At 71.4% G+C, this 51,969-nt stretch carries 69 protein-coding genes and 1 tRNA gene (1 of these 70 only partly in view); 7 read left to right on the plus strand and 63 right to left on the minus strand.

Going from position 1 to position 51,969, the window contains the following annotated elements:
* Positions 1-214: 214 nt before the first annotated feature.
* Positions 215-290 (plus strand) — tRNA-Thr (locus tag GHC57_RS09770).
* Positions 291-707: 417 nt separating this feature from the next.
* Here GHC57_RS09770 and GHC57_RS09775 read toward each other — a convergent pair.
* Genes GHC57_RS09775 through GHC57_RS09820 form a run of 10 tightly spaced genes read right to left on the minus strand, consistent with a single transcriptional unit; the run spans position 708 to position 11,718 of the window.
* On the minus strand, positions 708-1,220 hold the full coding sequence (locus GHC57_RS09775) for a hypothetical protein (RefSeq protein WP_153343644.1): 513 nt from the start codon (positions 1,218-1,220) through the stop codon (positions 708-710).
* Between the two features lie 24 nt (positions 1,221-1,244).
* On the minus strand, positions 1,245-2,231 hold the full coding sequence (locus GHC57_RS09780; protein ID WP_153343647.1) for a hypothetical protein: 987 nt from the start codon (positions 2,229-2,231) through the stop codon (positions 1,245-1,247).
* A 2-nt stretch (positions 2,232-2,233) separates the two neighbouring features.
* A complete protein-coding gene (locus tag GHC57_RS09785) occupies positions 2,234-2,866 on the minus strand; it encodes a YmfQ family protein (protein ID WP_153343649.1) in 633 nt (210 codons plus the stop codon).
* On the minus strand, positions 2,866-3,924 hold the full coding sequence (locus GHC57_RS09790) for a baseplate J/gp47 family protein (protein WP_153343651.1): 1,059 nt from the start codon (positions 3,922-3,924) through the stop codon (positions 2,866-2,868). Before GHC57_RS09790 ends, GHC57_RS09785 begins: the two co-directional genes overlap by 1 nt.
* Positions 3,925-3,926: 2 nt before the next feature.
* Positions 3,927-7,307, minus strand: a complete 3,381-nt coding sequence (locus GHC57_RS09795; RefSeq protein ID WP_153343653.1) for an Ig-like domain-containing protein — start codon at positions 7,305-7,307, stop codon at positions 3,927-3,929.
* Positions 7,307-8,173, minus strand: coding sequence for a hypothetical protein (locus GHC57_RS09800; protein ID WP_153343655.1), 867 nt, complete (start codon positions 8,171-8,173; stop codon positions 7,307-7,309). The genes GHC57_RS09795 and GHC57_RS09800 overlap by 1 nt, the downstream gene beginning before the upstream one ends.
* 3 nt (positions 8,174-8,176) lie before the next feature.
* The gene (locus GHC57_RS09805; RefSeq protein ID WP_211369165.1) at positions 8,177-8,872 is read right to left on the minus strand and encodes a phage GP46 family protein; all 696 of its coding nucleotides are present in this window, start codon (positions 8,870-8,872) and stop codon (positions 8,177-8,179) included.
* 1 nt (position 8,873) lies between these two features.
* Positions 8,874-9,395: a phage baseplate assembly protein V gene (locus GHC57_RS09810; RefSeq protein ID WP_153343657.1), complete on the minus strand. Its 522-nt coding sequence runs from the start codon at positions 9,393-9,395 to the stop codon at positions 8,874-8,876.
* Entirely contained in the window at positions 9,392-10,477 is a 1,086-nt protein-coding gene (locus GHC57_RS09815; protein ID WP_153343659.1) for a phage baseplate assembly protein, read from the minus strand. The genes GHC57_RS09810 and GHC57_RS09815 overlap by 4 nt, the downstream gene beginning before the upstream one ends.
* Positions 10,474-11,718, minus strand: coding sequence for a DNA circularization protein (locus tag GHC57_RS09820; RefSeq protein ID WP_153343661.1), 1,245 nt, complete (start codon positions 11,716-11,718; stop codon positions 10,474-10,476). The genes GHC57_RS09815 and GHC57_RS09820 overlap by 4 nt, the downstream gene beginning before the upstream one ends.
* Positions 11,719-11,747: 29 nt before the next feature.
* Here GHC57_RS09820 and GHC57_RS09825 point away from each other — a divergent pair, with 29 nt between their 5' ends.
* Positions 11,748-12,395, plus strand: coding sequence for a hypothetical protein (locus tag GHC57_RS09825; protein WP_153343663.1), 648 nt, complete (start codon positions 11,748-11,750; stop codon positions 12,393-12,395).
* Between the two features lie 2 nt (positions 12,396-12,397).
* Here the strand turns inward: GHC57_RS09825 and GHC57_RS09830 are convergent, their stop codons facing one another.
* From GHC57_RS09830 to GHC57_RS10030, 44 genes are all read right to left on the minus strand, one after another.
* Positions 12,398-14,356 carry a phage tail tape measure protein gene (locus GHC57_RS09830; protein WP_153343665.1) on the minus strand — a complete coding sequence of 653 codons (1,959 nt, stop codon included), beginning with the start codon at positions 14,354-14,356 and terminating at the stop codon, positions 12,398-12,400.
* Between the two features lie 15 nt (positions 14,357-14,371).
* Positions 14,372-14,503, minus strand: a complete 132-nt coding sequence (locus GHC57_RS20245) for a hypothetical protein (protein WP_281354712.1) — start codon at positions 14,501-14,503, stop codon at positions 14,372-14,374.
* An 8-nt stretch (positions 14,504-14,511) separates the two neighbouring features.
* Positions 14,512-14,871 carry a phage tail assembly protein gene (locus GHC57_RS09835; RefSeq protein WP_153343667.1) on the minus strand — a complete coding sequence of 120 codons (360 nt, stop codon included), beginning with the start codon at positions 14,869-14,871 and terminating at the stop codon, positions 14,512-14,514.
* 1 nt (position 14,872) lies between these two features.
* Positions 14,873-15,235, minus strand: coding sequence for a phage tail tube protein (locus tag GHC57_RS09840; protein WP_153343669.1), 363 nt, complete (start codon positions 15,233-15,235; stop codon positions 14,873-14,875).
* Positions 15,236-15,258: 23 nt separating this feature from the next.
* Positions 15,259-16,719 carry a phage tail sheath subtilisin-like domain-containing protein gene (locus tag GHC57_RS09845; RefSeq protein ID WP_153343671.1) on the minus strand — a complete coding sequence of 487 codons (1,461 nt, stop codon included), beginning with the start codon at positions 16,717-16,719 and terminating at the stop codon, positions 15,259-15,261.
* Positions 16,720-16,722: 3 nt separating this feature from the next.
* Positions 16,723-16,920: a DUF2635 domain-containing protein gene (locus GHC57_RS09850; protein ID WP_153343674.1), complete on the minus strand. Its 198-nt coding sequence runs from the start codon at positions 16,918-16,920 to the stop codon at positions 16,723-16,725.
* The gene (locus tag GHC57_RS09855; protein WP_153343676.1) at positions 16,920-17,534 is read right to left on the minus strand and encodes a phage protein Gp37; all 615 of its coding nucleotides are present in this window, start codon (positions 17,532-17,534) and stop codon (positions 16,920-16,922) included. The genes GHC57_RS09850 and GHC57_RS09855 overlap by 1 nt, the downstream gene beginning before the upstream one ends.
* On the minus strand, positions 17,531-18,046 hold the full coding sequence (locus GHC57_RS09860; RefSeq protein ID WP_153343678.1) for a phage virion morphogenesis protein: 516 nt from the start codon (positions 18,044-18,046) through the stop codon (positions 17,531-17,533). The genes GHC57_RS09855 and GHC57_RS09860 overlap by 4 nt, the downstream gene beginning before the upstream one ends.
* Positions 18,047-18,048: 2 nt before the next feature.
* Positions 18,049-18,471, minus strand: a complete 423-nt coding sequence (locus GHC57_RS09865) for a gp436 family protein (protein WP_153343680.1) — start codon at positions 18,469-18,471, stop codon at positions 18,049-18,051.
* Positions 18,472-18,649: 178 nt separating this feature from the next.
* On the minus strand, positions 18,650-18,838 hold the full coding sequence (locus GHC57_RS09870; RefSeq protein ID WP_153343682.1) for a hypothetical protein: 189 nt from the start codon (positions 18,836-18,838) through the stop codon (positions 18,650-18,652).
* Positions 18,839-18,852: 14 nt separating this feature from the next.
* Positions 18,853-19,746: a Mu-like prophage major head subunit gpT family protein gene (locus GHC57_RS09875; RefSeq protein WP_153343684.1), complete on the minus strand. Its 894-nt coding sequence runs from the start codon at positions 19,744-19,746 to the stop codon at positions 18,853-18,855.
* A 14-nt stretch (positions 19,747-19,760) separates the two neighbouring features.
* Positions 19,761-20,165, minus strand: coding sequence for a hypothetical protein (locus GHC57_RS09880; RefSeq protein WP_153343686.1), 405 nt, complete (start codon positions 20,163-20,165; stop codon positions 19,761-19,763).
* A gap of 3 nt (positions 20,166-20,168) precedes the next feature.
* Entirely contained in the window at positions 20,169-21,197 is a 1,029-nt protein-coding gene (locus tag GHC57_RS09885) for a phage protease (RefSeq protein ID WP_153343688.1), read from the minus strand.
* A 571-nt stretch (positions 21,198-21,768) separates the two neighbouring features.
* Positions 21,769-23,049, minus strand: a complete 1,281-nt coding sequence (locus tag GHC57_RS09890; RefSeq protein ID WP_153343690.1) for a PBECR2 nuclease fold domain-containing protein — start codon at positions 23,047-23,049, stop codon at positions 21,769-21,771.
* Positions 23,039-24,589, minus strand: coding sequence for a phage portal protein family protein (locus GHC57_RS09895; protein ID WP_153343692.1), 1,551 nt, complete (start codon positions 24,587-24,589; stop codon positions 23,039-23,041). The genes GHC57_RS09890 and GHC57_RS09895 overlap by 11 nt, the downstream gene beginning before the upstream one ends.
* Positions 24,586-26,229 carry a hypothetical protein gene (locus GHC57_RS09900; RefSeq protein ID WP_153343694.1) on the minus strand — a complete coding sequence of 548 codons (1,644 nt, stop codon included), beginning with the start codon at positions 26,227-26,229 and terminating at the stop codon, positions 24,586-24,588. The genes GHC57_RS09895 and GHC57_RS09900 overlap by 4 nt, the downstream gene beginning before the upstream one ends.
* Positions 26,229-26,789: a phage protein Gp27 family protein gene (locus GHC57_RS09905; RefSeq protein WP_153343696.1), complete on the minus strand. Its 561-nt coding sequence runs from the start codon at positions 26,787-26,789 to the stop codon at positions 26,229-26,231. The genes GHC57_RS09900 and GHC57_RS09905 overlap by 1 nt, the downstream gene beginning before the upstream one ends.
* Positions 26,790-26,791: 2 nt before the next feature.
* Entirely contained in the window at positions 26,792-27,097 is a 306-nt protein-coding gene (locus tag GHC57_RS09910; RefSeq protein ID WP_153343698.1) for a VpaChn25_0724 family phage protein, read from the minus strand.
* Positions 27,094-27,522: a DUF2730 family protein gene (locus tag GHC57_RS09915; RefSeq protein ID WP_153343700.1), complete on the minus strand. Its 429-nt coding sequence runs from the start codon at positions 27,520-27,522 to the stop codon at positions 27,094-27,096. The genes GHC57_RS09910 and GHC57_RS09915 overlap by 4 nt, the downstream gene beginning before the upstream one ends.
* Before the next feature lie 2 nt (positions 27,523-27,524).
* Positions 27,525-27,749: a TraR/DksA C4-type zinc finger protein gene (locus GHC57_RS09920; RefSeq protein WP_170294803.1), complete on the minus strand. Its 225-nt coding sequence runs from the start codon at positions 27,747-27,749 to the stop codon at positions 27,525-27,527.
* Positions 27,742-28,383: a hypothetical protein gene (locus GHC57_RS09925; RefSeq protein WP_211369166.1), complete on the minus strand. Its 642-nt coding sequence runs from the start codon at positions 28,381-28,383 to the stop codon at positions 27,742-27,744. Before GHC57_RS09925 ends, GHC57_RS09920 begins: the two co-directional genes overlap by 8 nt.
* A 2-nt stretch (positions 28,384-28,385) precedes the next feature.
* Positions 28,386-28,583 (minus strand): hypothetical protein, encoded by a 198-nt coding sequence (locus tag GHC57_RS09930; protein WP_153343704.1) that lies wholly within the window; start codon positions 28,581-28,583, stop codon positions 28,386-28,388.
* Positions 28,583-29,170, minus strand: a complete 588-nt coding sequence (locus tag GHC57_RS19325) for a glycosyl hydrolase 108 family protein (protein WP_170294804.1) — start codon at positions 29,168-29,170, stop codon at positions 28,583-28,585. The genes GHC57_RS09930 and GHC57_RS19325 overlap by 1 nt, the downstream gene beginning before the upstream one ends.
* A 140-nt stretch (positions 29,171-29,310) precedes the next feature.
* Positions 29,311-29,694, minus strand: coding sequence for a hypothetical protein (locus GHC57_RS19330; RefSeq protein ID WP_170294805.1), 384 nt, complete (start codon positions 29,692-29,694; stop codon positions 29,311-29,313).
* A complete protein-coding gene (locus GHC57_RS09940; protein ID WP_170294806.1) occupies positions 29,691-30,407 on the minus strand; it encodes a regulatory protein GemA in 717 nt (238 codons plus the stop codon). The genes GHC57_RS19330 and GHC57_RS09940 overlap by 4 nt, the downstream gene beginning before the upstream one ends.
* The gene (locus tag GHC57_RS19335) at positions 30,404-30,661 is read right to left on the minus strand and encodes a hypothetical protein (RefSeq protein ID WP_170294807.1); all 258 of its coding nucleotides are present in this window, start codon (positions 30,659-30,661) and stop codon (positions 30,404-30,406) included. Before GHC57_RS19335 ends, GHC57_RS09940 begins: the two co-directional genes overlap by 4 nt.
* A complete protein-coding gene (locus tag GHC57_RS09945) occupies positions 30,658-31,296 on the minus strand; it encodes a hypothetical protein (protein WP_153343710.1) in 639 nt (212 codons plus the stop codon). The genes GHC57_RS19335 and GHC57_RS09945 overlap by 4 nt, the downstream gene beginning before the upstream one ends.
* Positions 31,293-31,517: a hypothetical protein gene (locus tag GHC57_RS09950; protein ID WP_153343712.1), complete on the minus strand. Its 225-nt coding sequence runs from the start codon at positions 31,515-31,517 to the stop codon at positions 31,293-31,295. Before GHC57_RS09950 ends, GHC57_RS09945 begins: the two co-directional genes overlap by 4 nt.
* Positions 31,514-31,789 (minus strand): hypothetical protein, encoded by a 276-nt coding sequence (locus tag GHC57_RS09955; RefSeq protein ID WP_153343714.1) that lies wholly within the window; start codon positions 31,787-31,789, stop codon positions 31,514-31,516. The genes GHC57_RS09950 and GHC57_RS09955 overlap by 4 nt, the downstream gene beginning before the upstream one ends.
* A gap of 2 nt (positions 31,790-31,791) precedes the next feature.
* Positions 31,792-31,971: a hypothetical protein gene (locus tag GHC57_RS09960; protein WP_153343716.1), complete on the minus strand. Its 180-nt coding sequence runs from the start codon at positions 31,969-31,971 to the stop codon at positions 31,792-31,794.
* Complete coding sequence (locus tag GHC57_RS09965) at positions 31,971-32,276, minus strand: hypothetical protein (RefSeq protein ID WP_153343718.1); 306 nt, start codon at positions 32,274-32,276, stop codon at positions 31,971-31,973. The genes GHC57_RS09960 and GHC57_RS09965 overlap by 1 nt, the downstream gene beginning before the upstream one ends.
* The gene (locus GHC57_RS09970) at positions 32,273-32,803 is read right to left on the minus strand and encodes a hypothetical protein (RefSeq protein ID WP_153343720.1); all 531 of its coding nucleotides are present in this window, start codon (positions 32,801-32,803) and stop codon (positions 32,273-32,275) included. The genes GHC57_RS09965 and GHC57_RS09970 overlap by 4 nt, the downstream gene beginning before the upstream one ends.
* Entirely contained in the window at positions 32,800-33,120 is a 321-nt protein-coding gene (locus GHC57_RS09975; protein WP_153343722.1) for a hypothetical protein, read from the minus strand. The genes GHC57_RS09970 and GHC57_RS09975 overlap by 4 nt, the downstream gene beginning before the upstream one ends.
* The gene (locus GHC57_RS09980) at positions 33,117-33,548 is read right to left on the minus strand and encodes a hypothetical protein (RefSeq protein WP_153343724.1); all 432 of its coding nucleotides are present in this window, start codon (positions 33,546-33,548) and stop codon (positions 33,117-33,119) included. The genes GHC57_RS09975 and GHC57_RS09980 overlap by 4 nt, the downstream gene beginning before the upstream one ends.
* Positions 33,541-33,951 carry a hypothetical protein gene (locus GHC57_RS09985; protein ID WP_153343726.1) on the minus strand — a complete coding sequence of 137 codons (411 nt, stop codon included), beginning with the start codon at positions 33,949-33,951 and terminating at the stop codon, positions 33,541-33,543. The genes GHC57_RS09980 and GHC57_RS09985 overlap by 8 nt, the downstream gene beginning before the upstream one ends.
* Before the next feature lie 13 nt (positions 33,952-33,964).
* Complete coding sequence (locus GHC57_RS09990; protein ID WP_153343728.1) at positions 33,965-34,489, minus strand: host-nuclease inhibitor Gam family protein; 525 nt, start codon at positions 34,487-34,489, stop codon at positions 33,965-33,967.
* A 111-nt stretch (positions 34,490-34,600) separates the two neighbouring features.
* Entirely contained in the window at positions 34,601-34,921 is a 321-nt protein-coding gene (locus tag GHC57_RS19935) for a helix-turn-helix domain-containing protein (RefSeq protein WP_153343730.1), read from the minus strand.
* Positions 34,918-35,301, minus strand: coding sequence for a hypothetical protein (locus GHC57_RS19940; RefSeq protein WP_153343732.1), 384 nt, complete (start codon positions 35,299-35,301; stop codon positions 34,918-34,920). Before GHC57_RS19940 ends, GHC57_RS19935 begins: the two co-directional genes overlap by 4 nt.
* Entirely contained in the window at positions 35,298-35,858 is a 561-nt protein-coding gene (locus GHC57_RS19945; protein WP_153343734.1) for a hypothetical protein, read from the minus strand. The genes GHC57_RS19940 and GHC57_RS19945 overlap by 4 nt, the downstream gene beginning before the upstream one ends.
* A complete protein-coding gene (locus tag GHC57_RS10010) occupies positions 35,859-36,260 on the minus strand; it encodes a hypothetical protein (protein ID WP_153343736.1) in 402 nt (133 codons plus the stop codon).
* Entirely contained in the window at positions 36,253-36,918 is a 666-nt protein-coding gene (locus GHC57_RS10015) for a hypothetical protein (protein ID WP_153343738.1), read from the minus strand. Before GHC57_RS10015 ends, GHC57_RS10010 begins: the two co-directional genes overlap by 8 nt.
* Positions 36,915-37,688: an AAA family ATPase gene (locus tag GHC57_RS10020; protein WP_153343740.1), complete on the minus strand. Its 774-nt coding sequence runs from the start codon at positions 37,686-37,688 to the stop codon at positions 36,915-36,917. The genes GHC57_RS10015 and GHC57_RS10020 overlap by 4 nt, the downstream gene beginning before the upstream one ends.
* Positions 37,689-37,751: 63 nt before the next feature.
* Positions 37,752-39,863 carry a Mu transposase C-terminal domain-containing protein gene (locus GHC57_RS20250; RefSeq protein ID WP_153343742.1) on the minus strand — a complete coding sequence of 704 codons (2,112 nt, stop codon included), beginning with the start codon at positions 39,861-39,863 and terminating at the stop codon, positions 37,752-37,754.
* Entirely contained in the window at positions 39,863-40,336 is a 474-nt protein-coding gene (locus tag GHC57_RS10030) for a DNA transposition protein (RefSeq protein ID WP_153343776.1), read from the minus strand. The genes GHC57_RS20250 and GHC57_RS10030 overlap by 1 nt, the downstream gene beginning before the upstream one ends.
* A 203-nt stretch (positions 40,337-40,539) precedes the next feature.
* Here GHC57_RS10030 and GHC57_RS10035 point away from each other — a divergent pair, with 203 nt between their 5' ends.
* The gene (locus GHC57_RS10035) at positions 40,540-40,803 is read left to right on the plus strand and encodes a hypothetical protein (RefSeq protein WP_153343744.1); all 264 of its coding nucleotides are present in this window, start codon (positions 40,540-40,542) and stop codon (positions 40,801-40,803) included.
* Here the strand turns inward: GHC57_RS10035 and GHC57_RS10040 are convergent.
* The 4 genes from GHC57_RS10040 to GHC57_RS10055 are packed head-to-tail and all read right to left on the minus strand — an operon-like array spanning position 40,800 to position 42,054.
* Positions 40,800-41,075: a hypothetical protein gene (locus tag GHC57_RS10040; RefSeq protein ID WP_153343746.1), complete on the minus strand. Its 276-nt coding sequence runs from the start codon at positions 41,073-41,075 to the stop codon at positions 40,800-40,802. The two genes, GHC57_RS10035 and GHC57_RS10040, sit on opposite strands and share 4 nt — an antisense overlap.
* 23 nt (positions 41,076-41,098) lie before the next feature.
* Complete coding sequence (locus tag GHC57_RS10045) at positions 41,099-41,497, minus strand: hypothetical protein (protein WP_153343748.1); 399 nt, start codon at positions 41,495-41,497, stop codon at positions 41,099-41,101.
* Positions 41,494-41,844, minus strand: coding sequence for a helix-turn-helix domain-containing protein (locus tag GHC57_RS10050; RefSeq protein ID WP_153343750.1), 351 nt, complete (start codon positions 41,842-41,844; stop codon positions 41,494-41,496). The genes GHC57_RS10045 and GHC57_RS10050 overlap by 4 nt, the downstream gene beginning before the upstream one ends.
* A gap of 33 nt (positions 41,845-41,877) precedes the next feature.
* Positions 41,878-42,054, minus strand: a complete 177-nt coding sequence (locus GHC57_RS10055) for a hypothetical protein (protein ID WP_153343752.1) — start codon at positions 42,052-42,054, stop codon at positions 41,878-41,880.
* A 67-nt stretch (positions 42,055-42,121) separates the two neighbouring features.
* Here GHC57_RS10055 and GHC57_RS10060 point away from each other — a divergent pair, with 67 nt between their 5' ends.
* Complete coding sequence (locus GHC57_RS10060) at positions 42,122-42,610, plus strand: hypothetical protein (protein WP_153343754.1); 489 nt, start codon at positions 42,122-42,124, stop codon at positions 42,608-42,610.
* A gap of 687 nt (positions 42,611-43,297) precedes the next feature.
* On the opposite strand, the gene GHC57_RS10065 is transcribed toward GHC57_RS10060, so the two are convergent.
* From GHC57_RS10065 to ruvX, 5 genes are all read right to left on the minus strand, one after another.
* Positions 43,298-43,918: a hypothetical protein gene (locus GHC57_RS10065; protein WP_153343756.1), complete on the minus strand. Its 621-nt coding sequence runs from the start codon at positions 43,916-43,918 to the stop codon at positions 43,298-43,300.
* A gap of 1,469 nt (positions 43,919-45,387) precedes the next feature.
* Positions 45,388-46,461, minus strand: a complete 1,074-nt coding sequence (locus GHC57_RS10075) for a phytoene/squalene synthase family protein (protein WP_153343758.1) — start codon at positions 46,459-46,461, stop codon at positions 45,388-45,390.
* A complete protein-coding gene (locus GHC57_RS10080; protein ID WP_153343760.1) occupies positions 46,442-47,989 on the minus strand; it encodes a phytoene desaturase in 1,548 nt (515 codons plus the stop codon). The genes GHC57_RS10075 and GHC57_RS10080 overlap by 20 nt, the downstream gene beginning before the upstream one ends.
* Before the next feature lie 137 nt (positions 47,990-48,126).
* Positions 48,127-48,615 (minus strand): PilZ domain-containing protein, encoded by a 489-nt coding sequence (locus tag GHC57_RS10085; RefSeq protein WP_170294809.1) that lies wholly within the window; start codon positions 48,613-48,615, stop codon positions 48,127-48,129.
* Positions 48,616-48,660: 45 nt separating this feature from the next.
* The gene (gene ruvX, locus GHC57_RS10090) at positions 48,661-49,131 is read right to left on the minus strand and encodes a Holliday junction resolvase RuvX (protein ID WP_153343764.1); all 471 of its coding nucleotides are present in this window, start codon (positions 49,129-49,131) and stop codon (positions 48,661-48,663) included.
* A 94-nt stretch (positions 49,132-49,225) separates the two neighbouring features.
* Between ruvX and gatC the strand changes: the two genes are divergently transcribed.
* The 3 genes in view from gatC to gatB are tightly spaced (at most 12 nt apart) and all read left to right on the plus strand, a layout consistent with a single transcriptional unit that may run on beyond the window.
* Positions 49,226-49,513, plus strand: coding sequence for an Asp-tRNA(Asn)/Glu-tRNA(Gln) amidotransferase subunit GatC (gene gatC / locus GHC57_RS10095; protein ID WP_153343766.1), 288 nt, complete (start codon positions 49,226-49,228; stop codon positions 49,511-49,513).
* A 12-nt stretch (positions 49,514-49,525) separates the two neighbouring features.
* On the plus strand, positions 49,526-51,016 hold the full coding sequence (gatA, locus tag GHC57_RS10100; protein ID WP_153343768.1) for an Asp-tRNA(Asn)/Glu-tRNA(Gln) amidotransferase subunit GatA: 1,491 nt from the start codon (positions 49,526-49,528) through the stop codon (positions 51,014-51,016).
* Positions 51,017-51,020: 4 nt separating this feature from the next.
* Positions 51,021-51,969 carry the 5' portion of an Asp-tRNA(Asn)/Glu-tRNA(Gln) amidotransferase subunit GatB gene (gatB, locus tag GHC57_RS10105; RefSeq protein WP_153343770.1) on the plus strand. It continues 527 nt past the right edge of the window, so 949 of the gene's 1,476 nt are visible here — the first part of the coding sequence; it begins with the start codon at positions 51,021-51,023; the stop codon falls past the right edge of the window.

Consider the following 51,969-nt stretch of genomic DNA (forward strand, 5'->3'; position numbering starts at 1 on the left):
CAGCGGCGGCGCGCGCGCTGTGCGCGTGCAGTCGATCCACGTGCATAATCAGGTTGCATATATTAGCGCACACTAATATAAAGTCAACGCGTTTGTTCCGGGGGCCGTGCGATGCCCCCCCCCCCCCCCCCCCCCCCCCCGGGGGGGGGGGGGGACCGTGTGGTCTGACCAGGGCCGGGGCCGACCCCGGGTCGGTCATGGCGAAGACCAGGATGCCGCAGTAGCTCAGCTGGTAGAGCAACGCATTCGTAATGCGTGGGTCGGGGGTTCAAGTCCCTCCTGCGGCACCAGCCTTTTCAAAGGCTTAGGGTCAAACCAGGGCAGCATTACTGGCCCTGTTTTCCATTCCGGCGACCGCCGTTTTCCAAACCTTGGCGCGTGTTCGCCTCCTGTTCCGCAGCACTCTGCAACAGTTCGAACGCTCTGATGGCGCGCCGACGCTGGTCGGCCGAGCGCGTGTAGCGCCGCACCATGGCCGTGTCTGCATGCCCTGTGATCGACCGGATGGTCTCTCCGTCGGCGCCGGCATCGGCCAGACGTGTTTGTAGCGCGGCGGCGGATTTGGCACAAATCGGCAACGATTTGGCACACCGGACAGGTGTCCGGGGCGCGCGTGGGAGCGGCGTCGCGCGGGGTGGGGTCGAGGCCGGTTTGAGGGGTGTTTGAGGCCCGCTCAAACCGCACCACCGACGCGCGAGCGCGCGTGCTCACGGCGTGGCCGCGTGGAGGGTGCGCAGGGCCGTCAGGGCCTGGTCGCGGGCGGTCTGGACGGCGGCCGCATCCTCGGCGGCGGCGACGGCCAGCTTGCCGGCGCGCCGCACCTGCTTGATGTCGGCCGACACGTGGGACCAGCCCTGGGCCTGCGCCTCCACGAGGGCGACGGCCTCGGCCAGGTCGGCGGCGCCGCCGGCGCGGACCTCGGCGTCCAGGTGGGGATAGGCGCCCTCCGCCAGCGTGCCGCCGGCATCCAGCACGGCGCGGGCGGCGGCGGCCTCGGCGGCGGTCAGGCGGTACTCGGCCGCCTGGCCCGCCCCCGGCGTCACATAGGTCAGGCGGGCGGCCTCGGCGGCGCGGTCGATGGCCGTGGTGGCCTGGGCGCGGGCGGCCGCCAGGGGTTCCATCAGGTCGGGGTGAGCATCGGGCAGCCACTCGGCCCCGGGCCGCGCGATGGCGGTCTGGGTGAGGATGGCGCCGGTCTCGTCTCGCGTGACGTAGGGCATAGACTCTGTCCTCCTGGTCTCGGCTCAGATCCCGCGTCCGCGCGGATCGACGTAGCCCTGGACCCGCACGCGGATGATGGCCGGGTCCAGGAGCGGATGGCTCAGCACCACGGCGCCATCCAGGGTGTGCAGGCGTCCGGTGCAGTTGATCCCGTCCACCGTGCCGAACAGGCCGGCCGTGCCGGTGTCGATCCCTGCCTCGATCCCGCGCGAGGACGCGCCGGTGGGCCGGGCGGCCACACCCATGTTCTCGTGCCCGCCGCTGACCGGCTGGACGTCGAGCGACAGGGTCACCTCGACGCCCGGCAGCGGCGGCACCGGCAGGGGCACGGTGGCCTCGCCGGCGGCGGCCACGGTGGTGGTGGCGTCCCACTGCGCCGGGTCGTACTCGATCCGGTCGCCCCACTGCACCCACGCCCGCAGCGTGCCGGCGCCATCGGTGACCAGGGTCCCGATGCGGCGGCGCGCGGTCCAGCCGATCGGCGCCGTGGGCGCGGTGAAGCTCTCCGAGATCAGGGCGTCCAGCGTCCCGGCGGCATCGTCCGTGATGAGCCACAGGGCGTAGCGCGTGCCCGCCGCGACCGCGCCCGTGTCCAGGCCCCCGGCCCCGTCCCCGGCCGACCACGCCGCATCCATGCGCTTGGTCAGCGGCGCGTCCAGGCGCAGCAGGCCCGCGCCGCCCGCGACGGCGAGGCAGGCGCCGGGGCTGAGGGTGACGGCCACCGTGGCCAGGCCGGCGGCCGGCGCCGTCTCCAGGCCGCGCACCGCCATCAGGGGCAGAGCCGTCATGTAGCCCTCGATCGCCTGGCGGAGCTGCGTCAGGTCGCCGGCGTCGGGCGTCAGGCCGCCCAGGGTCTCGATCACGTCCAGGATCTCACGCTGGGGATGCTCGATCGCGTCCCCGTGCACGATGTCGCCGGCCACGCCGGTGCTGGGATCGCCGGTGACGTACGGAGACCCGGCGGCCTTGGGCAGGCCGGTCGCCGGGTCGATGGGGACCACATAGTCCATCTCTACACTCCCTCGTAGCGGAAGATCAGGTGCGTGTGCGCCGGGGCGCGCCGCCGGAACTGGCACTCCAGGTCCTCGGCGCGGCGGATCGCGGTGAGTTGGTCGACACCGCATTGCGACGTGCCGACGTGGAACCGGGTGACGCGCGGCTCCAGCACCGTGACCCGCCACACGAATCGGATCTGCGGCGGCCCGAGCTGAGGGCCAAGCATGCCGGGATCGACGGACGGCCCCACGCCGGAGAGACCGACCTGGAACGGCCGCCACTCCTCGATCGTGATGGCGTAGCCCAGCGCCTCGGCGATCCCGAGGAAGAACGCCCGCGACTGCCCGCCGCGCGCGGTCAGGCGCTGCACGACGGCGGCGCGGCGCTCCTCCAGCGTCGGCGTGCCGGCCGCGCGCGAGCACGTGTCGGGCAGGCCGCACACGCGCTCCCAGTCGGCCAGCATCTCCCACGTGGTGCGGGGATCGGCCTCGTCCACCAGGGCATCGGCGCGGGCGTCGGCGCGGGCCAGGGGCGCGCCCAGGGCCTCCAGCAAGCGGCCCAGCACGGACCCGGGATCGCGGCGCCAGGCGGCGCCTCTGGGGAGCAGCCCGGCCAGCACCCGGCGGTATGCGGCGGCGTCGCGGGCCATCAGGACCACACCACGCTGTCGTATCGCAGGATCTCACCGACCGCCGGCGCCACGTCGGCCGTGGGGCTCACCAGGGCGTGATCGGTCTCGCCGGCGGCGCGACTGATGGCCTCGCGCAGGTGGGAGACGCGCAGCGTGCCCTGGCCGGCGCCGTCCCCGGGGGCGGCGACGCGGGCCACCAGGTCGGCGATCTCGGCCTCCACGGCGGCGCAGACAGCGGCCGTGTCGGGCGTCAGATCGGCGATCTCGACCGTGAGAGGCAGGGCCACGGGGGCCAGGGCCAGCACCTCGGCCGTGACCGGGCGCGCGGTGTCCAGGTGCGCCTGGAGCGCGGCGATCAGCGCGGGATCGGGGAGACCATCGTCGGCCATCACGCGCACGATCACGGTGCCCAGACCCTGCTCGACCGGGTGGCACCAGGCGCGGGCCACGCCGGGCACCTCCAGCGCCCAGGCCACGTAGTCGTGCCGGGCGCCGCCGTGGGGCGGCTGCTGGATGCGCCGGAGCACGCGGGCGCGCAGGGCCGCGTCGGTCTCCAGGTCGGCCCCACCGCCCAGGCCGCCGGCGGCCACCACGGCCGCGCTCTCCAGGCCCGCGATGGGGGTGACGACGGCGACCTCGGCCCCGGCCGCCAGGTCGCCTGTGGCCCCGGCGGTCTCGGCCGCCACGGCGATGGCGCCCGTGCCGCCGGCCAGGGTGGCGGAGGCCGTGGCCACATAGCGGCGGCCGTCGGCCGATCGCCAGACGGTGCCCATGGGGACGACGGCGCCGGTGGCGCCGGTCAGGGCCAGCGCCCCGGCGCTGGCCGTGGCCGGGCGGCGGGCCAGCCCCCAGATGCCGGCGTGCCGCTCCAGCCACGCCGTCTCGGCCGTGTCCGGCAGCACTTGGCGCGACACCCATCTCAGATACGCATGCAGGCCGCTGACCGCGCCCGCCACGGCCCGGCCGACGGTGCCCAGCACGGTGCGCGGCGTGGCCTCGGCGCCGGGCAGGCGCGCCTGCATGTCGGCCGTGAGCTGGTCGGTGAGTTGCTGGAGGGTGGGCGTGGTCCAGGGCATGCTCAAACGTCCGTGAAGGGGCCATCGACGACGGTCAGGGTGCTGTCGTCGGCGCGGTTGCGGTGGAAATCGGCCGCCGGGCCCATGCACAGCAGCGCCGGGGGGGGCGGCGCCGTGAGGATCTGCGCCGGCTCCCACCAGGCGCGGACGGCGGCATCGGACAGGTCGGGCAGCGTGCCGGGGAACGACACCGACACGAAATCCACGTCGCCCCGGAAGACTTGGCCGTCACCCGTGTAGTTCAGCACCCGCCAGGGGCTGGCGCCGGGACTCTGCTCGACGTACGCGCTCGGGTCCCAGTTCACGCCGGTCAGGGCGGCGGGGGCGATGGCGGTGCCGCCACGGTAGACCTGCACGCCGTCGAGATGGGACGCGGCGGACAGGTCCACCGACACCAGGATGGTCTCCACCGGGGGCGCCGTCGGCACCGCGTTCGGGATGCGGAAGGACGAGGCCAAGCTGTTGCCCAGCGTGACCCTGAGCTCGCCCGTGGCCATGGCCTGCAGCCCGATGTCCTTCGCGGCGTCCATGCTCAGGATATTCCCGAACGTGTCCGACGTCGGGTCGCGGTAGAGGCGGACGGCAATCAGGATCCGGGTCTGCGGCCCGGCCGGCGCCGCCAGGGTGCCGGTGAGGTATCCGCCGGCGGCGGCGACTGTCTCGAAGCTCGACGGCGCCGCCGCATCCGTCTCGAACGCCAGCGTGACGTCGTCCGCGATCCCCGGCCAGTCCGTGCCGTACAGTCGCGACGTGATCGCGCCGGCCGCGGCCCGGACCGAGACGGTGGCCGGGCCGGGCATGGAGGCGCCCGGCGTGATCGTCACGGTGTTCTGGCTGGCGGCGACGGTGCCGCCAGAACTGCCCGTGCCGAGGTCCACGTCGAAGGTCTCGATGTCCACGCTGTCGGTGACGTTCCGCAGCGTGATCGTGCCTGCGCCCAGCATCACGAACTGATCGAACGTCAGAACGATGGGCGTGTCCACACCCACCGGGTCGGCCCCGTGGGCTGGGCTGGACGACGCCAGCACCGGCGCCGGCAGCACGGCGGTGTTCACCGCGTCGAGGGTGAAATCGTAGTAGGGCACGGCCCCGATCAGCGTGCCATCCAGCGGCCCGCCGGGCTTGGGCTGCGCCGCCGCGATGCACTCGGCGCGGGTCCGGGGCTGGTACGCGGCCCGGGTGGTCGCGGCGAGATGCGCGACCAGGGAGGCCGGCACCGTCGCGGTGTCGGTGATTCCCAGGGCGATGCTCCCCAGGTCCGTGGCGGCTGCGCCGTAGCTGGTGAGATACAGGCCGCCGACCGTGAAATTCCGCTGACTGAAGGCTGTCACGCCGGACAGGTAAATCGGGCTGTCCTGGCCAGTGTTACCTTCGTAGCGACCAATCACCCCGTCGGCGTTCATATCGTCGGGCAGGATCGAAACGGCGGTGTTGTTGAACACTTGCAAGCCGGGCACCTCGCACTCGATGCGCACGAAGTCGCCCCAGACCGCCGCGATATTGCCGTGGACCTTGATGTTCCGGTATGGACCACGATTGGCGAAGAAAAACGTCCCCGTGGGGAGGCGTTCTTCGGCGGTCCAGTTGCCGGCGCCATCGCCGGTCAGGGTCAGGCCATAGCCCACGGGCAGCACAATCTCCGCGACCGGCGCGCCGTGATGCGTGAGCGTGCCCGATGCGGCCACCACGCGGCAGGTGTGATCGCTGATCTCGCACTGCACGTGGTACGGGCCGGCATCGCCCAGCAGCGTGCCCGTGACCGGACCGGCCGACCCGTCCATCTTGGTGACGAGGCCCGCCTCAAACGGACCAAAATCGAAGTCCGTGGAGCGGTGCTGGAACCACGCCCGGCCACCCTGCGGCGCCGGTGTCCAGTCGCTGACGCCGTCGGAGACCATGGTCACCCACTCCCCGGCCGCCGCGAGCGTCGGGCCGGTGGCCCCGCCCATCCAGGTGTCATCGCCATCCAACGAGATCGTCGCCGTGCCCGCGCCGCCGGTCATGCGGACGTTCAGTCGCATCCGGCCGGTCGAGGCCGGCGGGATGGGGTAGACCTCGGCGCCGGGCGGCTCCACGCGCGTCTCGCGGCCGTGCATGGACACCGGGATCGGCGCGCCGGTGGTGTAGGGCGCGTATTCCTCCGTGGTCTGCGTGTCGCTCGGGTCCACCTGCGCCACGATGGGGGCGTGGTACAGCGTGACGGTGTTGCCGACCACCTCCAGTCCGTCCACCCAATGGACGTCGGTGACCTCGGTCCAGTAGGTCGGATGGGCGGCCCGATCCTGGGCGAACGTGCCGGTGCCGGAGGTATGGTCGACGAGGCACCGCCAGTAGGAGCCGTCGCCGCTGCCGTCCGACGCCACGGCGTCGATCACATAGGCCGTGTCCGGCTCCCACCATCCGGTATCGCCGGCCGGCCGCGTGGGCTGGAGCTGGATGGTGTCGATGTGATGATAGCTGGTGTCGCCGGCCGGGCCGTGGATGTGGTTCGCCGCGATCAGCACGCCGGTGACCGGCGCGTTGTAATTGGAGACCACAAACGGGTCGGCATGGAAGCCGGAGATGTCGTTGTGCCTGATCGTGGCGTTCTCTACGCCGGACAGTTCGAGTCCGGCGCGGCAGCCGGTCACGACGTTGTGCTCGAAAGTGAAATTCATGCCGTTCTGGATGCGTACAGCCGGGTTGTTGACCGTCATTCGGCCGCCGGCTGCCCAGGCGGGAAGGTTGCCCCGAAACTCACAGTACCGGAATGAGGTGCCCGTGAACTCGGAGCGGTCCGCGCCACCATGACAGATGGCATACATCGTCGAGGGCAGCGGGCTCCAGAACGGCGCCGGGGCGGAGGGATACGGCATGTCGAAGATGACATGCTCGAAGCCGAGGGTGCCGGGCTCGGCCACATGATCCAGGACCCAGCGATTGAAGATGGGCGGCTGCGCCAGGTCGGCCGCCATCCAGGTGACCCCGGTGGGCTGCGCCGAGGTCGTCAGGCTGTCGATGTCGTAGCTGCCCGGCTGGACGCGGATGCGGGTCTCGCCAGCCTCGCGCGGGTGCGTGCCGTCCAGGAGGGTCTGGATCTCGGCCAAGGTGGCGACATGACGTTCGCCGGCGGTGACGGAGACCGATACCGTCTGGCCGCTGTCCAGGATCATCTCGTAGGGACCGGCGGACAGGTCCGCCGCGTCGCCCGACGCCGACGGGCTCAGCAGACCGCCCGCGATCTGCCAGTGTCCGGCCGGATCGCCGCTGACGATGGCCGTGCCGGTGACCGCGATGCCGTTCTGACCGGCCTTGGTGTGCTCGCCGACCGATGCCACCAAGTCGGCGGGCAGACCCACCGGCCGCCAGCCGGGGATCGCGCGCAGGGCCGCGTTGCCGAGCATTACGACACACTCCCAATATGGGTGACGATCAGGTCCGCGCCGTCGTGGGTGACCGCAACCAGATCGCCCGCGCCGGCGGTTGTCTGCCAGGTGGGCGCGGCGGCGCCGACCCACTTCGCGGCAGTCGCGTCGGCCTGTTGCAGAGTCGGAGTCCGTCCGCCCGTGGCGTCCTGGATCAGGCGCAGCGTGATCGAGTAGCCGCGACCGGCCGGCGGGTCGGGCAGGGTCAGGGCGGTGTCGGCGGTCAGGGTCAGGGCCTGATATTCCCCGTCCGCCAGAGACACGGTGTGCGCGGCGCCGACGCTCGCGGCCGTCACGGCGAACCGGGCCAGGGTGTAGTCGATCAGCGCCAGCGTGGCGTTCGCGCCGGGCTGAATGGCCGTGTCGGCCGCCGCGCCCTGCGCCGCCGTGGCATAGTCGGTCGCGGCCGTCGCAGCCGCCGTGCCCAGCGTCGGCCGCCCCGTCAGGTCGCCATAGGCGCCGGTGGTGGCGACGGTGGCCAGCGCCCCCGGCTGCACCGCGCTGTCTGCGAGCGCACCCTGGGCGGCGGTGGCATAGGCGCTCGCGTCCGTGGTCGCCGCCGTCCCGAGGTCCCCCGGCTGCACGGCACTGTCCGCCGCAGCCCCCTGCGCGGCCGTGGCATAGGCGCTCGCGTCCGTGGTCGCCGCCGAGCCCAGACCCAGCAGGGTCCGGCCCGCCGCCGCATCGGCGGCGAGGGCCATGGAGCGCCCCCAGGCGGACGACACCGCCGCCCACAGGGCCGCGACCGTGGCGCGCCAGGTGGCGCCTGCGGCGACCACGGCGACCTGGTCGCTCTCCGTCGGTGTGGGGCGCTGCGTGAGCGCGGAGATCTTCACCTCGGCCATTGTTCACTCCGTGGTCAGAAGGCGGCCATCCTCGGCCGCCAGTCGTCGAGCATCCTCGGCCGTGAGCGCGGGCCGCACGGTCGCCGCGGCCAGCGGCGCGCCGCCCTCGATGGCGACGGCCAGCACGCGGCCGTCCTCGGTGGTCAGGATCCGGCCGTCCTCGGTGGCCAGCGCCACCGGCGGCGAGACCACCATGGCCCGCGCCGGCGGGGCGGTGGCGGCGGCCAGGTCAATGGGCACCGTGCTGCCGTCATGCAGCGTGATGGTGATGCGGGCGGCCACGCGGTTGAGACCCTGGCGCTCCACCTGCACGTCCACCGACCGCGCCAGCCCGACGGCCGCGTCGGTCATCCAGGCCAGCGCCTCGCGGATGGCGTCGCGGTGCCGGGCCAGGGTCTCCGGCGTGATCTTCTCCCTCTGGAGGAGCCACAGCCGCGACCCGATCCGATCACCGATGAACACCCGCCCGCCGATCGTGGGCGGCAGGGCGTCCCCCCACCAGCCGCGCCGGTCCTGGTCGGCATCCGGCCGCTGGTCGGGCATCGTGTCGTCCGGCCGCGCGCGGCGGTCCGAGAACAGGGACACGATCACGGCCGTGCGCAGGCCGTCGTCCGCCACCAGGTCGCCATCGGGACCGAGCGCCAGATCGGCGGCCCCGGCCTCGGCATCCCAGATCAGCGCGGCATCGGTCAGGCCCATGTCACCCTCCCGCCCGGACGATGGTGGAGCCCTCGACGATGGGCCACAGCCCGGCGCTGGACCCGCTGCCCACCTGCACGCGGTCACCGATGCGGGCCACGCGCGGCCCGTCTTCCTCGCCCAGGTGCACGTCGGGGCACTCGATGGTCACCCGCGTCGGCGAGCGCACCACGATGCGGTCGGTGCGCAGCTCGACCGACTGACCCTTGTCGTCGTAGATCGCCACCTCGCCCCGCTGGAGGTCGGTCGGCCGGTGCGCCCGCCCGCCCACCACCAGGGCGATGGGCGTGGAGCTGACCCCGCCCGGGAACACCAGCACCACCTCGGACCCCGGCAGCGGGTGCGCCGAGAACCCATAGGGCAGCGCGTGCTTGACCCTGTCATGGGTCTCGCCGTCATAGACCGACACCTGCAACTCCTGGGTCTGCATCGTGGCGCGCACCAGGCGCAGCACGCCCCATCTCACCATCAGGCGCAGGCGGGTGGAGACGGCCCCGGTGGCCTTGTGGATCGCCCGCATCATCGCGCCACCCACTGCTCATCGGCGTCGCCGCCCGATTCGGGCGGGGTCTCCTGGCGGACATCGAACGCCCCCTCCGCGACCACCTCCAGGGTGGCCGTGGTACCGTCATCGCTCTTGTCGTAGGTGACACCCGCGATGAGCATGGCGCGGTCCAGCGCCAGCCACGGATCGACCACGCGGACCAGCGTCAGCGGCCGCCACAGGGCGTCGGCATCGTCGCGCCAGCCGGCCACGGTGATCTCGGCGCGGCGGCTGCGGCCCTGGCGGACCGTGCGCTCCCAGGCCGCGCGGTCGGCCAGCGACTCGCCCTCCTCGGCCAGCACGATCAGCGGCCGATGGCGCGGCACGCCGGCATCGGTGACGCTGGCCCGGCCCGCCGCCACGGCCTCGACGCCGAACCCGTCGTCCAGGGCGCTCTGACCCTTCACCGTGATCGTGCTGTACCGATCCCGATGGCTCATCATGCCGCGCGCCGACAGGACCCGCGTGCCCGGCACCCGCTCCAGGGTGGCGCCGGTGTCGCGCGCCTGCGCCGGCGTGGTCAGGACCAGCCCGCCCAGGCCGTCGCTCATCGCCAGGATGCCGCGATACCGGCAGGCCCGCTCCAGCGCGTCCCAGACCGTCTCGCCCTCCTGGATGCGGAACGATGCGAATGCCGGGCCCGTGTCCGCGGCCGCCCGGACTGAGATCCCGTAGGGCGCCACCAGGTCGCGGGCGATCTGGTCCAGCGTCACCCCGTGCCACTCGCCGGACGGCAGGTGGATGGCCGAGCAGTCCACCAGATCGCCGGCGGCATCGCGGCCCCGCACCGTGACCTCGTGCGACTGGGCGTCGTAGCTGGGCTCGACATCGTCGATGTATCCGGTCAGCACCGGCGTGCGCCGGCCGCGCTCATCCTCGACGCTGACCCGACACGGCCCGCCCAGGGGGATGCGCAGGCGCGCCCCGGTCCGGCGGGTCAACGTCAAGTCGAACGCCCCGGCGACCGCCTCGATCGACCGCGTCACGGACACGCTGGTCCAGCCGCGCCAGAGCTGGTCGCCGAGTTCCAGGACCATCAGATCAGTGGGCAGCGTGCTCATGGATCCAGCACCTCCAAGGTGCCGTCGGTGAACAGCGGGTGCCGGATCCGATTCCGGTCCACGATGTCGGCCGCACCGTCGAGCACCGCGTCCAGGTCATCGCCCCACCAGCCGTGGGCCAGGGCCAGCGCCGGCGCCGGGGCATCCACCGTGACGGTGCGCAGGCGCGGCAGCCGCCCGGCGCGGACGGTCAGGTCCCGCACCACGGCCGCATGCACGGCGGCGAGCCGGGCATAGACGGCCGGGTCGCTGGTCTCCAGCATCACCGCGTCCAGGGCCTCACTGACCGCGCGCCGCACCGCCTCCGCCTCGCCCGCGCTGGGGTAGTCCACCGCCGCCGCCAGCCGCGCCGCGCCGACGATATGCGCCTCCGTGACCGCGTCCCGCAGCACCGTGCGCAGGTCCGCCAGCGTGGCCTCGGACGCCGTGGGCCAGCCCGTCGCCGGCGTCGCGACACTCAGGCCCGGGGACCGCGCCGCCGCCAGCGCCGCCAGCACGGGCCGGGTGGCGTCCGGCCCGGACCAGGAGGCGCCCAGGTCGCCCAGCCCGGCCAGCCCGCGCCATACGCCCTGCACGGTGCCCAGCAGCTGGTCGGGCATGGCCATCAGCGACAGCCCCAGCCCCACGGCCGAGCCGATCGTGCCCGTGACCAGGTCAGCCACCGACCGCACCACCTGGAGCGGCATCGTCACCACACGCACGGCGTTGAACACCGCATCGATGTCGCCGGCGAGGGTGTCGATCGCGAATTGAGGCTGGCTTGACGCGGCCTCAAACGCCTCTTGAAACGCCGTCAGAGCATCGGTCTCGGCCGCGTCGGCCGCCGTGGCGACGGCCGCCTGTGTGTCCGCCGTGGCGACCGGCCGCACGTCCTTCTCGGCGGTCTCGACACAGACGAACGAGACCTCGCACACCCCGCCCTGACGGCTGGACGTGCGGGTGGACACCTCGCCCGTGGCCCGCACGATGCGGTCGCCGTAGTACGGATGCACCAGGGTCGCCGCCCCCGGCTCCTCCAGCGCCGCCAGCAGGGCGTCGCGCTCGGCCATGTAGTCCGCGCCCACCAGGAACGCCTGCACCCGCCAGCGGCGCACCTGCCGCCCCAGATCCTCCGGCGTCAGCCCGTCGGTCTCCGGATGCACGTGCTCCACCAGACGGCGCCCGGTGGTGTGGTCGTCGCTCACCACATGAAACGGCACGCCCCGGAACGACGCCGGGCGCAGATTGTCGCGCCACGCCATCAGGTGTACCCTCCCAGAGACAGCACCCCATGGGAGAGACCGCCATGCGCCCGCGCGCCGCGCACATATATAGTGTCGCCCTGATCGCCGCTTTCACCCTGGCTGGGGCCACCCACGCCGCCGAGGAGGCGGGACAGGATGCGGCGGACTGTGATCGGTGGTGGGTCGGCGAAGCGGATACGGCGGACTGCGAACCGGACCCGACGGTGACCGTGCCCCTGCCGGAGGGCGACATCACGGTCACGCTGCGTGGCGAGCCGACGGAGGCCCTGGCCGAAGCCGCCGAGACCTTCTTCCGCGCGTGCCGCCAGTTGGCGGAGCACCCCGAGGCGATCAGCTATGTGTCGGCCACCTGGACGACGTTGCCATTCGGGCCGGATTTGGTGGACGGTGCCCTGTCGCTGCGTGGGTGGACACATGCCATCAGGCTGCGGGTCGATCTGCGCGCCATGGCCGACTGGCCGCACGACCTGAAAATGGCATTTCTCGACCGCGATTACCTCGTGGCGGAGGGGGCGTGGTACATCGGCGACGATGCCGTCATCGGTCATGACCGGGATGACCAGACCCTCTGCGGCTGGGACGAGGGCGCCGAGACACTCGGCCACATCCGACGCCATCCGGACATCCGACGCCTCTACGTCAATCAGACCGATCTGTTCGCGGCGCTGTTCTGACATCACTGCCCCACGCCCCCCATGGTGGGGCCGCGATCGGGATCGCTGCCGCCCATCGGCTGGCCCCGGCGGCGGTGCGGGCGCACCGCCAGCCCGGCGGCCACGCCGGGATTGGTGTTGGTCACGCTGATCTCGATCTCGTCGATCCCCACACCCCACTTTTCCAACTGTTCTATGGCGGCATCCGCGATCTCCCGCCCGATCTCGCTGCCGGCGATGCCGCCCGCAATGGCGCCGCCGAGAGCCCCGGCCGGCGCCATGACGGGCGCGAGCGGTCCCGTCGCCGCGCCCAGCGCACCGCCCACCTGCGCCCCGACCCACGCACCGCCGGCAGCGCCCAGGGCGCCGCCGCCGGCCTCCACCGCGCCGCGCGTGTCGCCGTCGGCCAGCGCCATGCCGGCCTCGACCGCGCCGAGCCCCAGCGCCGTGACGCCGCCCGCCCGGCCGATCAATCGCAGCCGCAGACGCTGACCCAAGGCGGCGGTGCCGGCGGCCGTCGCCCCCGCAGATCCCATGCCGCCGGCGCCCACCGCCCCGGCCGCTCCGGCCATTCCGGCCCCGGCGGCGCCCGCGCGGCCGCCGCCCAGACGGCGCGGCCAGTTGGTGACCAGCACAGGGGTCGGCCCCATGCCGGCGGCCGCCCCGGCCAGCGTCGGACCAGCCGCGCCGGCCATCCGGCGCATGCTCAGCGCCGTGGTGACGGCGGCCCCGGTGCGGACCACCTGATTGCCGACGACGAGCGCCCCGAGGGTCCCTGCGCCGATGGCCAGCGCCCGCATCGTCTTGTCGAGGGTGTCCGGATCCAGGTCGGATATGGCCCGGGCCAGATCGTCGATCGGGCCGGACAAATTCTGGTCGGCGAACTTCTGCCATGCGTTCGACAGGCTGGTGAGCGCGGCGCTCATGGTTTCCGCCCGGATGGCGGCATCCTGAAACAACTGCTCCCGCGTGCCCTCGACCTCCATCAGACCGTCGAGCAGTCTGAGTTCGCCAGTTTTTCGGTATTCGTCGAGCAGCGGGATTAGGACTGCCTGAGCGCCCTCTTCCGTGAAGACGTTCTTGAAGAGGGCATCTGATTCGGTGACCTCGCCTTTCGTGGCTCGGACGATGTCTCGCAGGATGTCCGGAACCGCGCGCATCTGATTGAGGTTCTCGGGGTCCATCACCTGGATCCCCATGTCGCCCAGCGCGGCCTTCACGTCCGGATCGCTCAGTGTCCGCATCAGGCCCTCCACCGCCGTCGCGGCCTCGGAGCCTGAGCCCGTGCTGGCCCGGGCGATCTGAGCCAGCGCCATCGCCTCACGGCCAGCGTCGAGCCCTGTGCGGCCCGTGCGCATGTAGGCCGCCGCGATCGTTGGCGCCTCTCGCGCCAGTTCGGCGAGGGTCAGCTTGGCGAGCTTTCCCTGTTCGTTGATCGTGCTGAGGTAGGCAATCAACTCACCGCGATCATCGATTCCCAGATTGGTGATCGCGTTGGCGATCAACTGGCCCATGGATGTGGCATCGCCGCCCGTCGCCCGCATCGCCGCGCCCAGCGCCAGCAGCCCCTCTTCGTCGTCCAGCAACACGCTCGAACGCGTGTAGACCTCCTGCAGACCGGCCGTGAGCTGCGACACATCCAGCCGGACGGCCGGATTGTTCGCGATCTCGAACAGGCGCTCACGAAGGACCTTGATCTCATCGGCCGAGCGGCCGGAACTGGTCCGCAGCGCCGCGAGCTGGTCCTGGAGCGAGGCCACCTGTCGGATCGCCGCTGCCGCCCCCGCGCCCGTCAGCAGGGCGGTGTAGCGGTTCCCCAGGCTGGCCAGCCCATCGCTCGCCGACCGCGCGGCCCGGCCGAGCCGGCGGAGGTCCTGCTGGCCGCCGGCGGACAGCCGCCCCAGCGCGCCCTGCATGGTGCGGGCACGGGTGGCCAGGTTGCCGGCCAGGTCGATCGCGAGGCTGTACTTCATGTCGGCCATGGGATGGGCCTCACATCAGGATCGGGTGTTGAGTGTCCGCGCGGCGTCAATGCAGCGCAGCGCCCGGCGGAGGGCGTAGGTGCGCGCCTCCGCCCAGCTCAGGCCGAGGCGCCCGGCGACGATCTGCCACGTCTGGGCATCGTCCACCTGGGCGCCTACGGCTCCCCCCGGCGGGACAGCGCCTCCGCGAGCGCGCGGCCGGCGGCCTCGTCCAGCTCGGCCGCGTGCGCCTGCAACAGCGACAGGTCCCGGCCGGACAGGCTCCGGATCTCGGTCAGCGTCAGCGCCCCCGGCCGGTCACCGACCCGTGCCACCTGACGGCGCAGGCCCTCCAGGCCCAGCAGGGTCGAGGACTGCATCAGCGCCAGCGACCCGTCGGCCAGACGCATGGGCCGCTCGGCCGCCATGCCGGCGTCCAGGATGTCGCCGGCGGACATCTCCTTGAGGGTGACGGTCGTGTGGATGTCGGCCCCAATGGTCAGGCCGTCCAGCAGGTCAAAGGTGACTTCAGCCATGTCACGACTCCTCCATCTCGGGCCCGTGAAACTCCACCTGGACGCCACCCGAACTGCCGCCGGCGAGCCGGGTCTCGCCCGTGCACCACCACTGGCTGCCCACGTACCGCTGGCCGGTATCGCACTCGAAGGTGACGGTGGCGTCGTCCGCATCCTTCAGGCTGCCGAGCACCTGACCGGGCTTGAACAGGATCTTGCAGGTGACGGTGCCGTGGCGCGTCTCCTCCGAGAACCCGACGGTGCCGGTGTCGCTGGCGCGGGGAGATCGGGTCACCCCGCCGGTGTCGCACTCGGCGCCGGGCTCCGATTCCAGAAGCTGGCCGTTGACCCTCACGAAGGCGCGGCCGAACCGTTTGAGAGACATTCAAGACCTCCTTTAGCGGCCGCTCAGAGGCGGAATTGGACTTGTCCGGCGAACACGCGGAACTGGTTGATGACGTCGGGCGGGATCAGCGCGTTGACCCGGTTGGGGTCCGACTGGTCGCGCTCCACGATCAGCTCCGACTTGAACTGGTCCGCCTGCTCCACGAGCCCGGCCGTCTCCCATTCGCGGAACAGGGCCACCAGCTCGTCGCGGATCACGGCGGGCGTCACGATGGCCTGGCCGGGGCCGTAGCGGGTGCCGTCCGACGCCAGCTTGTGGCGCGGGAAGCGCTGGAAGATGCGCGCCCGCACGCTGTAGCGCAGGTACGCCAGCGTCTTCAGGGTGGTGACGTCGAGGTAGCTGATGTCCTCAATGCCCCACTGATTGGTCTGGAAGGTCGTGATCGCGCGGTCGATCTGGACGGTGTTGACTTCCGTCCGCGCGGTCGCGATGCCGTCGTGGAGGAGCAAATTCCTCTCCTCCATCGTGAACCGATCCGCCTCGGCCGGCGGCAGCACGCCGCGCAGCTCCAGCGTCTGGAGCGGCCGGGCCGGGTCGATCTGGAGGTGGTACGCCGCGACGGCGCCCAGGGCGGCGGCGGCCTCCCACGGCGGGGTCGGGCTGCCGTCCATGCCCATGATGGTCAGGTGCGGCGAGTTGCGCGAATCGCCCAGCGTGGTCAGCTCGGCGTGCGTGCCCTGCGCCCAGGCGTAGGCGTGCGCGTCCTGCATGACCAGCGGCCCGAACCGGGTCTCCAGCTCGGCCTCGATCGCGGCCAGGGACGCCGTGTCCGTGTAGGGCAGGATGATGTCCGTCACCCACTCGTCCCCGATCGCGGCGAGCGCGGCCGTCAGGTCCGGATTGGCGGACCCGCCCGACATGGGCGTGATGGTCAGGCCGACGCCGGCGGGCATGGCCTCGCCGTAGTACCCCACGCGGATGTCGATGGCGTTGCCGGTCTCCCCGCTCCACCGGCAGGTCAGCGTGACGTCGGCGGCCGTGGCGGCGGCCGTCACCGGCAGGTCGAGGACGGCGTTGATTGCGGCCGCCGTCGCCGTGGCGATGGCCGTGGCGGCGGTGCCGGCGGCCACACCCACGCGCACGCGCTGGCCGGCGATCCACAGCACCAGGGTGCCGGAGGCCGTGGCCGGGCCGGTGATCGCCAGCGTGCCGGTGGCGGCCTGGGCCGCGCCGTCATCCTCCATCGGGATCACGGTGGCCCGGGTGACGGTGTTGTTGGCACGCAGGAAATGCGCCATCCGGTGCAGCATGGACCCGCGCCCGAAGTACCCGGCGGCCTGGTCGCCCGTCAGAATGTCGATGGGCTCCAGCGCCGTGGCGGTGCCGGTCGAGAGCATCTGGCCGAGCACCAGGATCCGGCTCGGCATGCCCGGCAGGCCCTGGACGGCGCGGCTGTTGTCGATCTCGATGTACGCGCCCGGCGCGCGCAGGTCGATCGGGATGGCATTGAACGAGATGGCCATGGCCTAGCTCTCCTTGGTGCGCGTCTTGGTCGGCCGGACCTCGACCACGTCGCCGGCGGAGAGGCGCCGCTGCCAGAAGATCGACCAGGTCACGGCCAGCCCCTCATCGGGCAGGCGTCCGGGCGGCGCCCCCGGCGCCGGCGGCGGCATGCGGACCAGCAGACCCGGGCGGGCCGGCTTGAGGGTGCGGGTCTCGGGCATCACGGATCCTCCGGACGATGAATGGTGTCGCGGGCGTCGGCCTCCGGCGCCGGCAGGTGGCCGTCCGCATCGGGCGTCACGTTGCCGTGCACGGGCAGGTCCCAGTCCCCGTGGAAGGTCAGGAACTCGCCCATGGCGTCGGCATCCGGCGGCGACGCCAGCGTCCACGCGGTGGTCAGGTCGATGCCGTAAGCGGCCAGCCGCTGGTCGCGGGCGGCGGTGTGCAGCAGCGGCCGCACGCCCTCCACCTGGATCGGCTCGATCTCCAGGCCGAGCGCCTGGTCGTGCAGCAGGGCACAGACGTCCTCGGCCAACTGATAGGCCCCCACGCGATCGTCGGCGCCGTGCCGGCGCTCGTGTTCGTTCCGCCCGGATCGCGCCGCGACCACGACCACGTAGCGGGCGCGCCACAGCTCGCCGCGTCCGTCCTCGTGACGGTCGAGCCTGGAGAACGCCACCCACGCGGCCGGGAACCGCTGGCGCAGGATCGCGGTGACGTCCTCGTCCAGCTCGTCGCGGTAGGTGCCGAGCGCGCCCCAGGCATAGCCCAGGTGCCCGGCGTCGGCCGCCGCCCGCAGACGGGCGATGATGGCATCCTCGACCGCCCCGATCATGCGCCCGCCTCCCCGCGCCGCAGGGCGTCGCGCAGGCGCTCGCGGATGATGTCGCCGATCTCCTCCCGGTCGTCGGCGGAGATGCCCAGATAGGGCCGTGCCGGCAGGGTGACAGACTTGCGCAGCGCCACGCCGCCGTCCGGCAGCGGGATGGCCAGGGCGCCCCCGGCCCGGGCACGGATCTGCCCGCCGAGCTGGTGAATGCGCGCGTAGATCAGATTGGTCCCGACGCGCGCCGACCGACTGTCGGCGGCATGCGTGATGCTGTCGCGCAGGTGCCCCCGATCCACGAGGGTCTGCCCGCCGGTGCGCGCGGCCCGACGGCTGGGGGTCCATCGGTCGCCGTCCGGGCTCCGGCCCGCCTGGAACCGCTGCTGCACGGACGTGACCAGGGCCGCCCCGATCTCGTCCATGAGGTCGTGCGCCCGGTCGGCGTCACGGACCAGCGCGTCCAGCGCGTGCCCCGCCCGGCGCAGGTCGGCGTCGTCGATGCGGATGGCGATGCCCGACATGGTCAGAACCCCCGCAGCGTGTCGCGGGTGAACAGGCGCGGCGGCGCATCCACGATCACGGCGCCGGCGCCGCTGGGCGTGGTGTCCACCGGCGCGTCCAGCGTCACCTCGCCGCGCGCGATCATGCGCAGCTGGTCGCGGGCCCACTTGGCGCGGGCCGTCACCTCGTCAGGCGTGTGGTCGGGCCACAGCCACCACCAGGTCAGGGCACAGGCCACGTCCACGATCAGCGGCGGCACGGGTGCCAGCGGCACCACGTACCGGCCACGCAGGGCCGCGTCGATCTCACCGTCCGCGGAGGCGATGGCGCGATCCAGCACCGCCGCCACCACCGCGCCGGTGTACGGCTCGGCGACGTCGGTGCGGTCGATCAGCGCACGCTCGCTGTAGCGCTCGATCATCGCGGCTGTGCTGGCGTACGGCATTTCTGCCCCTCAGGCGTGACAGCCCGGCGCGACCGCGCCGGCGGGCCGAAGGCCCGGAGGCCCGCGCCGCCATCCGGCGGCGCTGGGCCGATCAGTACCCAAACCGGCCTACTCCCCGGGCTCATCCGACCGGCGTCATCCGCACCGGCCGGGATCGACACCCGGGTTTCGCGCGGGATTACTTCGCCGGGGGCTTCTCCTTCGGCGGCTTGGCCGGCGCGACGTCCTCGACCGTCAGCTCGGGCTCGACCCGCAGTGCCTCGACCTGCGCGTCGGTCAGGTCGCCGTCCGGCACGGTCACCGGCTCGGCCGGCCAGTGACGGCCGGCACGACGGATAGGGTGGCGGGCGGTCACACGGATCGGCATGGCGTCGCCTCCCCCTAGACCAGCCACGGCACGACGACGACCTGCACCAGACCCTTGTTCGGGTTGGTGGCGCCGTTGGCCAGGCGCTCGACGCCGACAATTTCCTGGGCCGCTTCGCGAAGGGACGGCGGCACGACCAGATGCGTCGGCATGATGCCCAGCGGCCGCCCGTGGTCGCCGGTCCGCCCCATCATGGCGGCGTAGGCCGCATTGAAGTTCGTGGCATCCAGGTCGCCCTTGCTCGCGTAGGCGAGCTGCCAGAGCGAGAATCCGACGTTCAGCCGCGCGTCGGTGCCGTACACGAAGGTGTCGGTCATGAACACGCGCTCGCTGTCCAGGTCGGTGAGCGCCCGGAACTGATAGTCGCGGCGCTTCTGGAACAGCACCGGCTTGATCGCCCGATTGAGGGCCATCAGGTACCACGGCGCGCCGGCGCCGGTCTGAAGGTTCGACTGGCTCCCGGTCGCGCCATCGGACCCGATCACCGGATGGTCCGTGTCGAAGTAGTACTGGCCGTCGTAGCACTTCGTGGTCAGGCCGCCCTTGATGAGACCGAACACCAGCTCGTTCGGGTGCGCCGCCGTGCTCTCACCCATCTCCTGGAACATGGGCGAATAGACGCCGAGGTTGTCGTCTTCGATGTCGTCACGCGACACCTCGACGCTCAGCTCGAACTTGCGGTTCCGGATCGTATAGCCGTGCACGGCCAGACCATGCAGGACACGATCTCCGATCCACTCGCGCATGCGCGGCATCTTGCCGAGCCACCCGTACTCCTCCTTGGAGGTGGTGCTGGTCACCTCGGTGACGAACGGCCGATACATCGGCTCGTGCATCCCCAGGCCGGACTGGAAGTGGGTCTTGAAGCCGGTGCCCAGCGCCGTCAGCGTCCCCTTATTGACAATCATGGTCCGTCGTCCTCCTAGACCTCGACCCAGACGCCCTGGGCGTCCACGTCACGGATGGTGCCGCAGGCGCTGCGGGTGCTGGTGCCGTCGGTCGCGGCCACGGTCTGGTCATCGACGGCATAAGCCGGCGACCCGATGTGCGCCCGGGTGATCGCGTCGCCGCCGGCGCTGTTCGCCCAGCGGAAGCACCCGCGCTCGATCCGCACCGTCACGTCACCGTCGGCCGGCCCGCCGGTGACGGCCTCGGCGGCGCGGCCGCGCGGCGTCAGAGTGGTGGCGACGGCGGCCGGCACGGCGTAGCCGTCGGCGTCGAGCATCGTCATGGCGCCGGCATGGATGACGGCGGCGGCCTTGACCGGATCGTCGAACGCCGTGACCTCGCGCCGGGGCGTGTCGCGGTCAGTGGTGAGAGCGGCCATGGCTTACGCCTCCGTCTTTTCGGCGCCGTCGCGCGTCGCGAGGTACTGCGCCTCGGACAGACCGAGCTGGCGACAGGTGGCGCGCTCCTCGTCGGACAGCGATCCGGCACCGGCGGCCTGCGCGGGCGGCGTCTTGCCGACCAATCCGTCGGCGACCACCTTCGGCGCGGCCTGGACATAGGTCTCGAAGGCCGTGAGCCCCTCGGCCGTGCGGCAGGTGGCGCGGTGATAGGCCTCGCTGGCCGGCGTGATCTTGCCCGCCTCCAGCGCGCCCTTGATGGCCGCGTCCACCTTGGCCTGGTGGCCGGCGGCCTCCAGGTCGGCGAGCTTCTGTTCGGCGGCCGTGGCGCGGGCGACGGCGGCGTCATGGTCCGCGCGCGGCACGAAGCGCTCCAGCGGCGGCTGCTCGGCGGCGGCCGTGGCGCGCGCCTCGCGGTCCTTCAGGCCATTGATGGCGCCGAGCACCTGCGTCTCGTTGGCGCCGTCCGTCAGGCCCAGCGCCTGCGTGACGCTGGCCGGGATGACATCGGTCATGGGTCGGGGGTCCTCCTCTCGGGCCAGGGCTGGCATCTGGAAGTTGGGGAAATGCACGAGGCCGGCGCCGACGAGACGCTTGATCCGTCGGGTCTCCTTCTCGAAGTCGAAGGCGGGGGACAGGTACCGATAGGCCCGACCGGCGACGTCGCGGGCCCCCTCGGCCGCCCAGGTGACGCGGCCCCAGATCGAGCCGTCCGGGCGCCGCTCGACATCCTGGATCCAGCCGGCCGCCGGCGTGCGCTCGCCGGCGCGGCCGCGCGTCTCGCTGGCGTGTTCCCAGTCGATGACCAGGTCACGGGCCAGGGCGCGGGTCTCGGCGACCACGGCGTCGGGATCGGGGTTGGTCCAGCGCCGGCCGTCGCGGGCCGACAGGTCGGCGCCCGCCGGCAGCAGCATGATCCATTCGGGCGCGGCGCCGTCCTCGGCCGGAGCGGGCAGATCCAGGCACAAGGCGCGCCGGCAATCGCCGGTCGTATGGGGGATGGCGTCGGTCATGGCTGCACCGTGCCACGCGCGACGGGAGCGCGCGCCCGGACGGATGTCCGGTCAGACAGTGGTGCGGCCCGGGGCCGGCGATATGCGGGGGCGTCGGTCATGGGCGGATCATGCCGCCCGGATCACCCTTCGGCTGCCCGGAAGGACTTCCGGGTGCTGGGCGATGGAGCCCGCGCGACCGACCCCGGGAGCATGCTCCCGCCCGCGCCAGCGGTCAATGCCGGGGCCGGCACGGCGCCGGAAGGTCCCTGGAGGGCCGATTAAATCCGGTTTTAAACGGGGTCTCCGGCGCGCGCGGCCCTCGGGGCCGGATCGACGCCCGCTCGCCTGTGTGGGCCTCTCAGGGCCGATCCCGCGCACAGGCCGCCACAGAGGCGTGCCGTCCCCGAACGGCCCGATGGCCGGGCCCGACCCGGCTCGCGCACGCTGCCCCCTCTTATGGCCTCTTATGGGCGTCTTAATTTGCGCCGGCTCGGTCGCAGGTGTATGATGGTCGCAATGGATCGCGTCCCCCCCGCCCGCCGGGTTCATGAGGTCGTGATCCGGACGGCAGTGGGCGGCGCCGCTGCCGTCATTCTTTTTCCGGACGGCGGTACAGCAAGACCCCGCGCCGCCGCTCGGCGAGATACCCGGCCGGTCGCGACTGGAACAGGGTCACGCCACGCCATCCCGCCTCCGACCATTCCACCAAGGCAAACAGCCCGTGGCCCCGCTGCATCTTGTTCAGCCGGGGCAGATCGAGCGCGGCCAGATAGGTCCGGCGCAGGACCGGCCGCCCCGTGTGATCGGCCGCCCAGGACAGCCAGATCTCGTCGGGCGCCTTCAGGGCCTCGGCGAGCACCGGCAGGAACCGGTGCCGGCCCTGACTTTCGACCTTCCAACTCCCATCGCGGCGGCGGAACAAGTCGGCGTCGATTCCCATCACATACCCGGCCGCATCGCGATACAGCGCGCCCTGATCGACCGTGGCGCCGAACTCGGACAGGAACGCCTGGGCGTACGCTTCCGGCGCCAGCCCCTCGGGCAGCACCCTGGCCGCGTCCACCGGGCGCGGCGCCGGCAGCGCTGGCAGGTTGGGCGGCACCGGCATCTCCAGATCGGGCAGGTCGGGCAGCGGCTCGCGCAGCTCTCGCGGCACGGCGCCGGACAGCCACGACCGCCCGACGTTGTAGCCGAAGCCCGTGTCGAGTCCCGCCGGGGTCTCCCACGTCTCCGTCGAGCCATCGGCCAGGGTCACGGTGCGCTGTTCCATCGCCACCGGCGGCGCCTGGTCGTCAGGCGTGACGCTGTAGCCGTACCGCCGCAACTGCCGCTCGGTCAGGGCCTGCACCGTACAGCGGCATCCCCAGCCGTTCGGCGGGTAGTGGGCGCGCCACCAGGGATGATCGGCCGGCAGCACCGTGCCGTGCCACGCCTTGTGCTCGTCGCGCGTCCGGCCATCCATCACGGCCACATAGCGCAGGTACAGGGTCCGGCCGGCCTCGGCCTCGCGCTGCCGCTGCCGCTCAATCCGGTCCCAGTGGCCCGCCGCCCGGGCCATCCGCATGTTGGTGTCGTAGATCACGCGCGAGCGCCAGTTCCGTCCGCCTTTGTACGACCAGCCGTGTTTTGTGACGATCGTATCGAAGTCTTGGCGGAACGTCTCCAGGGTCGTGCCGTTCTCGATGGCGCTCCGGATCGACCGATGGAAGTCCGCGACCAGCGCATCGGTGGTGGCGCCGGCGACGACGAAGGACCGGGCGTGTGCGCCCTCCCGCAGATCGGTCCACGCCTGCGTCGGCAGGCGCGCCTTGCCGGCCAGGAAGTCAATGGCCTCGGCGAAAGGCAGCGGCGCGCCGACATCATCCGCCATCGGCCGATCCGCCCAGATAGGCGACCATCAGGCCCTGTCCCATGACCTCGGCCAGCGCATCTGGCGACAACTCCGGATACAGGTCCAGCAGTCGGCGCTCAACGTCGGCCAGATCATCGGACGTGGCCAGCAGGTCGCGGAACCGGTCCAGCATGGAGTCGATCGCCGGCGCGGCCGCTGCATCCATCTGGTCCACCAGATCGTCCACGTCGTCCAGGGGGGCCGGTCCGCGCTCGCGCGCCGTACCGCGATCGGTCGGTGGCGGGGGCGCAGTCTGGCTGGCGCCGGGCGGGTGCAGCAGCTCCTCGTCGGCATCCGGATCGGGCAGACCGAGCTTGTCCCGCACCGTGCTCATCCCGACTTTGGCGCCCCGGTCCACCAGGTCGCAGACCATCTGAACCCACTGCTTCAGGTCGTCCATGTCGGGGACAAGCAGCTTGATGGTCGGATACTGCCCGGACGCCGGCACCCCCCAGTTCAGGCCCACGAACACGTTGACCAGGTCGCGTTGCAGCGTCTCGGAGATGTCGGCCGCGTCGGCCTCCAGGATGTCCAGGCGCACCTGGTCATGCACCTGCGCCTGGGCGCGGCTGGATCCGTCGTCGGCCGTCATGGTCTGACCCAGGATCACCTTGGAGACCTGCTCGTCCCAGTACCGCGCCAGACGTTCGAACACATCCGGCCCCACCGCGCCCTGGGCGGCGTCGATGAACTCCAGATCCATGCCGCGCGGCAGAATGGCGGCGGCCTGACGGCCGATCATGCTGACGGCCTGTTTGAGGACCGCACGGTCCTCGGCCGAGTGCGCCTGGTCGTAGCGGCCGATGCGGATCGGCATGCCGTAGATCTCGCCGAAGGCGGCCCAGTCCTGCAACGAGAACGACTTGAACATGAACGACCACACGCCGAGCATCGCCAGCCCGCCGGCCACCGGCAGCCCGGTGATGAGGTCCGGCACATGGATCATGAACCGGTTCGGCGGCAGCTCGGCTCCATCGGGGGAGCCGTCGCGCAACCGGATCTCCTGCCCGGCCACGCGGTCGAGCTGAAAGAACGTGGGGTCACGGTGCTCGTAGCGTGGATACCACGGGCCATCCGCTGTCTCGTGCCAGACCAACTCGACGACGGAGTACCCGCGCGCCAGACCGTCCAGGAGATGCCCGATCATGCGCCGTGTACCCGGCCGCGCGACCAGGTCGCGCACGGCATCGGCCAACGCCACGTCGGCCGCGTCGTCGGAGGCCGCCTCCACCATGATCTGGAGGCTCTTGCACTGCAGCTTCCGGGTGCCGAGCTGGGCGCGGTAGTGCAGCTCCAGTCGCTCGATCTCGCCGGCCAACACCAGATACTCGTGGGTGTCGCCTTGCATGGCGGAGCGCAGGATGCGCGCCAGCCGCGCCGGGGTCAGGCCGGCGGCATAGCTGTCGTGCCAGACGGTGCGCTGCCCGACCAGCTCCGGTGGGGCGATCTCCCGCGTCAGGGCGGCGGGGGCGCGTTTCAGGGGTCGCGTCGGCGTACGGCTGGGCGTCGGCTTTCTCATGCCAGGATCCCCGTGCGGGCGCGGCGGCCGATCCCCCGGCCGCCCGCAAGATCATCCAGATCGTCGTCCATGTGCGGATCCCACGACGGCGGGACGACGGGTTCGGCGGCCGTCAGCGGCCCGCCCACATCCACGTCGAGCGCGGCGTAGCAGTTGAGGGCGGCGACGGCGGTGTCGGCATGGCGCCGGCCCCCGTCGGTCCCTTCCGTGCGCACATCGCGCGGGATCTTGCCGACACCGTTGGTGACCCGGAATTGCTGCAGGTCATCACGGTGGTCGCGATCCGCCGGCGCTCGAATTGTGCGGTCCTCAAAGGCCGCGCGGAACCGGGGGGTGTGATCGCGCAGCCAAGCGTCGTTGGCGATCAGCTCCGTGACCCGCTCCTGGCCCAGGGCCTGACGGGCCTCCTGCGCCAGCACCATGCCGTTGCCGTTGGCGTCCAGGATGCAGTGGCCGAACCGGCGCCGCTCCGCCATGAGGTCGCGCGCCAGCATCAAAAGAACCTGTTTCTGCTGGTCATAGGGGCACTGCGCCAGTTCGACGATCAGGGGCATGTGCCGCACCAGATCGCGGGCCGTGAACCCGACGACGTAGGCGCTCCGATCCTGGCGCATGGCGAAGTCCCCACCGATGGCGTAGACCATATCGGCCGGCAGGGCCGCGACCATCGGTGCGACGTGGGCCGCATACCACTGTGCGACGTGGTCCCGACGCGTGCGCTCGGGCCAGTCTACAAAGTCAGCGGCCGGTGGAGACCACCGGACGACATGGTAGTCCGGGGTCATGGCGACCTCGATCAGAGCCAGGGGCAGCATGGTGCCGTCGCCCTCGCGCGGCACCGCGTCCAGCTCCTCGCGCATGGCCTCCTGGCGACTGCCGTAGGCCCGGCGGATGCGCCCATACCAGTCGTGCTTGCCCGCCACGGTGCAGTCCCATCCGCGCATCAGGCAGACGCGCTCATAAAGCCCGTTGGCCACGGCGACGTCGAACGGCACATGATGAATGGACGCATCACGCTTGCCCGCCCGCACCTCCTGGATCAGATCGTTGAACGGGTTGGTCTTGCCGTTGTGCGTGCTGATGACGCGGATCTTGCCGCCCCAGATCAGCAGCGCGACGGCCGCGTCCAGGACGGCGCGGACCTGCCGATGGAAGGCCGCCTCGTCGATGACGACGATCCCCTGCAGGCCGCGAATGTTGGCCGGACTGCCGCTCAGGGCCGCGATCCGAAACCCGCTGGCGAACGTGATCCGCCACGCGGTAATGTGCTTGGTGGTGCCGTCGTCCTGCTGATCCTCAAACAGGAACTCTTCGACCGTGCCCTGCAGGGTCTTCCCCAGCATCTCGGCAAATCCGGCGCAGGTCTGCACGAACTCCCGACCCTTGTCCTTGGTATCGCCGATGTACCAGACGTCGTCGCCGCCGGCGGATCGGGCGGCGGAGGCCACCAGCACGTCGTCCAGAGCCTCGGCATAGGTCAGGCCTGTGCGCCGGCCCTTCTCCGCGATCTTCAAGTCAGCCTGGTCCGCGATCCAGGCGCGTTGGTGGGCCATGAGAATGCCGTCGGCGAGCGGGTCGCGCCCGTTGGCGCCCGGCACATCGCCGTCATCCACGGCACTGCGGGGCGAGTCCCACTCCATCACCGCACCCCCAGGAACTCACGCCGCATCTGGGCCACGCGCTCCGCCGACAGGCCCTGTTCGCCGGCGGCCTGGGCCTCGGCGGCCGCGTCGTCGATCGCCCGGGCCGCCATCTCTGCGGCGAGCTTTTTGGCGCGCTGCTCCACGCGCTCCTCGAAGTCCTGGTCCAACCGGGCGGCGCGGGCCATTTCGGCCAGCGCCTTGCCGAGCATCATTGCGGCCTTGGGATCCAGACCTTCGGCGCCCGCCTGCGTCAGGAAATCGAACACCAGCGACCGGCTCACCTCGACCAGCAGGCGCCCCTGCTGCCCCTGAGTGGCGGCCTCGCCCAGCTCCTGGACCAGTCCCTCGGTGATCGCCCGGCTCTCGCGCAGGCGCGCCGCGACGGCCGCCTGGCGCTGGGCTGCGCGGCCGACGGCGGACCGGCTGATCTCATACCCCCGCGCCTCCAACCAGTCGGTCAGATCGTCGATCGTCATCCGGCCTTCGCCGAGGAGGCGACGGAACTCCGCCCGGTCCTCCTCGGACAGTTGGGTGTCGATGCTCGACTTCCGGCCCATGCTCAGGCCCCCGGCCGGGGACGGCGCACACCGGGGTGCCGGGCCATGCCCTGCGAGACGTCCAGGCCGTGCCCGGTCAGGGTGGCCACGGTGACGCGGCCGCCGGTCAGCGTCTCGACGGTGACCAGACCGGCCTCGGCCAGCCATTGCACATCCCCGTCCACCACGTCGCGAGCCACACCGTGCCCGTAGCCGGCGAGCACCGTCTGGAGGATGCTGGTGTTCAGGCTGTAGTCGATGTCCTCGGCCAGCGTGCGGAGGATGACGAGGCGCCGGTCCTCGCGCTGGAGTGTCGCCAGATCGGTCATCGCTCCCCCCCACGTCCGCGCGCCAGCTCATGCTCCGTCAGCAGGTCGAGCGACCGCTCCAGGCGCCCGGCCAGATGCGACAGCCCATCCAGCCGCGCCGCGACCTCCCGGGTCTGGGCCGAGCCCTCGGCCACCATGGTGGTGAGTGCCGTGAGGTCCGCATGCGTCGGCAGCCCCTCGATCCGCGATTCGAGGCGCTGGAACCGCGCCTCGCCCCGGTCGAGCCGGGCCGTGATCTCCGCGTGCGCCTCGGCATGCCGGTCGCGCCAGTCCTGGACGTCGCGTCGCAGCGCGTTCACGTCACTCCTCGGCGTGAACACGGGCCACATGCGCCACAGCACGAAGCCCACCACGGCCACGCTGATGAGGCCGGCCCAGGCGCCGGCCCCCACGATCCAGTCGGCGACCCGCCACAGATCATCCATCGTCACACCCCCGTCCGCAGGCGCCGGTCGCGGCGCCGCTCATGGTCGTTCTGACAGTCGGCACAGCGCACCGCACCCGGACAGGCGGCGCGACGGGCCGCGTCGATCTCCTCGCCGCACACCTGGCACGCATCGGCTCCCTCGGCCGCCGGCCGGGTCAGCCCCGCCAGGATCGCGGCCCGCTCTCGCTCCGCCAGCGCGCCGGCGATATCGCAAAGGTCAGCCACCGCACCCCTCCACCAGGGCGCGGGCCGGGGCGAGCACGGCGCGCCACTCGGCGTCGGTCGGGTCGCGGCCGTGGGCGACGACGTCGCGCAGCACGGCCAGCCCCACCGCCTGGTCGATCACGGTGCCGGGCAGGCGCTCCAGCGCGTCGGCGAGCTTCACGGCCGCCACCGCCACGGTCACGGGCGCGGCCGGAGACGCCGCCCCGGCCGCATAGGTCGCGGCGATGCGCAGCCCCCGGCTGGCGGCGCCCAGCACGATCACGGGGGCCGAGCCCTCGGCGATCGCGGCGTGCCCGTCGATGAGACCATGCGCGGCCTCGCAGGTCGCGGCCCGCACGTCCCGCGCGAGGCCCGGCCGCAGGGCCGGCCCGCTGGCCGTGTCGTACACCAGCTCCAGCGCCGGGGCGGCGAGCGCAGCCAGGCGATACGCCCGCTGGGCCTGCGTGTCCGCCGGCCAGCGCTGATCCAGGCGGGCGTCGATGACGCCGCCGTCCTCGACGGTGGACTGGATGTGGCCGCAGGCACTCAGCACAGCGCCGGCGCCGAGGATGACGATCGCCAGCACGACCCCCAGGCGGAGGGCCGCCAGCAGGCGGTTCGCGGATCGGAGACTCATCGGGGTCATCGGGATCATACTCAGCCCTCCATCATGCGGCGGAGCATCTGCCAGATGCCCTCGCACAGCGCCGTCCAGGCGCCCACGGTCACTTCGTCAAGCTCCAGGCCCCACACCGCCTGCGCCAGTCCGTACGACACCAGCGCGGCCGCCATGCCGAGGCCCATCTGCGGGGCGGCGGCGGCGCGCTGCGCCTTGCTCATCGGGGCATCGGGCATCAATCCTCCTCCGGCCAGAAGGCCGCGCGCGTCATCCATCCGCGCTCGAAGGACTGGAACGCGGTCCGCATGCGGATCAGGCCGGCGTAGTAGCCGGCCTGCTGGCCGCACAGGGCGAGGCGGAGGACCTGCCCGGGGATCTGGTCGAGGGCGGCGGCGGTGCGCGGACCCAGCACGCCATCCACGGCGACCGACCGGCCGCACAGGCCACAGGCGCGCTGGGCCAGGGTCACGGCCTGGCCCATGCCCATATTGACGCCCATGTCGATCAGCTTGACGGCCGGGCCGCGCTGGTGGACCAGGCCGAGCCGATACCGATCCCACCACCGCTCGCGGTAGTACCGCGCAGCGTCATCGGGCGTCAGGGCGCGGATGTCGTCGGCATCCACGTCGCCGTCCTGATCCAGGTCCCAGTCCAGCAGGCCGTCGCCGTCCAGGTCGCCCTGGGCGCGCAGGGTGCGCAGGCTCATGCCGTACTTGGTGGCGCCACCGGGATCGGCGTCATGAGCGGCATAGCCGCCCTCGTGGCGCATGATGTAATGCAGCGCCTCGGGGAAATGGTCATGGGGTGTGATGCGCGCGGACACGGCGGGGCCTCCCTCACGGCGTGGAGCGTGGGGAGAGCATCGCAGTCGGCAGGGGTACGGACTGCCCGGAAGGACTTCCGGGGCACCAGCGTCGGGGATGTGCGGGAATGGGGAGAGGATCGGCGCGGCGCCGAGACTTGTCAATCGCGGCCGAACAGATCGGCCTGCCGGTCGTTGCCGGCGTTCAGCGTCATGCGCACCCAGCGTTCGGTGCAGCCCAGTTCGCGGGCGATGGCGCGGTGTGAAAGGCCGCGCCGCTTCAGGGCCCCAATCCGGGCCTTGACACTGCGGGCCAGGGCATTGCGTGGCACGTCGATGTGGCCGCCGCCGTATTCCCGGCACAGGGCCCCCCATGCGTCCGCGCCCAGGATCGCGCGCCACGGGTGGGCCTCATGCGGCGCGTGGGGCACGTAGCACTTTTCCTGGCCGCCCACGACCTGGGCCAGCCGCAGGGCCGCCGGCACGCCCACGACCTGGGCGATCTCCTCCAGCCGGGCGGAGACGATGGGCGGGGCGTCCGTCATCGCCGGTCCTTCAGTGCCCGGCTCAGCGGGGCCTCGATCCCGGCCGCGTCCATGGCGTCGCGGAGCATGCGGCCGCGCTCGGCCAGCAGCCGGTCCAGGGCGCCGTCGGGCTCGGACAGCATCGCGCCCGCTGGCGCGTCCACCGCCACACCCAACAGGCCCAGCCGCCGCGCCTGTTCCACGGCCACGCGGACCTTGGGATGCGATCCGAGGTTCTGGCCGCCGGCATAAATCGGCCTATCCGGCCGCTCCAGATCGGGCGCCACCCGGCGCAGCCAGCCGCGCAGGCCCCGGATCAGGCGATCCAGGTGTTCGCCGTCCAGCCATTCCAGCCGCGCCACACCCTGGCCGGACTGACCTCGCGCGCCCTTGGTCATGCGCGCCGCATAGGCTTCCAGGGCACTCTCAGAGGCGTCCGAGACCTCCCCCAGCACCCACAGATCCAGCCACAGCGCCCGGGCCTTCGCGAGCCCCGGCGCGCCGTCGGCGACCGGCCGGGGCCGGCGGGTCTGCTGGCGCGGGCGATGGCCGTTCAGGTGGTCGAGCACCGCCATGAGCTGCTGCGCCGTCATGTCGGCGCAGCTCTCCGCGCCGCCGTGCGTGCGCAGCATGGCGCGATAGGCCTCGCCCTCCAGGCCGCGCGCCCGGGCGGCCACATGGACGGCGCGGATCATACCGGCGCGATCGGGCGCGCGGCGACGGGCAGCGGTCATGACTCGGCCCTCCCCTCGACAGATACCGTGTGCGTCGCGGTGACGGTCAGATCCACGCCGCCGTACCGACGCCGCCAGACCAGCCGCACGGTCACGCGGCCATCGCTGCGGCGGTAGGGCCTCACGGTGGGCGTCAGGCGATAGCCGCTGGCGCTCAGGCGATCGTGCAGGCCCGGGGCGAGCGCCTCGGCAAGGGGCGCGGCATCCTGCTCCGGCAGGTGCCGGCCGCACTTCGGGATCCGACGGCGGCTCATGACACCCACCCGTCTTTCCAGAGGGTGTGGACCGCCTCCAGCCCCCGGTGCCCATGCTCCCAGACGTACCAGGCATGGGCCGTCGTCGCGCCGCTGGTGCGCTGCTCGGGCGGGATGTCAAAGCGCCAGCACGTGGCCCGATCGCCACAGAGCCAGATGCGCGCCGGCGGATGCGCGGCCCACCAGGCGCGGCGATCGCGGCTCTCGCGCCAAGGGAAGCGCTGGAAGCACAGGATCTTGCGGGCGCCGAGGTCAGCGGCCCTGTCCACGAAGTCCGTGGCGTGCGAAAAAGGCGGGTTCATGAACACGCTGAACGGCTCGCCCGACTCGGCGTCCGGCGACTCCGCCATGCGCAGGAAGTCCTTCTGCGCGACCTGATCGCGATACCCCCAGTCATGCAGATCGGTGCTGACCACGGCATACCCGGCCGCCTGGGCCGCCTCGCTCAGAACCCCGGTGCCGCAGCAGGGATCCCACACCCGGGGCGTCAGCAGCTCCACCTCAAGGATGCGCTGCGCCGCCCAGGCTGGCGTCTCGAAGCACTCGGCCGCGCGGGCCTGCTCCTCCAACGACGCATACTCCGGCGCCGGCTCGACACCCTCCAGGTGCCGCCACAGCATCTCCTGCGCGGTCATGACTCGCGGCCCTCCCAGCGGCGGCACGCCGGCCGGGGGACGTAGACCGCGCCGAGGCGATCCAGCGACAGGCCGGTCTGGCTGGCCACCACGGCACAGACCGAGGTCGCGGGGCGGGTGGCCGGGCGCGGGCCGGGCGACGGCACGCAGTGCCGGCAGGAGCGGCAGGTCTCTCCGGACGGGCCGCTGCCCGCCACGTTGGCATAGGTGGGTCGGCTCATGAGCGTGTGTCCTCGTGATCGATCCAGCGCAGGCGGCTGATGGCCGCGATCAGCGCGTCGTGAGAGCCGCCGGCGGCGTAGTACGCCCGCACCAGCGCCTCGGCATCGGGTGGGGCGTCGCGCCGGGGATCGGCCCCGGCCCGGTCCGGCGCCAGGGTGGCCAGGGCCCGTCGCCAGGCCCCATGCGCGCGGCGCTGCGCGACCGTCGCCTGTCGCCGCACCAGCGGCTCGACGGCGAGGGTCAGATCCAGCAGCGCGGCGCGGGGATCCATGGTCAGTCCCAAAGCGCATGGCGCGCCGAAAGCGCGCTCAGCACACTCAACATCCAGACGCAGAGCCCGTCCACGAACGACATGCCGTAGCGTCCGGCGACCTCGACCAGGAGCCCCAGTGCGGCCAGCGCCACCAGGACTAGGACGATCCGGCAGACCCCGATCATCACCTTCGCCAGCATCACCGCCCTCCATCCAGGTCCGCATCCGCATCCGCGATCATCCGGGCCGAGGTCCGCACATGGCTCGCCCGGACACTCAGCACCGCGCCGGTGACCGCATCGGCGGCCGGGCTGCCGATGCGCATGTCCGTGGCGGCCAGCTCCGCCAGCCACAGCTCGGCCAGAGCGAGGGAGATGGCGCGCATCTCCTCCGGTGCAGGCTCCGGCAGGTGCTCGCGCATGGCCTCCCGGACGGCGCGCCGCGCCGCCTCCTGGGTGCTGGCGATCGCCAGATCGAGCGGGCTCCATTCGGTCTGCTGTGTCATGGCATCACCTCGATATCCGGCATGCGGCCGAGGGCGCGGCGGATCACGTGATCCAGGCGCGTAGACAGCCACTCGGCATGGAAGGGGGACGGCGCGCGGATCTCGACCGCCCCGCCGTCCGGGCCGATCTCGATCCGGCACGGCCGGATCCAGCGGTCATAGGTCGAGCGGTCCATGCCGGCGGCCACGAACATCGGCCACCAGACGTCATCGGGCTCGGCCAGCGGCGGAGCCTTGGGCTCGGCCGGGTCCGCGAACACCTCGTCCTCGAACCGGCGCTGCCGCAGCCACGTCTTGGCGTGCGCGATGTACATCACGTCCAGTCGGCGCTCGCCGCACTGGTCCGCGTACCGGCGCGCGGCGCGCGCCAGGAAATCCGGATCAACCCCGCCAGCCGGGCCGGCGTCGGCCGTCAGAGCGGCGAACACCTCACGCGCGGCGGCCTTGCCCTCGCGCCTCGGGTACGCGCTCCAGAACGCCTCCCACGCGGCTTCCTGCCGCCGGGTCAGCCGGGCCGGGGGCTTCAAAACGGGTTCTCCTCGCCCGCTGACAGCGCCTCATAGGACGCGAAGTGGAGCGCGTCGCTGATATCCGAGGCCGTGTCAGGGGACAGGCTCAGGGCCAGCGCGTCGCCCAGGGTCAGAGACACGCCGCCGTCGGTGGCCCGCACCTCCCACCGCCCCGGCCGGGCGATCAGAGAGACCGCCATCTCGTGACCTCGGGACACGGCGTTGCCGTGCCGGTAGCGCGTCGCGCTCGGCGCCGGCGGGCAGTCCACGGCATCGCTCGCCCAGGCGAGCATGCCCGCCAGCCAGCGGCGGGCCAGGGTCCATCGGGTGGTCATGATGCACCTCGCTCGAAGAAGTCCCGGGGCAGGCTCAGCACCAGGAACGGCGCCGGCCCAGTGGCCGACATCTTGATGACCTCATGCGTGACGCGGACGGATCGGTAGGTCCGGCCGGAGAACGCCTCGGGCAGAGCGCCGGTGTGGATCTTGAACACGTCCAGGGCCTTGTTCGCCCGGACCGGCCACGTCGGACCGTCGTTGCGCTGCGGCCAGATCTTGACCTTGCCGGCATCGCGATCCGTGCCCCACAGGATGAGGACCGGCGTGCCCTCGGACCACTTCAGCGCCACGGCCACATCCTGACCCATGGCGATGGTCAGCACGTGGCCACGCCCGGACGGCCCCACGCGCACGCTGACGGTCACGTCCTTCGCGCCGACGGGCGGTGGCTTGGCCTGATGCTTCAGAGCGATCACCTCAAACATGGCTCACCCCCCGGGCCTGCTCGGCCCGATCCATGGCGGCGATGGCGGCGATCAGCAGGGCCGCGGCCTGGATGGCCTGGTCGCGCGCGTGCTGACGGTCGGGGCCTCGCGGCACTCGCACGAGCCCCAGGTGCGCACTCTCAGCCCGGGACCGGGCCAGGGTCAGCAGGCGGACCGCGCCGCTGGCGTCGTCTTGCTCGGCCGTGTAGCCAAGGTCCACGACCTGGCGCGCCCGCTCGACCATCACGGCCGCCAGGCCGGGCGATGTGTCGTACAGCCCGCAGAGGGTTTCGGCCGCGCCGCCGTCGCTTAGGTCGGCCCAGGCGGCGAGGACGCAGGACGCCTCGTACGAGATAATCTCGACGGACTCCTCATGCATCGTCACAGGGATCATGCTGCTCATCGTCAGGCCCTCCCTATGCCGCCGTCTCGATGTCGGCGGCGTCCCGCAACAGGGCGTCCACCATCTTGTCGATCTCAGTGTCGGTGACGCGCACCACCACCTCGTCGTCGGCCTCCACGACCGTGACGCCGATGCGGCGCAGCTCTGCGGCGCTCATCTGGTTGAGCGCACCCTTGACGGGCGTTTCGGAGACCTTGACCAGGGTCTCGACCTGATCCGGAAAGTGCTTGCGGATCAGGTCGCAGACGCGGGCCGCGTCCGTGAAGTCCAGCTTCCCTTTGCCTTTGGCGAACCCGACCTTGACGCCGTGCAGCGTCAGGGTCCGGGGCTTCTGGAACAGGTCGGGCGCATCGCCAACGGCGGCGGCCAGCCGGTCCCGCGCGTTGGACGCGCCGGACACCAGCCGGCGGATGCGAGCGATCCGCTGGCGACGGGCGCGCGCCATCTCCTCCTCCAGCGCGCGGACCTCATCCGCGAGCTTGGCGTGGGTCTCGCTGTAGGTCTTCGCGAGGCCCTCGATATCGCCGAGTGTCGGCATCTCAAATCCTCCTAAACAGGCGTTGAAACAGGGTTCGAACGGCGCTCCAGCGCCCCCTCCGGGGCGCCGCGACCAGGGTGCCGGCGACGATCAGCCGGCCGATGTCGGGGGTCATGGCGGGGGCTCCGGCGGAGGCGCGCTCGTCAGGCGCGCTCGCACGGCGTCCATGCGCGCGGCGATCGCCGGATCCCGGGCGGCCCGCTCCGCCGTGCGCCGGACGGCGTGCAACACGGTGGTGTGGTCTCGGTCGAAGGCCCGGCCGATGACCGGCAGGCTGGCCATGGTCAGGTCGCGCGCCAGCGTCATCGCGGCCTGGCGCGGGACGGCCAGGTTCTGGGCGCGCCGGTCGGCCAGCAGATCCCGCCGGGTGACGCCCCACGCCTCGGCGGTGGCGTCGATGATGGCGGCGATGGAGGGCGCGGTGCGGGTCATGACACCGGCCCTCCCTGATCCTGATGCAGGGCCAGCAGCGCGCTCGACAGCGCCATCAGCTGCCCGTTCACCGGCTCTCGCACCTCGCGGCCGGCCGTGATGGTCTCGGCCAGGTGGACGGCGTACCGCAGCGTCTCGCCCGCCACCGCGCGGGCGATGCCGTCCGCGCCGATCTCCACCGTCAGGTGGACCAACTCGCCCTCCGGGTGCGGATGCCCGTCCACGGGCACGCGCACACTCCACACGGCCCGGCCGCCGGCGACCCGGCGCACGGTTTTGAGCACGCCCTCCACCCGCGCGCCGCCCGGTCGGGCGACCACCACCCGGCTCTCGCACGGGGGGTGGCCCAGGGCCGGGCTGATCTGCGGCGCGGCGCTCATGCCGCGTCTCCGCCCGGCTGGCCATAGTCCGCCGGCGCCGGCATCGGGCACCGGCAGTGAGGGCAGACGCCGGCCTCCGCCGGCGCAGACCCGCCGCAGTCCGGGCAGGACACGAGGGCCGCCGCCAGATCATCGAGCGAGAACACCGGCACCACGTCCAGGTCGATGACGGCGGGCGGCGGCTCCGCCCCCGTCCCGCAGACCGTGATGTGCCCGGCGATCTGCGGCCAGTCAGGCTCCTCCATGCGCCGCTCTGGATGGTGCAGCATGGCCGCCAGACGCGTCATCATGTCGGCCTCCGGCGGGTGTCCGGCACGGGCCATCGCCACGGCGACATCGAGCTGCCGCGCGACGCGCCCCATCACGTCCGCCATCGCGCAGTGCATCGCCGGGTCGATCATCGGCCCACCGGCGGTCTCCATCGCCTCGGCCTGGGCGATGCAGTCGTCCAGCGACCGCACCAGGTCGGTGACGGACACCAGGCCGCGCGACGGGATGTCCCCGTTCAGGATGGCCCGCCAGTGGTTGCGCAGGCTGGTCAGTTTTTGCGACAGCATCTATCGATCCTCCTCTCGAAACACGGGGCACGCCTGACAGGCGCGGCGCATGCGCATGCGGTGGCTGGAGGTGGCGGCGGCATCCGCGCGGGCCTTGGCCTGCCAGTCCCAGCAGGCATCGGCGGTGATCGCCTCGCCCAGGCCGGGGCACTCCCACGCATCGGCGATCAGCGCGGCGGAGACGGCCGCCAGCACGGCGTCCAGGTCGCCGGGGTAGGCCCGTCCGAGCACCTGATTGATGACGGTCGGCGAGTACGATCCGCGCCCGTCGCGGCGCCGGATCCCGGCCGCGACGGAGGCCTGGCTCTGGCGATCACACGCCTCGGCGAGGGCGCGCACGGCCGGGGGCATGTCGTCGCCCCAGGCGGCGCGGGCGCGGGTGAGGGCGCGGCCTTCAGCCATGACCACCCGCCCGGGCCGGAGACACATCGGCCTCGGCCTCGCCCATGAACTCGCCCCGATTGGGGTCCCAGACAGCGTGCGACACGCGCGCGATCATCGGCGCCGCCGGGCCGGTGTTCATGCCGCTCCGCAGGGCATATCGGGTGGGGGCGCCGGTGCCGGGCCGATGCCCCGGCCGGCCCTCCTCGACGACGCGCAGATATCCGGCGCGGCACAGGTGGCCCAGATAACAGGCCGCCGTGGTGCGGTGGATGCCCCGCACATCCGTGCTGGCCATCACGGCCAGATCATCGGCCGTCACACCATCACGGCCGATCATGCGCAGGGTGCGCCACATGGCCTCCTGGCCCGTCGGCGGCACCTCGGAGCCGTCGCGGCGCAGGCGCGGCGCCTCCGGCCCGGCATCGCGCAGCAGGACATAGATACGCCCCCGGTCCGGCGTGGCGCCGGGCTGGCAATCCACGTACGCGGCCGCGCACAGGCGGCGGACATACTCCCGCACGGTGCTCTGGTCCGGCACGCCGGTGTCCTGCCAGATCTGGCGGATGCTCCAGTACTGGCCACGCGGCACGGCCCGGATGGCCTCCCAGATACCCTGGTGACCCCGGCGGACGCGCACCCGCAGCGCGGCCTCAACGTGACAGGGATACCGGCTCATCGGCGGCCACCCCGAGCGGGCACCCGCTCGCCGGCCCGCATGGACGGCACCTGACCGGTGTACAGGTCCCGGTCACCCCATGTGGTCAGACCGACCACGTCCCACCCCTGGGCCAGGGCCTCGGTCGCCACCCGGTGCAGGTTCACCACCGCCCGCCGGATGCGCCCGGCCGAGGCCGTCGTGACCCGCTCGATCAAGTCCGCCGCGATGACCAAGTCCGGGTAGTACAGCCGGGCCACGATAGCGACGTCCTCGGGGGTCACCGGCTCCGCTGCCACCCACGACAGCACGCGGTTGTGCGTGCGTTCCGACCGCGCCGCGATCATCTGGGGCAGGGCTTCCTCGCCCACCAGGATGATCGGCACGCCGGCCCGGTCCGCGATCTCGCGCACGGTCTCCAGGTAGCCCCGGCGCACCACGTGGTCCGCCTCGTCGATGATGAGGGGCCGGTCCTGGCTCTCGCAGGCCAGGATGATCCGGTCCACCACATCGGCCGCCCGGCCGTGCCCATCCACCCCGACCTCGACGGCGACGGCCGCCAGGAACCGGGCGCGGGTCCAGCTCTCGCCGCACTCGACATAGCGGGCGCGGGTCTTGTTCGCCGCGTGCACGGCCGACCAGGTCTTGCCGTAGCCGCTGTGGCCGTAGAACACGCCCAGGCCGGGCAGATGCGCGGGCCGCTGGATGCAGGCGTCCAGCAGGGCGCCGAACCGCAGGACATTGCCGAGCGGCGCCGTGGTGGCGTTGACTGAGGGCTGTCGATCCGTCATGCTCTCCTCGCTGTTGTTCAGTCAGGCCCGTGTCGGGGTGGCCGCCCCGCGCGGGTCGTTTCGTTAGGCGGACACCTGTCCGCCGCTCAGGCCGGACAGGAAGATGTCCGCGCCCCATTCCTCCAGCGCCGCCTCGTGGCTCCGGTATTCCGGCGTCTGGCTGTAGCCCCGCGCCCAGCGCAGGGCCTCGGCGTCCACCGGCCGGCCGGCCGCGTGCGCCTCCAGCGTCTGGTGGGCACGCCACCAGCGCTCTTTCGGGGTCTCGTCGCGCTTCGGCGGCGCGGCCATCTCGGCCGCCAGACGCTCTTTCGCGGCCGCCTCATCCGCCGTCAGGGCGCGCGGCGCCGGGGGCGCCGGCTCCGCCAGCAGCACTGGGGCCGCGCTCTCGTCGCGCAGGGCCATCGCGTCCTGCGCCGTGGCGCGGCGGGCGCGAGCCTCCTGCACGTCGTCGTCGTTGAAGTACGGGCGGACATTCCCGTTCTCGGCCGCTTCGCACACCAGACGCCCGTCCAGGTCCCTGATCCACACCCGGCCCATGTCGCGCGGGTCGTACTCCACGCGGACCTCGCGCCCGTGCATGTCCAGATCGTCGAGGGTCTGGCTGAAATACTTCCGCCCCCCGAGCTGCACCCACGCCCGACGCACCGTGCGGATCTCATGCGGCCGGAACAGATCGCGCGCCTCGGCCTCGCTCAGGCGCGGCGGCACCACGCCCAGATCATCCGCCGACGGCAGCAGCGCGACCCACTGTTCCGCCGGGGTGCGATGCCGCATCTTGCCCGTCTCCGGATCGCGGATCCGGGGCAACGACGAATGCGGGCGGTTGTTGTATCGCGCCCGGCAGTCCTCGACCCAGGTCAGGAACGCGTCCCACGGCTGGATGATCGGGCTGTGGCCGTAGGTTTTGATGTCCTTTCGGCCGGCTTTAAACGCCAGTTGACGGGCTTCCTGGTCCATGTCGTGCCCGACATAGGCGGTCGCCTGCCGCGCCGGCGCGATCAGGCCGGTCTGGTGAAAGCGCTCGATGACGCCCCGGGCCTGGGAGTTGTAGGGGATGCTGTGGCGGATGGTGATGCCCAGTCGCGCCATCAGGCCGGTGACCGGGTCGTTGTGGGCGCGGTTCTTGAAGCCGCACCCGTTGTCCACGTACCAGATCGCCGGGATCCCGGCGCCGACCACCGCCGTCCGCAGCGCCGCCGCGACCAGCCATTCGGCCTCGTCCATCCAGGCCGACCAGCCGACCCAGGCGCGGGTGGAGACATCCAGCACGCTGATGATCTCCGGCCGCTTCGGGCGTGACGGGTCCAGCGGATGCGCCACTTCCCGGTCGTGCCGGTGGCCGTCGCTGGTGTAGACGTCGCCCGGCAACAGGTGATCGAACGACCGCAGCGCCAACGCCCGGAACCGCTTCAGGTCGCGCGGCCCGACCCGGCCGCGATGTTTGGCGATCGCGCCCAGGCTGCCGATGAACCGCCGCGCCTGGTCATACGACGGCGCCGCCACCGGCGCGTCCTGCGGCCACCACTCCAGGCACGCGGCGAGGCTCGGCTTCTGCGGCCGCGCATACAGCTTCATCAGGGGGAACGCCCACGCCGGCGCCTCGCGCGGTGTCTCCTCGGCCGGGGCCAGGGCGGTCACATCACCCGCCGCCCGCGCTGCCAGCCATCGCTGCACACTGCGCAGGCTCAGCACGCGGGACCCCGACGTGCCCCGCCGGGCGTTCGCCGCCGGCACCATGCGCGCCAGATGCGCCGGCATCTGCCCGGCCCGCGCCTGATCCACCAGGGCCTGCGCTGCCTGCCGCTCCGACAGCCCGTACTCCAGCCGCAGCCGGTCCACCTCGCCGCACAGGGCCGCCCGCGCATCCATGCACGACCGCGTGGCGTCGCGCATGTCCGCCGGATCGCGCTGCCCGCGTTCGGCCGCCACCACCGCCGGAGGCGGCGCCTCGACCGCCATCTCCCGCCGCGCCAGCGCCGCCCGCGCGGCCGGCGGCAGCGCCGAGACCGGATACTCGCGCCCCCCGCCGCGCCCCTGCCGGGGGCGGGAGGGCCAGGACTGGCGGGACGCCGCCGCATTGATGCCCTGCTTGGTGCCGGGGATATCCGGCAGCCGCATCGCCGCGAGTTCGGCGGCGGTGTACCAGCGATCGGGGTTGGGGAGGGCGGAGGGCATCACCGATGCCCTCCGCGCCGACGACGGCGCCGGGCCTCGATCCGCCGCTCCAGCCCGTCCAGGTACTCGGCCACCTCGTCGCGCCGGTCCAGGTCGATGATCTCCTCGATCGCCTCCTGGTGCCGGGCATCGACCACCATGTGGTGGAAGGGCTCCGCCAGCATCTGCAGCAGCCGGACATCCCCGGTCGCATGAACCAGCGCCATCAGGCGCAGCACGCTGATGGTGTGGTCCTCGCGCGCCTCGCTGGCATAGCCGTCCAGCGCCGTCTTCGGCACCGGCTCGCCCAGGTACGCGCCCATCGCCGCCGCGATCTCGTCGCGCGGGGTGTCGCAATCGCGCAGCGCCGCCGCCACCGCCCGGCTGACCTGCGCCCGCAGGCTCGCCGCGCGCACCTGATCGGGGGCGAACGTCTGCACCACCTCCGGCGGCGCCCACGCCAGCAGATCGGCCGTGCGCGTATCGCCCTTCATCTTCACGCCACCACCCTCCCCAAAAGATGGGCGGGCGCCCCGCGCGATACGGAGTCGCCCGCCCCAGTCCGGACAGGGAGGGAAAGGACCCGGGCGGCCGCGCCCGAAACGCGCGCGGCGGCAAGGGCGCGCGCATACAGCGCGACAGCCGCCCGGGCCACCCCTACACTCGGCGTCGTCACACCACCGAGGAGGGATAGGATATGGATCAGGATCGACCCATCGCATTCTGGTTGAAGGCCGTCACGCTGGACGGGTTGGCAGATGACCGAAACGGCCGGGAGGTCGGTCAATACAGAGCCACCTTCCGCCTGGACTTCGGCGCTCCAGCCGAGATCACCGTCATGATCGACACGACGGATGGCTGGGACGCCGCCTGCCGTCTGGCGTGGCAGGAGGCCGAGCGCCTCGGCCAGACAATCGCGGCCAAAGCCGCGCGGGAGAAGGAGACCCCCAGCCATCGCTAGGCCACCGGACGCCGGAGAGACCGGCGCACATCCGCGCGCACCAGATCCGGAACAGCGACCTGCAAAAGCCCCAGGGCCGTCATGACATCCTCGGCCGGGACGCCATGTCGCACCGCATGCTGACGCGCGGCCTCGACCAGGCGGCACTCGTCATCATCCGGAGAGCGGACGGCCGTCAATGCGCCGGACACTGCCTCACCGGCCACCGGCAGGACGACGGCCGCCATAGGCGATATGGCGGCAGCCACCTCCATGACGCGGGGAAAGGACATCTCTCGCGCTCCAGTCCCGATGCTCATGCCACCGCCCTCCGCTCGGCGGCGCCGGACGGCGCGAACGCCGCAATGAGTTCCCCCGCCGCCAGCACTGCCAGCGCCTCGCGGTCGAGGGCCACGTCGTCGATCTCCAGCACCATGTCCGTCGTGAGCCGCGCGACCACGGCCTCGCACGCGTCCTCCAGCGCCGCGTGGGCCCGCGCCCCATGCAGCGCCGCGCACCGCGCGCGCCGCACCAGGGCGCGTCCCTCCGCCGCCAGATGCAGCACCGGCTCCAGATAGGGGCCGTGCGCCCGGATGGTGCTGGGCCCGCCCTGGCGCACCACGCCGTCCCGCCCCGGCACCACCGTCAGGGCCGCCACGAACCATCCACTGTCATCACGGGCGATCGTGCCCACGCTCTCGCACACCGTGCTCATGCCGCGTGCTCCTTTTGGCGCTGACCGGCATCGCCGGCCGCTGTATGGTCGGACAGTGAGCGCATCCGGTGCCGCGCCGGTCCCCGCGATTGGGTCAGCCGGCGTCCGCACTCGGACCAGCGCTCGGGGAAGAGTTCCTGGGGCGTCAGGCCGATGGCCTCGGCGATCACCGGCTCCAGGTGGATGTTCGGCGCCACGCAGGCCGCGCTCATGGCCTGCGCCGACACACCCGTTTGGCGCCCCAACTCGGCCAGAGACAGGCCGAGAGACCGCAACCTGTAGACGATCCACGCCCGGCGCTCGGCCGGGTTTTTCGGGATCGCGGTGTTTGAAGGGTCATGCGTCATGACAATGACGATAGCCGCAGATTTACGGCGCTGTCAACTGAGATTTCCGGTGCGCATGCCGTACATGCCCGGTTTCCACTTCAGGCGCGGAACGGATATGTCCATACAGTCCGTTTTTTGTTTTTTTTCATAGGGTTGGCCGAACTGGAAAATCGCCATGTCGGACTCGTCAACGCTTTCCGGATCCGCCAGAGATCTGGAAAGCCGCATATCCCAGGTTCTGGACCTGTATCCGGACCGTGCATCTGCGGTTCGAGCGTCCGGGAAATCCCCCGACATGCTGATCGCGTATGTGCGGGGAACCAGTCGGGCGCCGTTCGATGCGCTGGCCGGGCTCGCCGCTGGCGTCGGCGTTAGCCTGGATTGGCTCGCCACCGGCGAGGGCCCCATGCGCCGCGACCGGGGCGCGGCCGAGGCGGCCCAATCCCAGTCTCAGGGCCAGACGCACGCCCAGCCCACGGCGGTGCCGTCCCCGCCTGTGCCAGAGGCCGCGACCAGCGCCGGCCAGCCTCTCGACGGCGCCCTTTTAGGCCTGTGTTTTGAGGGGATTAAACGGACATACAGGGACGTGAACGCCCGCATCGACGACCGCTCGGCGGGCGTCATGGCGGCCCGGCTGTACGACGACGTCGTGGCCGCGACGGCCGGCGAGCCCGATCCCGAGTCGGCCCGCCGCATCGCCCTGCGCCTGGCGCTCCAGCAGCTGCGCCGCGACCTTCAGACCGCGCCGACGGCCGCCGCCGATGCTGGGAAACACTCGGCCTGAGGGTGGTGACGCAGACCGCCCACCGATGCACGTACCTGTTTGCGTGTGTGCTGTCTATTCCTGCACTTTTCCATACCGGCCCGACACCCGATCACGGTGTGCCAAATCCCTGCCGATCGGCGATCAGTCCTGATCGATCCGTGCCAAATCGCATTTCGGCCGTCGGGCCAAATTTTTTTGGTATCCCAATATCTTCCGCCAAATCCCGCCATATCCCGGGTGTGCCATACCGATCACCCCCTCACAGCGGACCCAAAGGCACTGATCGCCGAGAGGACGCAACACCTCTGTCATTCGGGCTTGAGCTTTCGGCCCCGCACCCAAGGTCTCAACGCCTCGGAAGCGGTTCCCGTTGGTCGGACCAGGGCTTTGCGTAGACCGATAGCACCTGACGAGGACCGTTGCAGCCCGTGGCCGGCCCTGGCACCGTTTCGCGGTGCCATGCGCTCAAGGACGGGTGCCCGAAGGGCGCCCGGGGCGGGTGAGTCACACGCACCCGCCGCTGGTATTGCCGCGTCCTTCAGAACCCGCCGCGCGGCACGCCCTTGCTGCGCGACTCGCGGATCCGGCACCACGGCCTACGGGGGACGTCCAGCCCCACCCCACCCTGCCCGGACCACCACAGCGGTCCAGACAGCACCCGTCACGGCGCGACGGCCGGGAGCGCCTCGCGCGAGGGAGGGCCCCCTACGAGCCCATCGGGTCCGCCGCGACGCCCAGGACCGCGCCACTCGCCGGGTCGTAGTCGCAGGTATAGGTCTGGGTCACCAGATCGCCCTGTTCGGTCCGGAACCGGATGCGGTCGCCCCCGTACGTCAGGGTGCCGGCGTGTTCGTCGGCCCACCGGACCTCACTCAGCCGGGATTCAGGGGACAGGGCGATCCAGACGAAATCGTGCTCGGCCAGCCGTTCGATCGCGGGCGAACAGGCGACGGCGGCATCGGCGGCATGGCGCGCCGCCCAGCAGAGAACGTCCTGGCGGCAGGCGGCGGCCTGTTGGGCCTCTTCCTCGACCCGGCGGGCGCGCTCGCGCAACAACGCGTCGTGCTCGGCCTTGGTCTCGACGCCGTCCGCCCGGGCCGCCTCCAGCGCCGCGATGGTGTCGAACCCCCCGGCGATGCGGGCGTCCTCCTGATCCTGCGCCTGTAGCATGGTGCCGCCGACGAGCGACAGGCCCAGGCCGGCCAGGACCCCCGTCCCCGCCAGTTTGAACCAGCGGGCGCGGTGCCCCCGGACGAACAGGGCAGAGAGGGCAACACCCCCCGACACCATCAGAACCGCCGCCGCCCACATCATCGCCTCAACCATAATTGCGCACCTCAAACAATATATTCACCCATTCGGGGCGCCACCCAATATAGCGGGATGTCTTTTGACACAAGCTTTTTGTCCGGGCGCCGTCGTCCTGCGTCGTCAGGACAGCAGCCATGCCCCGCTGCGCAGCGCCTGTGCAGCCGCACAAGCCGCTTGGCGTCCGACGCACCTCATACCAGCGGCGGGTGAGGATGACTCACCCGCCGAGCGGCACCGGCCCTCCACAGAGGCCGTTGGCATTCACTCCTTGCCGGTTTGTTTTTGAGTTCGAACCCTTTGGAGTATTGGCGAACCGGCTCCATGCGTCACGTCAGGCGGCGTCGATCTGGTCGCATCCCTCGAAGACCCGATGGGCGATGACGGTCTGACGCAGGTCCTGCCAGCCGTTTTCGACGGGATTGAGTTCCGGCGCATACGGCGACAGCAGCAGGACGGAGATGTTATCGGGGACGGTGAGGCGTCCCCGCCTTGTGCCAGCCTGCGCCGTCGAGACTGACCCCGGCGTGATGTCCGAGTTGCACGTTGGCGCTGCGTTCGGCGAGGTGACGGGTCATCATGGCGGCGTTGGCGGTGGGCAGCACCAAGGCGGTGCCGTTTTTTTTGGTTCATCCCGGAAAATCGGGCTCGTGTGGGTGCGGGACCGCAGCGGCCACCCGAGACAACCCCTCCCCAGCCCTGGCCATTCCATGGGGAGGGAGTCCGGCTGGCGTCTGGTGGACCGGGACCCCTCCCCCAGTCATCGATCACGTTCACACATTTTTCGAACCGGAGCGGCCGGACCCGGCAAGAGACTGAACCACAAAGACACCAAGGTCACCAAGGGGTCGGTATCCCGCCCGACCGTTGCGGTTTCCGGCGACGAGTCTGGACATTAAGGCGCGCTGGTCCTGAAGCCTCGCTCTTGGTGTTCTGTGTGTCTTGGTGGTGAATGATCCGGCGCTGCCGGATCGTCCAGCGCCCGCCGCCAGCGGATCACCCCATCAACCGCCGGGTCGGGGCCGGTCTCCAGCCATTCCGCACCCGCCTCATCTGCTCGGCCGTCAGCGGCGTGCCCGCACCCGACGGCTTGCGGTCCGACACCCCTTCCAGGCCATCTGCGTTGTCGCGGTGGACCCAATCCACGAGGGTCTGCCGATCCATGCCAGCCAGACGCGCCGCGTTTGCGTCCCGGCTTTCCGCTGCGGATCGCCGCAACGACGCTGAATCGTCGTCATCCCGCGTGATCGGGATCGCCGTGCCCATCGGTCCCTCCAACGCGACATCTGGAGAGAACACCGAATCATAAACACATGACCTTGGGACTTCCCCCGCAGCACACCGGAGAGTCAAGCCCCTCACCACTGGTCTTATCCTGATGGGCGATGAACCGGACTCGTCCGGTTCATCGCCGCCGCCGTTTCGCGGCGTCGGTGCCGTCGCACAGGACGACCGACCTATGACGTCGCTTCATGGGCCGATCCGGATCAGACGCGACGGCGCTGGGGCAGTTCGTTACACAGAGCCACGGCCCAGATGAGGCGCCCGCCGAAGGACTCCTTCTCGGATGCGTCGGCGCGGTCCTCGACCCAGATGTTGCGTTCGATCGACGCGGCGTCAACCAGGAAACGGGTCTCGGCGAGCGCGGGCGCCGGGTTCACGCGCCGATACAGCACGGCGTCGCGGGTCGCCTGACCCAGCAGGGCCACCTTGCGGCGGCTGGACACATGGGCGCGGCGCGACACGGACTCGAACCCGGCCCGCGCCACCTCGTCGCCGATGCCGGCATAGATCAGGCGGGCGGCGTGGATGGCGGCCCGGCAGCCCAGCGGCAGCCCGGCGATGCCGGAGGCGGCGCGATCATACAGCCGCTTGGCCTCGTCCAGCAGGCGGGACACCACCCGCGCCAGCTCCGGCGACCACACCGGGTCGGCCAGCCAGGCATCGGGGTCGAGGCCCGCGTCGCGCATCCACTGGCGCGGCAGGTAGAGGCGGCCGTTGCGGGCATCCTCGCCCACATCGCGGGCGATGTTGGTGAGCTGCATGGCCACGCCCAGGTCGCAGGCGCGGGCCAGCACGTGCGGTTGCCGCACCCCCATCAGCACCGTCATCATGGCGCCCACGGCGGCGGCGACGCGGGCGCTGTAGGCGCGCACCTCCGAGATGGTCTCGTAGTCCCGCGCCTCCGCGTCCCACTCGAAGCCTTCCAGCAGGGCCTCGGGCAGTTCCCGCGGCAGGCCGGTCTGGTTGACCATGTCGGCGAACGCCCGGTCCACGGGACTGTCCAGCGGCGTGCCGGCGTACACCAGGTCGAGCCGATGGCGCAGGCTCGCCACCGCCTGCGCGCAGGCATCGCGCTCGGCCGCCTGTTCGCATTCGTCCACGGCATCGTCCGAGAACCGGCAGAACGCATACAGCGCATAGGCCGGATCGCGGTACGCCTGCGGCAACAGCAGCGAGGCGGTATAGAAGCTCTTCGACCCCGTGCGGATCATGGCCCGGCACTGGGTCCGGTCCTGGGGCGACGCGAAGTCGCGGGTCTTAGACCAGGGCTGCGGCATCGGGAACCACCGTATCCAGAACCCGGGCCGAGGACAGCACACCGGGAAGACCGGCACCGGGATGAGTCCCCGCGCCCACGAGATAGAGCCGTTGAACGTCCTCGCTCTTGTTGTGCGGTCTGAACCAGGCGCTCTGCGTGAGCACCGGCTCCAGCCCGAAGGCTGCCCCCTTGACCGACAAGAGGTGATGGCGGAAGTGCATGGGTGTCACCATGCGGGAACTGACGACCGACTGCCCCAGCCCAGGCAGCACGGTCTTTTCCAGGAAGGCTTCGATCTTCTGCCGGTAGCCTTCCGCAATGGTCTCCCAGTCGTCGCCGCTGTCCATGTGCGGCACGGGGGAGAGCGCATAGAAGGCATCGCACCCGTCCGGCGCCATCGACGGGTCGGTGGCCGTGGGGCGATGCAGGTACAGACTGAAATCGTCCGAGAGGTGGTGCTTGTGGAAGATGTCGTCCAGCAGCCCCTTGTAGCGCGGACCGAGCAGGATCGTATGGTGCGGCACGTCCTCGTAGCGGCGGTTGGTGCCGAAGTACCAGACGAACAGGCTCATGGAGTACTTGGCCTTGTCGAGCTTGGCATCCGTCCAGCGCCGCCGCTCCTTGGCCGGAACCATCATCTTGTAGGTCCAGGCCGAGTCGGCGTTGGACACGACGATGTCCGCGTCGATGGTCTCGCCCGAGCTCAGGCGCACGCCGCAGGCCTTGCGGTCCTTGACGAGGATCTGATCCACCTCCGCCTTGTAGCGGATGGTGTTGCCCTGCCCCTCGATCAGGCCGGCCATCCCCTTGGCGAGCTGCCCGGTGCCGCCCATGGCGAAGTGCACGCCGAAGGCGCGCTCCAGATAGGCGACAAGGCTGTAGATCGACGTCACCGTGAAGGGGTTGCCGCCCAGGAACAGCGGGTGGAATCCCATGCCGATGCGCAGGCGCTCGTCCTTGAAGTGCTTGGAGACATGGGCGTGCACCGACCGATCCGCCCGCAGGCGCATCAGGTTCGGCAGCAGCTTCGCCATGTCCATGAGGGTGTTGAACGGGATGTGCCCCAGCTTCATGAAGCCGATCTCGAAGATCTCGCGGCTTTCCTTCAGGAAGCGGTCGTAGCCCTTGACGTCCTGCGGCGAGATGCTGGCGATCTGCGCGCGCATGGCGTCGGCGTCCGCGCTGCAGGTCAGCCACTCGCCGTCCGGGAAGCGGATCTTGTAGAACGGCGACAGGGCCTTGAGCTCCACATCGTCGGACATGCGCTTGCCGCACATCTCCCACAGTTCCTCGAACAGGAACGGCGCGGTGACGATGGTCGGCCCGGCATCGAAGACGAAGCCGTCCTGACGGAAGACGTAGGCGCGCCCGCCGGGCGCGTCCATCCGGTCCACCACCGTGACCCGGTACCCCCGGGCGCCGAGTCGGATCGCCGCCGCGAGGCCACCGAATCCGGCCCCGATAACGACGGCATGGGGCGGTGTCCCGCCCAGGGCGCCGCCTGCGGGGCCATCGGCCCGCCGGAGCGGCGTGGGAGCACGTGTCATGTTCAACTGCCTCGGAAACTGTCAGCCAAGGTTGACTATACCAGTGTCAACCCAGCTTGATCAACCACCCGATTGCGCGTGCGGGTATTTCACGGATCCGTTGGCCGGGCCGGGATCGAGCGGCCGCGCCAACGCGGCTAGTACCGCCCAATCCGTTGGCCCAGCAGCATTTTGAGATGATCGTAGGCCTGCCGCAGCTCGTCCGCGGCTGTCTGCACCTCCGCCGACGCCTTGAAGTCCGGCGCCGCGATCTGGTCCAGCACCCCGTACAGCCAGGGGCTGTCCATCTCCATGGCGATCGCTTCCGCCGGATCGGACGGCGGGGCCAGCGAGGGCCGCCGGCCCGGCTTGAAGCTCAGGCCGTATTCAAGGCCATGCTCCCGGACCACCTCGGCCTCCAGCGTCTCGCCGTCGGGAAACACCAGCCGCAGCGCGCCGCCCAGCCGGGTAACGTCGGAGACCTTCACCCGCGCCCCGTTCAACGAAATGTCGCGCACCACGCAGTCGATGGTGGATGCGCCGCCGCCCAGCACGAGGCGGGCGCCCTTGTAGACCTTCTTGCGCTTCGCGCGCCGCCTCAGGGGATAGGCCGAGGACCCTCGCGGCCCGGACTCGTTGTCTGTCATGATTGCCCTGGTTCCGATTCTGCCCATCCGAAAGGCTGCAAGCGGTTACGCGGCGCGCCGAAGCGCATCCAGGGCGCCCTGCAGAATGAAGGCCGCCGCCGCCGCGTCCACCTTTTGGGCCCGTTTGCCCCGGCTCATGTCGAATTCATCCACCATCATGCGCTGAACGGCGCTGGTGGACAAGCGCTCGTCCCACAACAGCAGCGGAATCGGCCGAATACTCTGCACATTCGTCGCGAAACTTCTGGTGGACTGGCAGCGACGCCCCTCGGTGCCGTCCATCTCCAGCGGCCAGCCCAGCACCAGCCCGACCACCGCGCGCTCCTCCATCAGGGCCAGGATCCGCGCCATATCCTGCGTGAACCTGGTGCGCTTGACCGTCTCCAGTGGCGAGGCCAGCCCGCGCAGCGGGTCCGACGTGGCCAGTCCGATCGTCTTGGTGCCCAGGTCGAGCCCGAACAGCGCCCCGGTGGGGGGCAGGGCCTGCGCCATCTCCGCCGTCGTCCGCAGGATCATGGCCGCTGTGTCCCTCCGGTTGCCAAGCGCGCACCCCTCCGAGTAAACAGGGGCCTGACGTTTCTCCCCGCCCCGAACCGGAGTTGTCTACCCGATGTCCCTGGACAAGGAAACCGTCCGCCGGATCGCCTTCCTGGCTCGACTCGACGTGCCCGACGATCAGCTCGACCCGCTCGCCGGCGAGCTGTCCGGCATCCTGAACTGGATCGAGCAGCTTGGCGAGGTGGACACGGCCGACGTGGCGCCCATGACCAGCGTCGCCGAGATGACCCTGCCGTGGCGGGACGACGTGGTGACCGACGGCGGCTATCCGGAGCGCGTGACGTCCAACGCCCCCGACCGCCACGACGGCTTTTATCTGGTGCCCAAGGTGGTGGAATAGGGAGCGGCCGTCATGACCACATTGACCGACCTGACCATCGCCGAGGCCCGCAAGGGCCTGGACGCCAAAGAGTTCACCGCCGCCGAACTGACCGAGGCGCACCTCGCCGCCATGGAGACCCATGCGGACCTGAACGCCTACATCACGCCGACGCCGGAGCGCGCGCGCGAGATGGCCGCCGCCAGCGATGCCCGGATCGCCAAGGGCGAGGCCGGGGCGATGGAGGGCATCCCCATCGCCATGAAGGATCTGTTCTGCACCGACGGTACGCGCACCACGGCGGGGTCCAACATCCTGGGCACCTTCGTGCCGCCCTATGAAAGCACCGTCTCCACCAACCTGTGGAATGCCGGCGCCGTGCTGCTGGGCAAGGCCAACCTGGACGAGTTCGCCATGGGCTCGTCGAACGAGACCAGCGCCTTCGGCAATGTGGTGAACCCCTGGACGCGCACCGACCAGCCCGAGCGCAAGCTGGTCCCAGGCGGCTCGTCGGGCGGCTCGGCCTCGGCCGTGGCCGCGCGCATCGCCATGGGGGCCACCGGCACCGACACCGGCGGGTCCATCCGCCAGCCGGCCAGCTTCTGCGGCATCACCGGCCTGAAACCCACCTACGGCCGCTGCTCGCGTTGGGGCATCGTCGCCTTCGCCTCGTCGCTGGATCAGGCCGGTCCGATGGCCCGCACGGTCGAGGACGTGGCCCTGATGCTGGGCGCCATGGCCGGGCATGACCCGAAGGATTCCACCTCCGCGCCCATCGCCGTGCCCGACTTCGCGGCGGCGATCGAACAGGGCGTTGCGGGCCTGAAGGTCGGCATTCCCAAGGAATACCGCCCGGAGGAAGGGTTCTCGCCGGAGATCGACGCCATCTGGACGCGCGGCATGGAGATGCTGCGGGACGCCGGGGCGGAGACCGTGGACATCAGCCTGCCCCATACGAAGTACGCCCTGGCCGCCTATTATATCGTGGCCCCGGCCGAGGCCTCGTCGAACCTGGCGCGCTATGACGGCGTGCGCTACGGCCTGCGCGTGGTCGAGGACGGCGACAGCCTGAACGACATGTACTGCAAGACGCGGGGGGCCGGCTTCGGCGCCGAGGTCAAGCGGCGAATTCTCATCGGCACCTACGCCCTGTCCGCCGGCTACTACGACGCCTATTACCTGAAGGCCCAGAAGGTCCGCGCCCTGATCGCCCGCGACTTCAAGACGGCCTTCGACAGCGGCGTGGACGTCATCCTGACACCGACCACACCGTCGGCCGCCTTCGGCCTGGACGAGGAGATCACGGACCCCGTGACCATGTACCTGAACGATGTGTTCACCGTGCCCACCTCGCTGGCCGGGCTGCCGGGCCTGTCGGTGCCGGTGGCGCTGACCGAGGCGGGGCTGCCGCAGGGCCTGCAACTGATCGGCCGCCCGTTCGACGAAGACACCGTGCTGCGCGCCGGACGCGCGCTGGAGAAAGCGGCGGCCTTCACCGCCAAGCCGCGCCTGCTGGAGGGCTGAGATCATGGACGCGACTCCCGCCCCCACCTACGTGCTGTCCGGCGAAACCGGCGACTGGGAAGTGGTCATCGGTCTGGAGGTCCACGCCCAGGTGATCTCACACGCCAAGCTGTTCTCCGGCGCCTCCACCACCTTCGGGGCCGACCCCAACAGCCAGGTCTCGCTGGTCGATGCCGCCATGCCCGGCATGCTGCCGGTCATCAACCGCGCCTGCGTCGAGCAGGCGGTGCGCACCGGCCTGGGCCTGCGCGCGCACATCAATCACACCAGCGTGTTCGCGCGGAAGAACTACTTCTACGCCGACCTGCCGCAGGGCTATCAGATCAGCCAGTACGAATTGCCCATCGTCGGCGAGGGCACGCTGATCCTGGACATGCCGGACGGCTCGTCGCGCACCGTGGGCATCGAGCGCCTGCACCTGGAGCAGGACGCCGGCAAGTCCATGCACGACCAGCACCCCAGCAAGTCGTTCATCGACCTGAACCGCTCCGGTGTCGCGCTGATGGAGATCGTCTCCAAGCCCGACATGCGCAGCCCGGAAGAGGCCGGCGCGTACCTGCGCAAGCTGCGCTCCATCCTGCGCTATCTGGGCACTTGCGACGGCAACATGGAGGAAGGCTCCATGCGCGCCGACGTCAACGTGTCGGTCCGCAAGGTGGGCGAAACCGGCCTGCGCACCCGCTGCGAGGTCAAGAACGTCAACTCGGTGCGCTTCGTCATGCAGGCGATCGAGGCCGAGGCGACGCGCCACATCGAGGTGTGGGAATCCGGCGGCGAAGTGATCCAGGAAACCCGCCTGTTCGACCCGGCAAAGGGCGAGACGCGGTCCATGCGCAGCAAGGAAGAGGCGCACGACTACCGCTACTTCCCGGACCCCGACCTGCTGCCGCTGGAGTTCGACGACGCGTTCGTGGACGGCATCCGCGCCACCCTGCCCGAGCTGCCGGACGACA

Source organism: Roseospira navarrensis, assembly GCF_009601025.1.
GTDB lineage: Bacteria > Pseudomonadota > Alphaproteobacteria > Rhodospirillales > Rhodospirillaceae > Rhodospira > Rhodospira navarrensis.

What these genes read in the sequence shown, in the direction of transcription:
- gatA (WP_153343768.1), top strand. Translation starts at nt 49,526, where the DNA reads ATGACCACATTGACCGACCTGACCATCGCCGAGGCCCGCAAGGGCCTG.
- GHC57_RS09790 (WP_153343651.1), bottom strand. Translation starts at nt 3,924, where the DNA reads ATGCCCTGGACCACGCCCACCCTCCAGCAACTCACCGACCAGCTCACG.
- ruvX (WP_153343764.1), bottom strand. Translation starts at nt 49,131, where the DNA reads ATGATCCTGCGGACGACGGCGGAGATGGCGCAGGCCCTGCCCCCCACC.
- GHC57_RS09960 (WP_153343716.1), bottom strand. Translation starts at nt 31,971, where the DNA reads ATGCTGGCGAAGGTGATGATCGGGGTCTGCCGGATCGTCCTAGTCCTG.
- GHC57_RS09840 (WP_153343669.1), bottom strand. Translation starts at nt 15,235, where the DNA reads ATGTCTCTCAAACGGTTCGGCCGCGCCTTCGTGAGGGTCAACGGCCAG.
- GHC57_RS19330 (WP_170294805.1), bottom strand. Translation starts at nt 29,694, where the DNA reads ATGACGGACGCCCCGCCCATCGTCTCCGCCCGGCTGGAGGAGATCGCC.
- GHC57_RS10060 (WP_153343754.1), top strand. Translation starts at nt 42,122, where the DNA reads ATGCTGATCGCGTATGTGCGGGGAACCAGTCGGGCGCCGTTCGATGCG.
- GHC57_RS09785 (WP_153343649.1), bottom strand. Translation starts at nt 2,866, where the DNA reads ATGGCCCGCGACGCCGCCGCATACCGCCGGGTGCTGGCCGGGCTGCTC.
- GHC57_RS09815 (WP_153343659.1), bottom strand. Translation starts at nt 10,477, where the DNA reads ATGAGCACGCTGCCCACTGATCTGATGGTCCTGGAACTCGGCGACCAG.
- GHC57_RS09990 (WP_153343728.1), bottom strand. Translation starts at nt 34,489, where the DNA reads ATGCCGACACTCGGCGATATCGAGGGCCTCGCGAAGACCTACAGCGAG.
- GHC57_RS10055 (WP_153343752.1), bottom strand. Translation starts at nt 42,054, where the DNA reads ATGCGGCTTTCCAGATCTCTGGCGGATCCGGAAAGCGTTGACGAGTCC.
- GHC57_RS09885 (WP_153343688.1), bottom strand. Translation starts at nt 21,197, where the DNA reads ATGACCGACGCCATCCCCCATACGACCGGCGATTGCCGGCGCGCCTTG.
- GHC57_RS09905 (WP_153343696.1), bottom strand. Translation starts at nt 26,789, where the DNA reads ATGGGCCGGAAGTCGAGCATCGACACCCAACTGTCCGAGGAGGACCGG.
- GHC57_RS09855 (WP_153343676.1), bottom strand. Translation starts at nt 17,534, where the DNA reads ATGATCGGGGCGGTCGAGGATGCCATCATCGCCCGTCTGCGGGCGGCG.
- GHC57_RS09985 (WP_153343726.1), bottom strand. Translation starts at nt 33,951, where the DNA reads ATGAGCAGCATGATCCCTGTGACGATGCATGAGGAGTCCGTCGAGATT.
- GHC57_RS09965 (WP_153343718.1), bottom strand. Translation starts at nt 32,276, where the DNA reads ATGACACAGCAGACCGAATGGAGCCCGCTCGATCTGGCGATCGCCAGC.
- GHC57_RS10085 (WP_170294809.1), bottom strand. Translation starts at nt 48,615, where the DNA reads ATGACAGACAACGAGTCCGGGCCGCGAGGGTCCTCGGCCTATCCCCTG.
- GHC57_RS19935 (WP_153343730.1), bottom strand. Translation starts at nt 34,921, where the DNA reads ATGACCCGCACCGCGCCCTCCATCGCCGCCATCATCGACGCCACCGCC.
- GHC57_RS09870 (WP_153343682.1), bottom strand. Translation starts at nt 18,838, where the DNA reads ATGCCGATCCGTGTGACCGCCCGCCACCCTATCCGTCGTGCCGGCCGT.
- GHC57_RS10065 (WP_153343756.1), bottom strand. Translation starts at nt 43,918, where the DNA reads ATGGTTGAGGCGATGATGTGGGCGGCGGCGGTTCTGATGGTGTCGGGG.
- GHC57_RS10045 (WP_153343748.1), bottom strand. Translation starts at nt 41,497, where the DNA reads ATGAGCACGGTGTGCGAGAGCGTGGGCACGATCGCCCGTGATGACAGT.
- GHC57_RS09930 (WP_153343704.1), bottom strand. Translation starts at nt 28,583, where the DNA reads ATGCCCGATGCCCCGATGAGCAAGGCGCAGCGCGCCGCCGCCGCCCCG.
- GHC57_RS09775 (WP_153343644.1), bottom strand. Translation starts at nt 1,220, where the DNA reads ATGCCCTACGTCACGCGAGACGAGACCGGCGCCATCCTCACCCAGACC.
- GHC57_RS09925 (WP_211369166.1), bottom strand. Translation starts at nt 28,383, where the DNA reads ATGATCCCGATGACCCCGATGAGTCTCCGATCCGCGAACCGCCTGCTG.
- GHC57_RS09835 (WP_153343667.1), bottom strand. Translation starts at nt 14,871, where the DNA reads ATGGCTGAAGTCACCTTTGACCTGCTGGACGGCCTGACCATTGGGGCC.
- GHC57_RS10075 (WP_153343758.1), bottom strand. Translation starts at nt 46,461, where the DNA reads ATGCCGCAGCCCTGGTCTAAGACCCGCGACTTCGCGTCGCCCCAGGAC.
- GHC57_RS09830 (WP_153343665.1), bottom strand. Translation starts at nt 14,356, where the DNA reads ATGGCCGACATGAAGTACAGCCTCGCGATCGACCTGGCCGGCAACCTG.
- GHC57_RS09980 (WP_153343724.1), bottom strand. Translation starts at nt 33,548, where the DNA reads ATGTTTGAGGTGATCGCTCTGAAGCATCAGGCCAAGCCACCGCCCGTC.
- GHC57_RS10080 (WP_153343760.1), bottom strand. Translation starts at nt 47,989, where the DNA reads ATGACACGTGCTCCCACGCCGCTCCGGCGGGCCGATGGCCCCGCAGGC.
- GHC57_RS09820 (WP_153343661.1), bottom strand. Translation starts at nt 11,718, where the DNA reads ATGGCGTGGCGCGACAATCTGCGCCCGGCGTCGTTCCGGGGCGTGCCG.
- GHC57_RS09975 (WP_153343722.1), bottom strand. Translation starts at nt 33,120, where the DNA reads ATGACCACCCGATGGACCCTGGCCCGCCGCTGGCTGGCGGGCATGCTC.
- GHC57_RS10010 (WP_153343736.1), bottom strand. Translation starts at nt 36,260, where the DNA reads ATGGCTGAAGGCCGCGCCCTCACCCGCGCCCGCGCCGCCTGGGGCGAC.
- GHC57_RS10015 (WP_153343738.1), bottom strand. Translation starts at nt 36,918, where the DNA reads ATGAGCCGGTATCCCTGTCACGTTGAGGCCGCGCTGCGGGTGCGCGTC.
- GHC57_RS09945 (WP_153343710.1), bottom strand. Translation starts at nt 31,296, where the DNA reads ATGACCGCGCAGGAGATGCTGTGGCGGCACCTGGAGGGTGTCGAGCCG.
- GHC57_RS09950 (WP_153343712.1), bottom strand. Translation starts at nt 31,517, where the DNA reads ATGAGCCGACCCACCTATGCCAACGTGGCGGGCAGCGGCCCGTCCGGA.
- GHC57_RS10040 (WP_153343746.1), bottom strand. Translation starts at nt 41,075, where the DNA reads ATGTCCTTTCCCCGCGTCATGGAGGTGGCTGCCGCCATATCGCCTATG.
- GHC57_RS09795 (WP_153343653.1), bottom strand. Translation starts at nt 7,307, where the DNA reads ATGCTCGGCAACGCGGCCCTGCGCGCGATCCCCGGCTGGCGGCCGGTG.
- GHC57_RS09900 (WP_153343694.1), bottom strand. Translation starts at nt 26,229, where the DNA reads ATGGAGTGGGACTCGCCCCGCAGTGCCGTGGATGACGGCGATGTGCCG.
- GHC57_RS09955 (WP_153343714.1), bottom strand. Translation starts at nt 31,789, where the DNA reads ATGGATCCCCGCGCCGCGCTGCTGGATCTGACCCTCGCCGTCGAGCCG.
- GHC57_RS10050 (WP_153343750.1), bottom strand. Translation starts at nt 41,844, where the DNA reads ATGACGCATGACCCTTCAAACACCGCGATCCCGAAAAACCCGGCCGAG.
- GHC57_RS10030 (WP_153343776.1), bottom strand. Translation starts at nt 40,336, where the DNA reads ATGAAGGGCGATACGCGCACGGCCGATCTGCTGGCGTGGGCGCCGCCG.
- GHC57_RS20250 (WP_153343742.1), bottom strand. Translation starts at nt 39,863, where the DNA reads ATGCCCTCCGCCCTCCCCAACCCCGATCGCTGGTACACCGCCGCCGAA.
- GHC57_RS09890 (WP_153343690.1), bottom strand. Translation starts at nt 23,049, where the DNA reads ATGGCGGATGATGTCGGCGCGCCGCTGCCTTTCGCCGAGGCCATTGAC.
- GHC57_RS09850 (WP_153343674.1), bottom strand. Translation starts at nt 16,920, where the DNA reads ATGCCCGAGACCCGCACCCTCAAGCCGGCCCGCCCGGGTCTGCTGGTC.
- GHC57_RS19945 (WP_153343734.1), bottom strand. Translation starts at nt 35,858, where the DNA reads ATGCTGTCGCAAAAACTGACCAGCCTGCGCAACCACTGGCGGGCCATC.
- GHC57_RS10035 (WP_153343744.1), top strand. Translation starts at nt 40,540, where the DNA reads ATGGATCAGGATCGACCCATCGCATTCTGGTTGAAGGCCGTCACGCTG.
- GHC57_RS09810 (WP_153343657.1), bottom strand. Translation starts at nt 9,395, where the DNA reads ATGATGCGGGCGATCCACAAGGCCACCGGGGCCGTCTCCACCCGCCTG.
- GHC57_RS10020 (WP_153343740.1), bottom strand. Translation starts at nt 37,688, where the DNA reads ATGACGGATCGACAGCCCTCAGTCAACGCCACCACGGCGCCGCTCGGC.
- GHC57_RS09910 (WP_153343698.1), bottom strand. Translation starts at nt 27,097, where the DNA reads ATGACCGATCTGGCGACACTCCAGCGCGAGGACCGGCGCCTCGTCATC.
- GHC57_RS19940 (WP_153343732.1), bottom strand. Translation starts at nt 35,301, where the DNA reads ATGAGCGCCGCGCCGCAGATCAGCCCGGCCCTGGGCCACCCCCCGTGC.
- GHC57_RS09895 (WP_153343692.1), bottom strand. Translation starts at nt 24,589, where the DNA reads ATGAGAAAGCCGACGCCCAGCCGTACGCCGACGCGACCCCTGAAACGC.
- GHC57_RS09875 (WP_153343684.1), bottom strand. Translation starts at nt 19,746, where the DNA reads ATGATTGTCAATAAGGGGACGCTGACGGCGCTGGGCACCGGCTTCAAG.
- GHC57_RS09825 (WP_153343663.1), top strand. Translation starts at nt 11,748, where the DNA reads ATGGGAGAGACCGCCATGCGCCCGCGCGCCGCGCACATATATAGTGTC.
- GHC57_RS09865 (WP_153343680.1), bottom strand. Translation starts at nt 18,471, where the DNA reads ATGCCGTACGCCAGCACAGCCGCGATGATCGAGCGCTACAGCGAGCGT.
- GHC57_RS09780 (WP_153343647.1), bottom strand. Translation starts at nt 2,231, where the DNA reads ATGGACTATGTGGTCCCCATCGACCCGGCGACCGGCCTGCCCAAGGCC.
- gatC (WP_153343766.1), top strand. Translation starts at nt 49,226, where the DNA reads ATGTCCCTGGACAAGGAAACCGTCCGCCGGATCGCCTTCCTGGCTCGA.
- GHC57_RS09800 (WP_153343655.1), bottom strand. Translation starts at nt 8,173, where the DNA reads ATGGCCGAGGTGAAGATCTCCGCGCTCACGCAGCGCCCCACACCGACG.
- GHC57_RS09915 (WP_153343700.1), bottom strand. Translation starts at nt 27,522, where the DNA reads ATGGATGATCTGTGGCGGGTCGCCGACTGGATCGTGGGGGCCGGCGCC.
- GHC57_RS19335 (WP_170294807.1), bottom strand. Translation starts at nt 30,661, where the DNA reads ATGAGCCGCCGTCGGATCCCGAAGTGCGGCCGGCACCTGCCGGAGCAG.
- GHC57_RS09805 (WP_211369165.1), bottom strand. Translation starts at nt 8,872, where the DNA reads ATGGGCCTGACCGATGCCGCGCTGATCTGGGATGCCGAGGCCGGGGCC.
- GHC57_RS09880 (WP_153343686.1), bottom strand. Translation starts at nt 20,165, where the DNA reads ATGGCCGCTCTCACCACTGACCGCGACACGCCCCGGCGCGAGGTCACG.
- GHC57_RS09940 (WP_170294806.1), bottom strand. Translation starts at nt 30,407, where the DNA reads ATGACCGCTGCCCGTCGCCGCGCGCCCGATCGCGCCGGTATGATCCGC.
- GHC57_RS09845 (WP_153343671.1), bottom strand. Translation starts at nt 16,719, where the DNA reads ATGGCCATCTCGTTCAATGCCATCCCGATCGACCTGCGCGCGCCGGGC.
- GHC57_RS09860 (WP_153343678.1), bottom strand. Translation starts at nt 18,046, where the DNA reads ATGTCGGGCATCGCCATCCGCATCGACGACGCCGACCTGCGCCGGGCG.